This is a genomic window from Methanoculleus sp. MH98A (assembly GCF_000691865.1).
GTDB lineage: Archaea > Halobacteriota > Methanomicrobia > Methanomicrobiales > Methanoculleaceae > Methanoculleus.
In genome coordinates this window covers 1-41231 of the sequence record NZ_JMIO01000058.1, presented here as the reverse complement: position 1 = coordinate 41231, position 41231 = coordinate 1, and the positions used below count along the sequence as shown (strand labels likewise).

At 64.4% G+C, this 41231-nt stretch carries 37 protein-coding genes, 1 tRNA gene and 3 pseudogenes; 25 read left to right on the top strand and 16 right to left on the bottom strand.

Annotated features, from left to right (window positions below; translation table 11 throughout):
* Window positions 1-423: 423 nt before the first annotated feature.
* The 11 genes and pseudogenes from mcrB to EI28_RS08565 all read left to right on the top strand — a co-directional run bounded on the left by mcrB (window position 424) and on the right by EI28_RS08565 (window position 9948).
* Window positions 424-1727: pseudogene (mcrB, locus tag EI28_RS08610) on the top strand (coenzyme-B sulfoethylthiotransferase subunit beta).
* A gap of 16 nt (window positions 1728-1743) precedes the next feature.
* Window positions 1744-2214 (top strand): methyl-coenzyme M reductase operon protein D, encoded by a 471-nt coding sequence (mcrD, locus tag EI28_RS08605; protein WP_048114202.1) that lies wholly within the window; start codon window positions 1744-1746, stop codon window positions 2212-2214.
* Window positions 2215-2303: 89 nt separating this feature from the next.
* Window positions 2304-3068 carry a coenzyme-B sulfoethylthiotransferase subunit gamma gene (gene mcrG / locus EI28_RS08600; protein ID WP_048114201.1) on the top strand — a complete coding sequence of 255 codons (765 nt, stop codon included), beginning with the start codon at window positions 2304-2306 and terminating at the stop codon, window positions 3066-3068.
* A gap of 5 nt (window positions 3069-3073) precedes the next feature.
* Entirely contained in the window at window positions 3074-4780 is a 1707-nt protein-coding gene (gene mcrA, locus EI28_RS08595) for a coenzyme-B sulfoethylthiotransferase subunit alpha (protein WP_048114200.1), read from the top strand.
* 356 nt (window positions 4781-5136) lie between these two features.
* A complete protein-coding gene (locus tag EI28_RS14055) occupies window positions 5137-5304 on the top strand; it encodes a hypothetical protein (protein ID WP_155937317.1) in 168 nt (55 codons plus the stop codon).
* Window positions 5305-5727: 423 nt separating this feature from the next.
* The gene (dinB, locus tag EI28_RS08590; protein ID WP_048114199.1) at window positions 5728-6810 is read left to right on the top strand and encodes a DNA polymerase IV; all 1083 of its coding nucleotides are present in this window, start codon (window positions 5728-5730) and stop codon (window positions 6808-6810) included.
* Between the two features lie 52 nt (window positions 6811-6862).
* On the top strand, window positions 6863-7693 hold the full coding sequence (locus EI28_RS08585) for an ATP-dependent Clp protease proteolytic subunit (protein ID WP_052379710.1): 831 nt from the start codon (window positions 6863-6865) through the stop codon (window positions 7691-7693).
* Window positions 7694-7790: 97 nt separating this feature from the next.
* Window positions 7791-8255, top strand: coding sequence for a hypothetical protein (locus EI28_RS08580; RefSeq protein WP_155937315.1), 465 nt, complete (start codon window positions 7791-7793; stop codon window positions 8253-8255).
* Between the two features lie 171 nt (window positions 8256-8426).
* The gene (locus EI28_RS08575) at window positions 8427-8741 is read left to right on the top strand and encodes an HNH endonuclease (protein ID WP_231476676.1); all 315 of its coding nucleotides are present in this window, start codon (window positions 8427-8429) and stop codon (window positions 8739-8741) included.
* 118 nt (window positions 8742-8859) lie between these two features.
* Entirely contained in the window at window positions 8860-9690 is an 831-nt protein-coding gene (locus EI28_RS08570) for a tetratricopeptide repeat protein (RefSeq protein ID WP_231476675.1), read from the top strand.
* A 48-nt stretch (window positions 9691-9738) separates the two neighbouring features.
* Window positions 9739-9948: a GyrI-like domain-containing protein gene (locus tag EI28_RS08565; protein ID WP_048114195.1), complete on the top strand. Its 210-nt coding sequence runs from the start codon at window positions 9739-9741 to the stop codon at window positions 9946-9948.
* A gap of 10 nt (window positions 9949-9958) precedes the next feature.
* On the opposite strand, the gene EI28_RS08560 is transcribed toward EI28_RS08565, so the two are convergent.
* Window positions 9959-11440 carry an alpha-amylase family glycosyl hydrolase gene (locus tag EI28_RS08560; RefSeq protein ID WP_048114194.1) on the bottom strand — a complete coding sequence of 494 codons (1482 nt, stop codon included), beginning with the start codon at window positions 11438-11440 and terminating at the stop codon, window positions 9959-9961.
* Between the two features lie 182 nt (window positions 11441-11622).
* Complete coding sequence (locus tag EI28_RS08555) at window positions 11623-12834, bottom strand: NAD(P)/FAD-dependent oxidoreductase (RefSeq protein WP_048114193.1); 1212 nt, start codon at window positions 12832-12834, stop codon at window positions 11623-11625.
* 128 nt (window positions 12835-12962) lie between these two features.
* Here EI28_RS08555 and EI28_RS08550 point away from each other — a divergent pair, with 128 nt between their 5' ends.
* The gene (locus EI28_RS08550) at window positions 12963-14165 is read left to right on the top strand and encodes a radical SAM protein (protein WP_048114192.1); all 1203 of its coding nucleotides are present in this window, start codon (window positions 12963-12965) and stop codon (window positions 14163-14165) included.
* 32 nt (window positions 14166-14197) lie between these two features.
* Here EI28_RS08550 and EI28_RS14415 read toward each other — a convergent pair whose 3' ends face one another.
* From EI28_RS14415 to EI28_RS15485, 8 genes are all read right to left on the bottom strand, one after another.
* Window positions 14198-15352: a DUF2795 domain-containing protein gene (locus tag EI28_RS14415; RefSeq protein WP_231476674.1), complete on the bottom strand. Its 1155-nt coding sequence runs from the start codon at window positions 15350-15352 to the stop codon at window positions 14198-14200.
* Between the two features lie 202 nt (window positions 15353-15554).
* The gene (locus tag EI28_RS14865) at window positions 15555-17132 is read right to left on the bottom strand and encodes a DUF2795 domain-containing protein (RefSeq protein ID WP_082223136.1); all 1578 of its coding nucleotides are present in this window, start codon (window positions 17130-17132) and stop codon (window positions 15555-15557) included.
* 152 nt (window positions 17133-17284) lie between these two features.
* The gene (locus EI28_RS08525) at window positions 17285-18595 is read right to left on the bottom strand and encodes a methyl-coenzyme M reductase glutamine C-methyltransferase (protein ID WP_048114191.1); all 1311 of its coding nucleotides are present in this window, start codon (window positions 18593-18595) and stop codon (window positions 17285-17287) included.
* Between the two features lie 46 nt (window positions 18596-18641).
* Entirely contained in the window at window positions 18642-19319 is a 678-nt protein-coding gene (locus EI28_RS08520; protein WP_048114190.1) for a hypothetical protein, read from the bottom strand.
* A 66-nt stretch (window positions 19320-19385) separates the two neighbouring features.
* Window positions 19386-19817: a hypothetical protein gene (locus tag EI28_RS15500; RefSeq protein ID WP_369792275.1), complete on the bottom strand. Its 432-nt coding sequence runs from the start codon at window positions 19815-19817 to the stop codon at window positions 19386-19388.
* A gap of 50 nt (window positions 19818-19867) precedes the next feature.
* Window positions 19868-20461: a hypothetical protein gene (locus tag EI28_RS15495; protein ID WP_369792274.1), complete on the bottom strand. Its 594-nt coding sequence runs from the start codon at window positions 20459-20461 to the stop codon at window positions 19868-19870.
* Complete coding sequence (locus tag EI28_RS15490) at window positions 20458-21423, bottom strand: hypothetical protein (protein WP_369792273.1); 966 nt, start codon at window positions 21421-21423, stop codon at window positions 20458-20460. The genes EI28_RS15495 and EI28_RS15490 overlap by 4 nt, the downstream gene beginning before the upstream one ends.
* Entirely contained in the window at window positions 21420-22262 is an 843-nt protein-coding gene (locus tag EI28_RS15485; protein ID WP_369792272.1) for a hypothetical protein, read from the bottom strand. Before EI28_RS15485 ends, EI28_RS15490 begins: the two co-directional genes overlap by 4 nt.
* An 80-nt stretch (window positions 22263-22342) precedes the next feature.
* Here EI28_RS15485 and EI28_RS08505 point away from each other — a divergent pair, with 80 nt between their 5' ends.
* Window positions 22343-23230 carry an ABC transporter ATP-binding protein gene (locus EI28_RS08505; RefSeq protein WP_048114189.1) on the top strand — a complete coding sequence of 296 codons (888 nt, stop codon included), beginning with the start codon at window positions 22343-22345 and terminating at the stop codon, window positions 23228-23230.
* A 372-nt stretch (window positions 23231-23602) separates the two neighbouring features.
* On the opposite strand, the gene EI28_RS08500 is transcribed toward EI28_RS08505, so the two are convergent.
* Window positions 23603-23676 (bottom strand) — tRNA-Lys (locus EI28_RS08500).
* Window positions 23677-23789: 113 nt separating this feature from the next.
* Here EI28_RS08500 and EI28_RS08495 point away from each other — a divergent pair.
* The 3 genes from EI28_RS08495 to EI28_RS08485 are packed head-to-tail and all read left to right on the top strand — an operon-like array spanning window position 23790 to window position 27503.
* Window positions 23790-25250, top strand: a complete 1461-nt coding sequence (locus EI28_RS08495) for a DHH family phosphoesterase (RefSeq protein ID WP_048114188.1) — start codon at window positions 23790-23792, stop codon at window positions 25248-25250.
* On the top strand, window positions 25247-25867 hold the full coding sequence (locus EI28_RS08490) for a 6-hydroxymethylpterin diphosphokinase MptE-like protein (RefSeq protein ID WP_048114187.1): 621 nt from the start codon (window positions 25247-25249) through the stop codon (window positions 25865-25867). The genes EI28_RS08495 and EI28_RS08490 overlap by 4 nt, the downstream gene beginning before the upstream one ends.
* Window positions 25857-27503: a radical SAM protein gene (locus EI28_RS08485; RefSeq protein WP_048114186.1), complete on the top strand. Its 1647-nt coding sequence runs from the start codon at window positions 25857-25859 to the stop codon at window positions 27501-27503. Before EI28_RS08490 ends, EI28_RS08485 begins: the two co-directional genes overlap by 11 nt.
* Window positions 27504-28055: 552 nt before the next feature.
* Here EI28_RS08485 and EI28_RS08480 read toward each other — a convergent pair.
* Window positions 28056-29192: a CBS domain-containing protein gene (locus EI28_RS08480; RefSeq protein WP_048114185.1), complete on the bottom strand. Its 1137-nt coding sequence runs from the start codon at window positions 29190-29192 to the stop codon at window positions 28056-28058.
* Window positions 29193-29244: 52 nt separating this feature from the next.
* On the opposite strand from EI28_RS08480, the gene EI28_RS08475 reads away from it, so the two are divergent.
* Together EI28_RS08475 and EI28_RS08470 are read left to right on the top strand one after the other, a co-directional pair.
* Window positions 29245-29508, top strand: coding sequence for a PRC-barrel domain-containing protein (locus EI28_RS08475; RefSeq protein WP_048114184.1), 264 nt, complete (start codon window positions 29245-29247; stop codon window positions 29506-29508).
* Between the two features lie 41 nt (window positions 29509-29549).
* Window positions 29550-30284: a tRNA(His) guanylyltransferase Thg1 family protein gene (locus tag EI28_RS08470; RefSeq protein ID WP_048114183.1), complete on the top strand. Its 735-nt coding sequence runs from the start codon at window positions 29550-29552 to the stop codon at window positions 30282-30284.
* Here EI28_RS08470 and ileS read toward each other — a convergent pair.
* Window positions 30267-33446, bottom strand: a complete 3180-nt coding sequence (gene ileS / locus EI28_RS08465) for an isoleucine--tRNA ligase (protein WP_048114182.1) — start codon at window positions 33444-33446, stop codon at window positions 30267-30269. The genes EI28_RS08470 and ileS overlap by 18 nt on opposite strands.
* A 158-nt stretch (window positions 33447-33604) precedes the next feature.
* Between ileS and EI28_RS08460 the strand changes: the two genes are divergently transcribed.
* Window positions 33605-34087, top strand: a complete 483-nt coding sequence (locus EI28_RS08460) for a TIGR00725 family protein (protein WP_048114181.1) — start codon at window positions 33605-33607, stop codon at window positions 34085-34087.
* On the opposite strand, the gene EI28_RS08455 is transcribed toward EI28_RS08460, so the two are convergent.
* From EI28_RS08455 to EI28_RS08445, 3 genes are read right to left on the bottom strand one after another with little or no spacing between them, the layout of a single operon-like run.
* Window positions 34014-35924 (bottom strand): molybdopterin biosynthesis protein, encoded by a 1911-nt coding sequence (locus EI28_RS08455; protein WP_048114180.1) that lies wholly within the window; start codon window positions 35922-35924, stop codon window positions 34014-34016. The genes EI28_RS08460 and EI28_RS08455 overlap by 74 nt on opposite strands.
* Window positions 35918-37120: a gephyrin-like molybdotransferase Glp gene (gene glp / locus EI28_RS08450; protein WP_048114179.1), complete on the bottom strand. Its 1203-nt coding sequence runs from the start codon at window positions 37118-37120 to the stop codon at window positions 35918-35920. The genes EI28_RS08455 and glp overlap by 7 nt, the downstream gene beginning before the upstream one ends.
* A complete protein-coding gene (locus EI28_RS08445) occupies window positions 37117-37299 on the bottom strand; it encodes a hypothetical protein (protein ID WP_048114178.1) in 183 nt (60 codons plus the stop codon). The genes glp and EI28_RS08445 overlap by 4 nt, the downstream gene beginning before the upstream one ends.
* Window positions 37300-37393: 94 nt before the next feature.
* Between EI28_RS08445 and EI28_RS14860 the strand changes: the two genes are divergently transcribed.
* The 6 genes and pseudogenes from EI28_RS14860 (at window position 37394) to EI28_RS08425 (ending at window position 41164) form a co-directional block, all read left to right on the top strand.
* Complete coding sequence (locus tag EI28_RS14860) at window positions 37394-38023, top strand: D-aminoacyl-tRNA deacylase (protein WP_231476672.1); 630 nt, start codon at window positions 37394-37396, stop codon at window positions 38021-38023.
* Complete coding sequence (locus tag EI28_RS14855) at window positions 37993-38706, top strand: hypothetical protein (protein WP_231476666.1); 714 nt, start codon at window positions 37993-37995, stop codon at window positions 38704-38706. The genes EI28_RS14860 and EI28_RS14855 overlap by 31 nt, the downstream gene beginning before the upstream one ends.
* Window positions 38703-39799, top strand: a pseudogene (gene ftsZ / locus EI28_RS08435) (cell division protein FtsZ). The gene EI28_RS14855 and the pseudogene ftsZ overlap by 4 nt, the downstream one beginning before the upstream one ends.
* 6 nt (window positions 39800-39805) lie before the next feature.
* Window positions 39806-40014, top strand: a pseudogene (locus EI28_RS13510) (protein translocase SEC61 complex subunit gamma).
* A 5-nt stretch (window positions 40015-40019) separates the two neighbouring features.
* Window positions 40020-40493 carry a transcription elongation factor Spt5 gene (locus tag EI28_RS08430; protein WP_048114203.1) on the top strand — a complete coding sequence of 158 codons (474 nt, stop codon included), beginning with the start codon at window positions 40020-40022 and terminating at the stop codon, window positions 40491-40493.
* 194 nt (window positions 40494-40687) lie between these two features.
* Complete coding sequence (locus EI28_RS08425) at window positions 40688-41164, top strand: 50S ribosomal protein L11 (RefSeq protein ID WP_048114177.1); 477 nt, start codon at window positions 40688-40690, stop codon at window positions 41162-41164.
* The last annotated feature ends 67 nt before the right edge of the window (window positions 41165-41231 follow it).

Below are 41231 nucleotides of genomic sequence, written 5' to 3'. Positions count from 1 at the left end.
ATATTTTTACATCCAATCTAGATAATCGGGTACGGTTGAATACTTTTTAAGAGCAGTAACTTTAATTATTGCTATTAGTGTTGTTCTACGTAATATTTAATATGTCTCTTTTGCAGGCCCTTCTCAGGGGCGATAACGCCTGACGGGCATCGGAAAGAAATCCTTTTTAAGGATCGAGTTCAATTATTTGAACCATTGAATCCCGGTTTTAAAATATCTTATTGGAAATATAATTGATATTAATATTACTTTTTGCAAAAAAATCCGTCTTATTTCGCAAATTTTATTAATATGTCTCCTTCTACTCTTATAGTCCCTTTTGGGACGTGCAGTAGCGGCCTTCAGGGATCCGGAGCTGGTGTTTGCCCCGTGGTCTCTCGCATGAACGGAACGTATTGAACAAGGGTAAAAGGATGAAATACTATGGCTAAATACACGGAAACAATCGATCTCTATTCTGACGATGGGAAGCTGCTCAAGAGCGGCGTCACCCTCGACAGAATCAGCCCGCTGGTTAACCCGGCCACAAGTAAGATCATCGACCTGACCAAGAGAACGATCAACGTGAACCTCGGAGGAATCCAGGATGCGCTCAAGACCGGGAAACTTGGAAAGGGCAAGATCAAGGGAAGAGAACTCGATCTCCCCATCATGGAGAACAAAGACGCGATCGTCGCCAAGATCAAGGAGATGATCCAGGTTGAAGAAGGCGACGACACCGAGATCCTGGAGTTCAACGGAGGAAAACTCCTGCTCGTCGAGGTCCCGTCGAAGCGCCTGATCAACGCGGCAACCTACGATGCCGCGATCACGTCGGTTGCAGCCGCGACCACCTTCGCGATCGTCGACCAGTTCAACATCGACGGCTTCAACGCATCCACCGTCAAGGCGGCCTGCTGGGGCAGCTACCCCCACACGCAGGATATGCAGGGTGCGCTTGTCACGTCGATCCTGAACATCCCCCAGAACAACGAGGGTATCGGCTACGCTCTCCGGAACATCCCCGTCAACCACACCGTCATGATGACCGGCAGGAACGCCCTGCAGGGTGCAGCACTCTCGTCCACCCTCGAGACCGCCGGTATTTTCGAGATGGGATCCGCCGTCGGGCCGTTCGAGCGTGCCCAGCTGCTCGGCTACGCCTACCAGGGCCTGAATGCGAACAACATGGTCTACGACCTCGTCAAGGCAAACGGCGAGACCGGAACCGTCGGTACGGTCGTCCAGAGCCTGGTCGAGCGCGCCATCGAGGACAAGGTCATCACCCCGGGCAAGAAGGCGGGTACTTCCAGTTCTACGACACGAAGGACCCCATGCTCTGGAACGCCTACGCCGCCGCAGGAACCATGGCAGCCACCATCGTCAACTGTGGTGCCGGACGGTTTGCCCAGGCGGTCTCCGCGACGCTCCTCTACTTCAACGACCTGCTTGAGCACGAGACCGGTCTCCCGAGCACCGACTACGGCCGTGTCATGGGTACCGCCGTCGGGTTCTCGTTCTTCAGCCACTCGATCTACGGTGGTGGCGGCCCCGGTATCTTCAACGGCAACCACGTTGTGACCCGGCACGCAAACGGTGTGGCTATCCCGTGCGTGGTCGCCGCAGCGGCGCTCGACGCCGGAACGCAGATGTTCTCGCCCGAGAGCACCTCCAAGCTCTTCGCCGACACCTACGGTAAGATCGACGTCTTCAACAAGCCGATCGACCAGATCGCAAACGGAGCCTGAGCGAGCAGAGATTCGAATGACGAACGCCGCATTTCCGCAACTCAGGATTGTGCCCGTACGGATGCTCAAACCTGAGACAGCAGAACGCCTGCTCAATATGCTTGCCGACGTCGCCGGCATCCGCCGGATGATGATCCACGGGCCCGGCCTGCCGAAGGTTGTCCCTTACGGACCGGCACGGGGGAGCCCGAACCCTCACTCCGACCGCAAAGCGATCCGCGTCGCCGACGCCGAGATTGCATTGCGTGTCCAGGTGGGCATGGTCATCCTGGAGGTCGAGGACGCTTCCGTCATCGAGGAGGTTCGGTCGCTCTGCGACGGCTTCTTTGTGGAGTTCCCCTACCTGCTCCAGGAAGGCAGGTTCATGAAGACCGCCCCGACGCTCGTGGACTACGCGAAATATGGGCCGGACGCCGATACATCGCTCATCGGTCTCACGGATCCCCGGAATGGGGAGAGCCCGGTGGTTATCCGGACGAAACAGTGACGCGAGGCACGCAAATTCCGGAAATATGGCTGTAACTCATTCAAGACAGGAAATGGATAAGATATCAATCACTTTGAGGTGAATGAAAAATGGCATACAAGCCCCAGTACGGTCCCGGGACATCGGTTGTCGCCGAGAACCGGCGCAAACAGATGAACCCCAACCAGAAGCTTGAGAAGGTTCGTTCCGTAACGGATGAGGACATCGTGCTGATCCTCGGCCACCGCGCTCCCGGATCGGCATACCCGACCGCTCACCCACCGCTCGCCGAGCAGCAGGAGCCCGACTGCCCCATGCGCAAGCTCGTCAAGCCCACCGAGGGTGCGAAGGCAGGCGACCGTGTCCGCTACATCCAGTTTGCGGACTCGATGTTCAACGCCCCCTCGCAGCCCTACCAGCGGACCTACACCGAGATGTACCGCTTCCGCGGTATCGACCCCGGTACGCTCTCCGGCCGTCAGATTGTCGAGTGCCGCGAGCGCGACCTCGAGAAATACTCCAAGGAACTCATCGAGACCGAGATGTTCGACCCCGCTCTCGTCGGCATCCGTGGTGCGACCGTGCACGGCCACTCGCTCCGTCTCGCTGAAGACGGCATGATGTTCGACATGCTGCAGAGGAACGTCCTCGGCGATGACGGCATCGTCAAGTACGTCAAGAACCAGATCGGTGAGCCCCTCGACCGTGCGGTTGCCGTCGGCAAGCCCATGGACCAGAAGTGGCTCAAGGCGCACGCGACGATCTACCACTCGCTCGTAGGAACCGCCTACCGTGACGACACCGAGTACATCGAGTACGTCCAGCGCATCCACTCGCTGAGAACGAAATACGGCTTCATGCCGAAAGAGGAGTGATTACAATGGCAAAGATTGAAAGATCCCAGAAGCTGTTCCTGAAGGCCCTCAAAGAGAAGTTCCAGGGTCAGGACGTCGAGTCTGAGACCGCCGAGTTCTACAACTTCAACGGTGTCCGCCAGTCTCCCCGTAAGATGGAGTTCATGAAGGCAAGCCGCGCCGTCGAGATGGACCGTGGCGTCTCCATGTACGACCCCGAGCGCTGCCACCTTGGTGGCATCCCGATGGGCCAGCGCCAGCTGATGACCTACGAGGTCTCCGGCACCGGCGTCTTCGTCGAGGGTGACGACCTGCACTTCGTCAACAACTCTGCGATGCAGCAGTTCTGGGACGATATCCGCAGGACCGTCATCGTCGGGATGGACCTTGCTCACCAGACCCTGCAGAAGCGTCTGGGTAAAGAAGTTACCCCCGAGACGATCAACGAGTACCTCCACATCCTGAACCACGCGATGCCCGGCGGCGCCGTTGTCCAGGAGCACATGGTCGAGACCCACCCCGGCCTCGTCGACGACTGTTACGTCAAGGTCTTCACCGGCGACCAGGAACTCGCAGACGACATCGAGCCGCAGTTCCTGCTGGACATCGAGAAGCTCTTCCCCGCCAAGCAGGCCGAGGAACTCAAGGCCGAAGTCGGCAAGAGCATGTACCAGGCGATCCACATCCCGACCGCGGTCTCGCGGACCTGTGACGGTGGAACGACCTCCCGGTGGTCTGCGATGCAGATCGGTATGTCCTTCATCGCTGCGTACCGCATGTGCGCCGGTGAAGCGGCCGTCGCCGACCTCTCCTACGCCGCGAAGCACGCAGGCGTCGTCCAGATGGGTTCACTCCTGCCCGCCCGGCGTGCCCGTGGCCCGAACGAGCCCGGCGGTATCAAGTTCGGTCTCTTCAGCGACATCATCCAGGCGAACCGCAAGTACCCCAACGACCCCGCAAAGGCCTCTCTCGAGGTCGTCGGCGCCGGAACCATGCTCTACGACCAGATCTGGCTCGGCTCCTACATGTCCGGCGGTGTCGGGTTCACGCAGTACGCGACCGCGGCCTACACCGACAACATCCTCGACGAGTTCACCTACTACGGTATGGACTACATCAAGGACAAGTACAAGGTCGACTGGCGCAACCCGAGCGCGGACGACAAGGTCAAGCCGACTCAGGATGTCGTTAACGACATGGCGACCGAGGTCTGCCTCAACGCCATGGAGCAGTACGAGATGTTCCCGACCATGATGGAGGACCACTTCGGCGGGTCCCAGCGTGCCGGCGTCATTGCCGCTGCCTGCGGTCTGACGACCTCTATCGGTACCGGCAACTCCAACGCCGGTCTGAACGCCTGGTATCTCTCCATGCTCCTGCACAAGGACGGATGGTCGCGTCTCGGCTTCTTCGGCTACGACCTGCAGGACCAGTGCGGTTCCGCGAACTCCCTCTCCATGGTCTCCGACCGCGGTCTGATGGGCGAACTGCGTGGCCCGAACTACCCGAACTACGCGATGAACGTCGGACACCAGGGCGAGTACGCCGCCATCGTCGGCGGTGCCCACTACGGGCGCGGCGACGCGTTCTGCTACAGCCCGCTCGTCAAGGTCTGCTTCGCCGACCCGAGCCTGAGGTTCGACTTCGCCGAGCCCCGCCGCGAGTTCGCGAAGGGTGCAATCCGCGAGTTCATGCCCGCCGGCGAGCGTTCGCTCATCGTTCCGGCGCGGTAAACAACTCCATAACCCCTTTTATTTGCACGTCCTCATAATCCGCGATCGCAAACATTCCTGCCGATCAGCTGGAGAAGGTGGAGCGAGTGGTTCTCACTCGCCCACGTATTATGAGCCCATACATTCATATCACGAAGTCTGCTTGTTTTTAGTAATTTGTTCGCACTGCCGGTCATTCCGGCCGCCATTATGCCCGCCCCGGTCGCCGGGAGGCGCGCGGGGGTTGGGATGGGGTGCGTGGTGGTAGTGGGCGAAACCCTGCTGCAGAGATGCTCCACACCCGGGGTGCCTGGGGGCTCAGGCAAGTGTAAGGCTTGAGGAAAGCCCGAAAACAGATTTTTGCGAAAGGTGTAGACATGGATTCGTGGGAAACGCCCCGTACACTGGACCGTGAGGATATCGCCATGACTGCCCCCGCCCCCTGGGGCGGGGTGCGACGGGTCGTAGAGCCGGAGCATGAGCACCGTAGGTGCGGGGAACGACTGCTGGAACAGCAGGAGTTTGAGCACCGCAGGTGCGAATGAGGAGGCCGGAGGCCGGGCGGGGTGGGGGTCAAAGGTAGAGCCTTACGGGGTAGAGACAGGGGAGGGGGGATGCCCCCTCCCCGTCAGCCCCACCTCGCACCTTCGGTGCTCGAACTCCGCTCCTGCGGAGCGTCGTTCCCCCAAAGGCGATATCCCCTTGGAAGCCGTTGTCGGGCTTTTGCATAGCCTTGCAGATACGCTCGGAAGAAGCTTAAAGATCTTAGACCTGATGGGCGGCCTGGCGTATGAGAATTCTCAAATGCGCCCTCTAATTGCCTCAAGATGCAACTCCGGCCGCTCCCGTCCCATATCCGGCACCCATGCAGACCCTCTCTCACCCCTGCACTTTCGCCCCACGCCACCAAACTCCCTATATCGCCGGACCTCCAACACTCCCGTAAGAATCCGGGAGGACTTCACAGAGTGACAACCGGCGGCAGGATCGTCCTGCACGTGGATATGGACAGTTTCTTTGCCTCCGTCGAGGTCCGCCGCGACCCGTCCCTTGCCGGGAGGCCGGTGATCGTGGGCGCCGACCCGAAGGGAGGAGCGGGCCGCGGGGTCGTGAGCACCTGCTCCTACGAGGCCCGCCGCTACGGGGTGCATTCCGGCATGCCGATCTCGCGGGCGTACGACCTCTGCCCGCACGGCGTTTACCTCCCGGTGGATCGCCCGTTCTACGTCAGGGTCTCGGAGGAGATCATGGCGATCCTCTCCCGGCACGCCGGGCGCATCGAGCAGGTGAGCATCGACGAGGCCTACCTCGACGTCAGCGCTGCCGGCAGTTTCCCGGCAGCGGAAGCGCTCGCCGCCCGGATCAAGCGGGAGGTCCGGGAAGAGACGGGACTCACCTGCTCGGTCGGGGTCGCCCCGGGCAAGGCCGTGGCGAAGATCGCCTCCGACTATGAGAAACCCGACGGGCTGACCGTCGTCCGTCCGGACGAGGTCGCCGGATTCCTCACCCCCCTGCCGGTGGAGAGGATCCCGGGGATCGGGAAGAAGACCGGCGAGGACCTCCGGCAGGCGGGCGTCCTGACCGTCGGCGACCTTGCACGCCGCGACGTCCAGGAGATCGTCGCCCGGATGGGGAGATCCGGCGTCCGGGTGCACCGCCTCGCCCTGGGCATCGACGACGGCGAGGTCCGGGGCAGGGAGGGATGCAAATCCGTCTCCCGGGAGACGACGTTTGAAGCGGACATCGCCGACCCGCCCGTCCTCGCGGGAACCCTCGCAGAACTTGCGGACGATGTCGCGGCGACGCTTCGGGCCGAGAGCCTCCGGTGCCGGACCGTCACCGTCAAGGTCCGGTACCGCGGCTTTCAGACGCACACCCGGTCGCGGACGCTCCCGCGGTTCACCAGTGACCCGGAGACGATCCGGCGGGCCGCTTCCGCCCTGCTCCTGCCGTTCCTCAACGGCGAGCCCGTCCGCCTTATCGGGGTCAGGCTCTCGACGCTCGAGGGCGGGCGCACCCGGCAGGCGTCGATCGACGAGTTCCTCTCCTGAACAGTCCCGCGGAGCGAACCTTCTTTATCGGGGATGCGCATTACGCTCCGGCATGCCCGACCTCTGGACGGTACTCCTCGTCGCCGTCGTCCTCCTCCTCTTCGCAGTGCCGGTCGTCCAGCAGCAGGTGACCCGGGCCCGCCGCCTGCGGGCGATCCGGGATCTCGAAACCGAGCGCCGGACCCGGGTCATCGCCCTCATCCACCGGCAGGAGCGGATCGGCTTTCTGGGCATCCCGCTCTTCCGCTACATCGACATCAACGACTCCGAAGAGGTTCTCCGGGCGATCCGGCTCACCGCCCCGGAGATGCCGATCGACTTCATCCTCCACACCCCCGGCGGCCTGGTCCTCTCGTCGGAGCAGATCGCGATGGCGCTCCGGCGGCATAAGGGGAAGGTGACGGTCTTTGTCCCGCACTACGCCATGTCGGGCGGAACGCTCCTCTGCCTCGCTGCCGACGAGGTGGCGATGGACGAGAACGCCGTGCTCGGCCCGGTCGACCCCCGGATCGGGGAATACCCGGCGGCTTCGCTCCTGCGTGTCCCGCGCCTGAAACCCCCGGAGGAGATCGACGACGAGACGTTCGTCCTGGTCGACATTGCGGCGAAGGCCCAGACCCAGATGCGGGAGTTTGTGACCGGGCTCCTCCAGGAGCGGATGGACGGCGGGCGTGCGGACAGCCTCGCACGCCTGCTCTCCGGAGGAACGTGGACGCACGACTACCCGATCACCTTCGAGCAGGCCCGGGAACTCGGTCTCCCCGTCACCTCCGGTATGCCCGCCGGGATCTACCGGTTGATGGACCTCTTTCCCCAGGCGATGCCCCGCCGCCCGTCGGTCGCCTACGTCCCGATCCCCTACCGGGAGGAGAAGAAAGGATGATGTTTTATTCTCCTCCCTGGGATCTGCGAAAAATACCAATGAAATTCATTTTAAAATTCCGGAACCAATATTGCTTTGTTTGCGGCCCGCACCCGCGGTGCTTCTGTTGGTGCGGGACCGGCAGGAAGCGGTAACAATGACTTCGACCATGACGCGTGCACTGCTCGTCTGCCTGTTCCTCGCAGCGGCCCTTCTCTCTGCAGGATGCACCGAACAACAGTCTTCCCCGGGAGAGGCGATGGATACGAAGTTCCGGGGCGAGACCGCCGGTTACGACGACCGTGTGGAGTTCCGGTTCGTCCCGGACACCGATGAGCCGGGAACCTACAGCGTGACCTGTACCATCGAGCGGGACGTCTCGTGGGGAACGACGATCGAGACCCGCGAGAACGTGCGATACGAGAATATCTCCCGCGCCAACCCCATCGAGGTTGTCGTCCCACGCGAGGCCCCCTCGGACGGCGTAGCGATCGAGATCGAGATCCGGAACGCCGCAGGCGACGTCCTGCACCAGAGCCGGACGTCCGTAGGCCCCGTGACACCCGTCCCGACACCGTCGTGATCCGCGGGGACAACCCACCCCTTATCCCGTCCCGCGACCCACCTTCTTCTGATCGTGAGCACCGACCTTCAACTGAGTCTGGACGCGTTTGACCGCTCAAAACCTCCCCTCTGCGGAGATAATCCCGGCCGGAACGGTTTTCGCCGGCTCTGCCGCCAATGCCCTTTTGCCGTGAGGGACGGAACCGTCGTCTACTGTGAACGGTTCGAGATTCCCATCCGGGCACGGGACAAGTATACCCTGCGGCGATGGAAGGAGACGCGTAGCGATGTGCTTGAGCGCGACGGGCAGCGGTGCGCCGTCTGCGGCGGCGAGCGAGACCTCCACATCCACCATATCGACCGCGATCCCACGAACGATGATCCGTCAAACCTCATCACGCTCTGCGGCATCTGCCATGCCCGGGTGCATACCGAGCTCCGCCGCGAGGGAGGGATCGGACTGGTGTCGCGGGTGCTTCCGGCAGCACGGCGTCGTTTGGAGTGACGCGCCCGACAGGACTCTCCCGAAAGCCCGCAGGTCTACCTGCCGGGTCCGACTGCAGGGGTAACGATTATAATATATGCGCGCTACCAGTTGCGTGACCATGGGGGGAATGTCCAGCATGAGCATTACAGAGAGACTCTTCGGCAGGAGCGAACCCGAAGGCCGGGAAGGCGCCTGCACCGATTCCACAGTGAGCAGAAAAGCCGTCTCCCTTGCGCAGCAAGGACGGTTCGGCGAGGCAATCGATTGTTTCGACCGGGTGCTCGAATCCGACCCGGCAAACGTGAAGATGTGGAACAACAAAGGGGTCTTTCTCGATCTCCTGGGGCGAGACCAGGATGCACTGGACTGCTGGGAGAAAGCGCTCTCGATCGATCCGGGATTTGCTCCCGCCTGGGTCTCCCGGGGGATGCTGCACCGGCGCCGCAACCGGCTCGAGGAGGCGCTCGCCTGCTACGACCGTGCGGTGGAACTCAACCCGGACTCCGCGGTCGCCTGGTACAACCGGAGCGGCGTCTTCGTCGCGATGCACCGCCTGGACGACGCGGTCGCCTGCTACGAGCGCGTTCTCGCGATCGACCCTCACTTCGTGGCGGCCTGGACGGATCTCGGCTACGCTCACTTCCTCGGGCACCGGCACGAGGAGGCAATCGCCTGTTACGACCGTGCCGTCGCCGACGATCCCGGAAGCGTTCGGGTCTGGAGCCTGAAGGGCGGCGCCCTGTACGCGCTCGGTGAGTACCGGAAAGCGCTCGATTGCTTCGATCAGGTGCTCTCGATCGACCCGAAGTACGCCGCCGGGTGGAGCATGAAGTGCAGCGTCCTCTACCACCTTGGCATGTACCGGCATGCGCTTGCGTGCGCCGACAAGGCGCTCGAGATAAATCCCTCCTGCGAGCTGACCGCACAGGTCAGAAAAATGCTCCTCTCCCTCATCCAGAAGTGGTGAGGGGCCCCCGGATCGTTTCGGAAGGTTGACGCCGGCACCCGTCAAACTGTGCATCGCTGCGCCGGGAACTCTCCCCCGGGCCCCTATCCCGGGGTCGGGAAGGCTTACGAGCGGCTCTTTTCCTACATGAACGAGCACCGCCTCGTGCCGGCCGGCCCCTCGCGGGAACTCTATCTCAACGATCCCGGCGAGGTGCCGGAGGAGGAACTCCTGACCGAGGTCCAGTTCCCGGTGGAGGAGATCCCCCCGTCCCCCTGAAGGGGAACGGTCACTCTCCCTCTGTAGCGACCTCGAAGACGTGGCGGCCCCATCCGGGGATGTCCAGGTAGAGTCCGGGCGAGAGGAGCCCCTCGCCGTCCCGGTCGTAGGTTGCCTCTCCCATGAGGTCCCGGAGCCGGACCTCCTTCCCCGCGAGGTCCGCCCAGGGGAGCGGGACGTAGCACTGGCCCCGGTCGGGGGCGTAGTTGACGGCGACGATGTAGCGCTCCTCCTCCCTCTCCCAGGCGAAGGCGATGTACCCGTCGTGGGAGGGGTTCCCTTCCCAGGCGGGGGTGCAGTCGAGGAGCCGCCACTCTCCGTTCCGGAACGCCGGCAGGCGCAGGCAGGCAAAGATCTGCCGGTAGAACTCTTCTATGGCCGGGTCGGCCGGCTCCTCCGGGCCGCGGCAGAGGTGGACGGGGATCTTCTTGTGCCGCCCGGAAACCTGTCCCCGGTGAATGAACCGGAGACCGGGGCAGAGGAAGGCGAGGACGGCGGCTGCCCGGTGGCGGTCGGGCGGGAAGACCGCCGCCGCCCGGTTCTCGTCGTGGTTCTCGAGGAACCGGACTGACTTTTGCTGGTACTCCGGGTCCGCACGGAAATGCTCCCGCACCGGCCGGGCCGCTCCGTTCCGGAGCCGGTCGTAGAGGCGTTTATCGTAGGTGTAGTCGAATCCCTGCTGCTGGAGCGTCCACTCGAGGTCCCAGTAAACCTCCGCCACGAAGGTAAACCCGGGGTGCTCTTTGTGGACGCTTTCGATTGCGCGGGGCCAGAAGGGTTCCGTCTCCCGCCCCCAGGTCCGCCGGAAGATCTCCGGGAGGACGAGCATCGCCATGTCGCACCGGAGACCGTCGCACTGCCCCGCGACCCTCTGCAGTTCGGCGATCATCGCCTCCTGCAAGGCCGGATTGCCGTAATCGAGCTGCAGGGTGTCGGGCCAGCCGCCGGAGTAGGGGTCCCGGCCGTGGGCGAGGACGGCCGGGCCGCCGGGAAGGTTAACCCCGATGAACTCCTGCGGCCGGCGGGCGAGTTCCTCCTCCGTGCCGTGGATGTAGTAGTCCGGGCGATCCTGCACCCAGGGGTGGTCGGGTGCGGTGTGGTTCGGGACGAAGTCGAGCATCAGGCGGATCCCGTGCCGGTGCAGGCGCTCGCGGAACCGGGGGAGTGCCTCCGGCTCCCCGAGGTCGGGGTGGAGGAAGTAGCCGGCAACGGCAAAGGGGGAGCCGCAGATATCCTCCTCGCTAAGATCGGGGAGCAGACACCGGTACCCGGCGAGCCATTGCGCGTTCGAGCGGGAGACCCGGCGCCCGGCTTCCCCGGTCTCCCAGGCTCCCATGAGGTAGACCCAGGAGAAGCCGCACCCGGCCAGTTCCGCGAGCCGGGAATCGGGGATGTCGTCGAGCGTGAGGCGGCGCCCGGCGATCCTCGCGAGGTGGCGGAGCAGGACGCGGGCGTTGACCTCGTAGAGGGCGGGGTGGCGTGGGGTGTTCATGACTGCGGCGTTCTGGACGTATGGATGGATAATGGTATCCGCCGGACTGCTCTGCGGGGGAGTCGTTACTCGCACCTTCGGTGCTTGAACTCCGGCCCTGCGGAACGTCACACGCTTCAGGAACGTCGTTACTCGAAAATGCTTCGCATTTTCTCGAACTCCTCCCCCTGCGGGGGAGTCGTTCACCACACACCGGAATGGAGGTCGTCGTCACGCAAAAACCCCCGAAATGACCGGGTGCCCTGCACTGCGTCGATGACCAGGGTGTTCGTCGCCCGCATGAACGCCGCGAGCGGTGCATGCATCCGGGCGTCGAGGCAGTGGTAGACGAAGTTCCGGAGCGCCGTCTCCGCCCGCAGTTCGGGGATGAGGCGCCGGCGGAGGAGGGCGGTATAGGTCGCGGCGAGCGGTGCTCCGGCGGTAAGGTGGCGGTCGGCGGCGTGGGCGGCGAGTTCCGCCGTCCGGTGGGCGTAGAAGATCCCCTCCCCAAGGAGCGGGCCCGTAAACCCGCCTGCGTCGCCGACGAGAACCGTCCCCTCGTGGGCCGGGGAGGGGATGTAGTTCCCGAGCGGCAGGAGGTATCCAGCCGGTTTCCGGGCAGCGAACGCGGAGAGCCCGACGGACTTGAGGAACGCTTCGAACTTATCGCGGAGATTGCCACCGTTTGCCGATAACAGCCCCCCGATCCCCACGATGATCGCCTCCCTGTTCGGGAAGACCCACCCGTAGCCCCACCGGCAGGCGGCAAGGATCAGGTGGGGCGTGGCGAGGCCGTCATCCAGGCGGATCGGCCCGTCCTCGTTTACGAGCGTCTCCGCCTCCCTGCGGGGGATCGCAAGTTCCAGCGTCCACCCGAGGTTGTTTTGCCACCGCTTCCTGTCGACGACGCTCTGTGGGAGGGTGCGTCTGACCCGGCTGTGAACCCCGTCCGCCCCGATGATGACCCGGGCGGAATACCGGTCGCCGTCCGACGTCGTGACGGTCCGGCGGGCGTGGTCGATCCCTGCCGCTTCCGCGCCCGTGTGGACTTCCGCCCCTGCCCGTGCCGCCATCCCTGCAAGAAAAGCGTCGTAGCGTTCCCTGCCGGTGAAGTAGACCGGCTCCTCCAGGTCTTCGGCGAAGATGCGCCTGCTCCCGATGTAGAGCGCGTACCCCGTCCCGGTGAAGTCGAGCAGCCCTGCCTGCCGGAGCGCGGGAACCGGGAGGGAGAAGACCCGGTCGAGAAACCGGACGGTTTTCTGGCTGAGGCACCCTCCGCAGACCTTGTTCCGCGGATATGTCCGCCGCTCGAGGAGCGCCACGCTGTGTCCGGCCTCCGCGAGCAGGCAGGCGGCGGTGCTCCCGGCGGGTCCGCCGCCGACGACGACCGCATCGTATTCGGGCCGACCCTTCATCTCCTCTCTCCTCGCGATGATAGAGTCCGGTGGAGGTCATATCTCTTTCCCCGGAAGAGGAAACCGCTCCCGGACACTTTCACCCTCCGCGGAACAGGCTCTTTTACTCGCGGGCCGATGCTTCCGGTATGTCCGTTGCGGAGCAGAAACTCACCTATCTCACCGCTGCCGGGCGGTTCGACATCTGCAGCCCGGGTGAGTGCCTTCAACTCCTCCCGGTCGCGGTCGAGACCAGAGAGGTCTCTCCAACGCCGGAAATTCTGCCCGTTCCGCTCGATACCCTTCGTGCATCCCAAGAAACCCCTGACGGTCTCGAAGACCCGAATGCGCGAACCGTGATCGCCCCCTATATCTCCTACAACCGCCGGACGGGCGGGTGCGGGCGGATGCTCAAGATGCTTCTCAACGGCACCTGCTCCTACGACTGCGCCTACTGCCCCGTCCGTCTCCAGCGGGAGCCGGTAAGTTTCTCCCCCCGGGAGTTCGCCGACACCTTCTTCCGCCTCTGGCGGGACGGGCTCGTTGAGGGACTCTTCCTGAGTTCCGGCATCCCCCGGGACGTCGACTATGTGATGCACGATCTCGTGGAGACGGGGGAGATCCTGCGCCGCCGGGGTTACGGCGGCTACCTTCACCTGAAGATCCTTCCCGGCGCAACCCGGGCGGATATCCACGACGCCGCCCGCGTGGCCGACCGGATCAGCATCAATTTGGAGACGACGTCCCCCGACCGCCTCGGGGGCATTGCCGGGGTGAAGGACTACCGGCAGGACATCCTGAAACGCCAGTCGTGGGTGGCGGAGGAGAAGCCCGGCGGCCACACCACGCAATTCGTCGTCGGGGCCGCGGACGAGACCGACGCGGAGATCCTCTCCTGCCTCGCCGACCAGTACCGGCGGGTCCGGCCTTCCCGGGTCTACTTCTCGGCGTTCCGCTCCCTCCCCCGGACTCCCCTTGCATCGCACCCCGATACGCCGGCATGGCGGGCGCGGCGGTGGTACCAGGCCGACTACCTGCTCCGGGACTACGGGATCACGGCCGACGAACTCCGGGCTGCCCTCGACGAAGAGGGGTTCTTCCCGAACCGCGACCCGAAAGTCGTTCTTGCGACCGGGAGCGCACCGGTGGACGTCAACCTCGCCCCGCGCCACGACCTCCTCCGCGTTCCCGGGATCGGGCCGAAGGCCGCGGACCGGATCCTCAGCCTGCGGAGAGTGCGGCCGTTCACCGGCCCGGCCGACCTTGCGCGTGCCGGTATCCGGGGGAAGGCCGCCGCGCGCTATCTCATATTCAGTGAACGGGAGACAATCCAGACGAATCTTTTCCCGTAACTGCCGATCCGGTTTTTGAAAAAAAAGTAGGGCTACCTGGCCTTCCCGAACTCCGTGCTCACGTCGGCGGCAGAATGATATTTCCTGTCCTCGAACCGCTCGAACGCCGCGATCACGGTCTCCGGCGCATCGTTCTTCCGGGCGTGGGTTATGAGGTCCTGCCTGCCCGCCGGGTAGTCTATGCCCTTGAGGTAGGCCTGCAGGTCGGCAGCCGAGAGGTGCGCAAGAGACGGCGCTCCTGTCCCGGTCTCGCGACCCCGCCCGGCAGGCGTCTCGATTCCGGTCGGCTGCCGTGTGCGGGCCTCGCCGCCGAACTCCGCGCTGACATCGGCAGCCGACCGGTACGTCCGGTCGGGAAATCCTTCGAGCGTCGTGAGCACGCTCTGCGGCGCGTCGCGCTGCCGGGCGTGGGTTATAAGATCCTGCCTCCCTGCCGGGTAGTTCATGCCCGCAAGATAGACCTGCAGGCCGGCGGCCGAGAGGTGCCCGGGAGCCGGTCCCGTCGTCGTCGTGGGCCGTTCGGCCTCCGTCGCGGCCGGCGGCTCTCTCCTGACCTCCTCGACGACGGTCTCGCGGGGCGCGGTCCCGGCACCGGACACCGCCGTCTCGACCCTGCCCTTTTCCACGTCCTCGGCCTTCATCGCGGGCTCGAGCGTCGGAGCACGAGCCTCCGTCACCGGCCGGGCTTCCACCTCCTCGGCTCGTATCGCCATCCCTTCCCGGGGTGCTCGCTCCCGCACCTCCACCCGCTCCGTCGTGACGACCTCGCGGGGCGGCGCCTCCGTCCGGGTCACCGCCCGGGCCTCCTCCTGGCTCGGTGGGCCCATGGGGCGTCTTGACTCGATCAAGCTCCAGTTCGCTTCTCTCGGCCAATCGCCCTCCGAGAACCCGGGTTCGTTCTCGAGCCGGTACTTGCTGATGTTCACCACGAAGACATCGTCCCCCGGCCGGTAGACCATGGCCTCGATGGGAATCGCGAAGTGCTTCGCTCCGAGGCCGAACATGCCGCCCGTCCTGAGCACCGCATACGCCACTTTTCCCGTGGGCAGGCCGACCCGCAGGCTCGAGATCTCGCCGAGATCATAGCCTTCCGGGTTCTTCACCCGCTTCCCCACGACATCTTCGGATGAGAAGAAATCGTGCCCCTCCGTCCTCCGCACCCGCTGCTCCAGAATCGTTTCAGCCATTGCAACCACCATACCCCTGGCGTGCATTCGAAGGCGATCTTCACCTTCGCGCAGAGCGGGCGATGCGTGTTGTGACTATTTAACAGTTCCCCGGTTCCGGTACCGGGGTACCGGCGAAGCGTTCTCCGCCGTAAAATGGGCATGCGGGGGAGGCTGGGAGGGGTGTTTCCCGGCTCCCGCCTCCAGCGGGGTTCAGCCCCCGTCACCTGAACTTTCCGAACTCCGAACTCACGTCGGCGGCGGACCGGTATGTCCGATCGGAGAACCCCTCGATCGTCGTGATCACGTCCTGTGGGGCATTGTTCTTCCGTGCCTGGGCGACGATGTCCTGTTTGCCTGCCGGGTAGTCCATGTCCTTGAGGTAGACCTGCAGATCGGCGGCGGAGAGGTGGGTGAGGGAAGGCGCTCTCGTCCGGGTCTCGGGCCGCTCCTCTCTCCCGACACCCTCCGCACTGACCCCGGGTTCCCGCCGCGTCTCCATCCCGGTCGGCTGTTCTCCGCGGACCTCTCTCCCGAACTCCGCGCTTACGTCGGCGGCCGACTGGTATTTCCGGTCGGAGAAGCCCTCGATCGCCGTAATCACGTCTTGTGGGGCGTTGTTCTTTCGGGCGTGGGTCATGAGGTCCTGCCTGCCCGCCGGGTAATCCATGCCCTTGAGATAGACCTGCAGGTCGGCGGCGGAGAGATGGGTGCGGGGCGGCACCGTCTTCCGTGATGCCGGTGCCTCCTCGCGAACCTCCTCCATCCTGGTCTCGCGAATCTCTCTGGCAGGCGTCTCGATTCCGGTCGGCTGCCGGGTGCGGGCTTCGCTGCCGAACTCCGCGCTCACGTCGGCAGCGGACCGGTACGTCCGGTCGTTGAAGTTCTCAAGTGCCGTGATCACGCTCTGCGGCGCATCGCGCTGCCGGGCATGGCTGATCAGGTCCTGTTTGCCTGACGGGTAGTTCATCCCCGCAAGATAGACCTGCAGGCCGGCGGCCGAGAGATGCCCGGCGGAAGGCCCCGGAGTCATAAGCGATCGTTCGGCCTCCGTTACCGGCCGGGTCTCCATCGCGGCCGGCGGTTCTCTCCGAACCTCCTCGACGACGGTCTCGCGGGGCGCGGTTTCGACTATCCGCTCCCTCCTGACCTCTCTGACGCCGGTCCCCGTGGGTGGCGGGCCTTCCGTCATCACCGGCCGCTCCTCGACGGGCTGCTCCGCCGGCTGCTCTCCCCAGCCGCGTGCGACCGTCTGAACGGGCGGAGGCGTCGGAACGACCCTCTCCCTGCCCGGGGGCGTCGGCTCCGCAGGTGCCGTTGCGCCTGTCACTGCTGCGCCGGTGGCCGCTGCTGCAGCCGTACCCGCCTCCCGGGACGGCGGAACTTCCCTCTCCGTTACCGGGGCCGCGGGCTCCGTTGCCGCACGAGCCGGGGATGGTGTCCTGACCAGGCTCCAGTTCGCTTCGTGCGGCATCCTGTCCCGGGAAAACCCGGGAGAACTGTCCAGCGTCTGTTTATCAGCATCCACGATAGCACTCCTCTCCCCCGGGCGGGTGCGAACCGCCTCCCAGGGAATGGCGAAATGTTTCTCGCCGAATCCGAGGATCCCGCCGTAGGAGAGCACGGCGTATGTGATGCAGCCGCTATCGCGGTCTATCGCGATATCGCTGATGTCGCCGAGGTTCTCTCCTTCCGGGTTGCGCACCTTGATGTCCCGGATGTCGTGCGCACGCATCAGGTTCACCGTCTCCTCCCGTCCCGGCCGGGTCTCCAGCACCGATCCCATCTGTTGTTCAGCCATCGTATCTCCCTCCAACTCGTTTTTCTCGAAGAGGTTACCCCCTCAAGGCGGGGGAGTAGATGTTCGAGGATACTTAAGGGTTTCCGGCCCGGGCAAACCGGGCGGTTTCCGGCGGTAAAAAAGAAGAATAGGGGAGAATGCCGGCCCGGACCTTACGGTCGGGCGTAGCGGAGGATGAGCTCGGTCGCCGCCCTGATGTCCTGCCCCTGCTTCCTTGCCTCGGCGAGGTAGGTGTTGTAAACCTCGTCGGTCACGAGCCGCAGTTGCGGACGGAAGAGGTCGGCGTGCATCATCAGGTCAAAGCACCGTGCCTCGCTCTCGGTCAGGTTGAGCGCCCGGTATTCCCCGGTATGCGGCACGAATGCCGGGTTTTTGTCGCGGGGCGTCCTGACCGCGAGGTCGGCAAGCGGTGTCGCCGGGATGGGCTCGGCGCTGCTCACGAAGACGTCGTCGAGGGAGAGCGCGGCGATGAGATCCTTCGTCGCCTCGTAGTCCCGCTCCGTCTCTCCGGGGTAGCCGACGATGAAACTCCCCGCAACCCGGAGACCGTGCTCCCGGCACCGCTCCACCGCCTCCTCGACCTGCCGGACGGTCGCGCCCTTGCCCATCAGCCTGAGCACCCGCTCGCTTCCCGACTCGATCCCGAAGAAGACCCACCCGATGGTGTACTGCCGGACGGCGTCCAGGATCTCGTCGGTGATGCAGTCAACGCGGATATCGGGTGAGGAGATATTCTTTTGTCCCATCACCTCCGCCATCGCGCGAAGGAGCTCGATGAAGGCTTCCGGGTTCATCTCCCCGCCGGTGGAGCCGTAGAGCGACCCGGTCCCCCCGGAGACCGAGAGCCTTGTCGCCCCGTGCGCGGAAAATGCCTTCACCTCCTCGACGATGCTCTCGAGCGGCCGGCTCCGGATCGCCCTCCCGAAGAACCGGGGCACCTGGCAGAAGGTGCATCCCCCGATGCACCCCCGGTGGGTCTCGATGTAGGCGCTCGCTCCCCTGACGCTCTGGCTTCCGATGTCGTCCGGGATCAGGGGGAGCGGACGATCCATCGACGCCGGCGGAGCGGGCGGCGTCACGACCGGCCGGCCCGCGTCGAGGAACGCAATCCCCGAAAGATCGGGGGACACCCCCTCCTCGACGAGGCGGATCACCGTCTCCTCGCCCTCGCCGACGACCACCGCGTCGGGAGCAAGCTCCCCGAGCACCATCTCCGGCGCGGCCGAGACCGGCCCCCCGACGTAGACCTTCCCTCCCTGCTCGCGGTGAGTCCGGGCCAGGTCCCGGAGCGCGGGGTCGAGGAGGTGCTGGGTCGAGAAGAGGCTCATGAGCAGGACCGAGTCGTCGGCCGGCACGGCGGGCGTCCGGGTGAGCGTCACCCGGTGTCCCGCGTCGCGGAGGACGCCGCCGATCAGCATGGCGCCGTAGGTGTAGATGCCGGGGGAGAGGATCGTGATCTCCATGATACAGTATCGCCGGAACAGTATACAAAAGGTGGGGATCTGCCGGTCAGAGCGGCGCGGGCTGCCTGAACCGCCGGGCCTCGGCGACGGTATGGGCGGCCCTGTCCGATGCGGCGATCAACCGCGCCTGGAGCCGCATGATGTCGGCGATGATGGGTTGCGGGTTCTTCTCCAGCGTCTCCGCGACAACGGCGCGGGCCTCCCGGAACCTCCCTGCCCTGCGGAGCAGATCGACGAGGACGGCCTCGTCCGCCCCCTCCAGGGCGGCCAGCCGCTCCCCCTTCTCCCACGCCCGCCGCAGGAGGTCGGCGGCGCGTTTCCGGCAGATCCGGGCGGGCACGTCCTCCCCCTCGTCGTCGCAGACCCAGGCGGCATGGAGGGATGCCCACGCCGCCTGGGCCGGGGCACCGAGATCTTCCTGGATGATCGACCAGCAGAGGAAGGTGTTTGCGATACTCGGAAACTTCCGGGCGTCGAGTTGCCAGCGGTAGCGCGGGAGTTTCACCACGTCGGCCGCCCCCTTCGGGGCCTTGCCCGGGTCGGGTGCGCAGTAGCCGCAGGACGGGCACCGTTTCACCCATGCGTAGATGGTGGACCGCAGGGGTTCGGCGGGACGGGTGTCGAGGTCGCGCGACCCGACGCTACCCGCGGCCTCGGGGATGGTGAACCGGCAGGCCTCGCCGCAGACTGCGCAGGTGGTATTGAGGTGACGGAGGTGGATCATCGATGGGCTGAATGACCTATCCGCCGATATATAGTTTGCCCACGATGGAATGCGGCGAGATGACGGCTACGCTGGAACCCCTTCCCCGACCCGGCGGGCGTAGGCCGTTACCGCCCACCCGAGGAGCGCTGTTGCGCCCGCGACCAGCGCGAGGATCAGCCAGTGGACGGGACCGGCGGTGTCCACCGCGAGCCTGACCATGAGGTTCAAGGGGTTGTAGGGGACGGCCATGACGAGGAGGAAGACCACGACGAGCGCGGTCGAGAAGATGAACTGGGCGCTCGTCCGTTCGCGGTAGTGAAGCGCCACGAGAGCCCCGAGCAGGATGAGGAAGAGCCCGCCCGCCGAGGCGTGGAGGAGGATCGCGGCGGCGTTATCGACCGCGATGCCGTTGAACCCGAGAAGGAGGAGCCAGGCTCCGGCCTGAACCGGGACCAGAACCTCGCAGGCGGCAACCTTCCCCCAGACCATCTCCGCGAACGTGACCGGCGTCGACATGAGCGTCTCGAGCGTCTGGCGCTGGTATTCTTCGGTGATGAGGTCGATGATCAGGCGGCCGAGACGATCGCCGGGAGAAGGACGAGCAGCGGAATGAGGAGGCCGTAGACGAACTCGAAGAAGTTCTCGCCGCCGCCGGACTCGGGGAAGTTCAGCGAGACCGGGAAGGCGGTCATCCGCCCGGCCCGGACCTCCCGCAGTTCCTTCTCGTAGCCCTGGAGCACCTCTTTTACCTTGACGTTGATGACGCTCGACTGCAGGTCGTTCTGGATGAGGTAGAGCGTGACCATGACCGGCCCCTCGGCGTCGGGCGGGGTGTCCGGGACGTAAACCACCGCCGAGACCGCTCGTTCGCGGAGCGCCGCAAGCGCCTGGTCGAGATCCATCCGGTGGAGGATGAGGTCGTCTCTCTTCTCGAACTCGTCGATGAGCGGTGAGTCCGCCCCTGCGTAGCCGACGCCGTAGGTGACCGTCGAGTAGCCCTCGATCGCCTCCGGGTCGTACATGGCGGTGAGCCCCACCATCAGAAACGACGAGAACATCGCGATGAAGACCTGCAGGAGGATCGCAAAGACGATCGTCTTCTCCGACGAGAGTCCCAGGAGTTCTTTCTTCGCGATAAGGCCGATGTTTCGTCTTTTCACAGGAGCGCCCCCATCAGGAAGTAGAGGTTGTAGAGACTGTGCACCATGCACGCCGCGATGAGGCCCGGCCCGTAACCCTGCCGCCCCCAGAGCAGGAGGAAGCCGCCGGTGACGAGCACTCCCGCGATGTGGAGGAGGAGCGGCATCCAGAGCACCTGGAGGGAGAGGAAGAGGACGCTCCCGAAGATCGACTCGGTGATCTGGGCGAGCGTGGCGAAGAGAAGGAGTTTTTCACCGGCCAGGAACCCGAACCCGATCGCGACCGCCCCGAGGAGCAGGTTCTTCGGCGTCAGGAACCCGGGCCGCTCCCGTGCCACCGCGTAAAGCCCGATCGACTTCGCGAACTCCTCGATGAACGCCGCAGAGACGGTCAGGAGGACGAGGGAGAGCGGCATCGGGATGTTGAAGAAGAGGACGAGCGTCAGCATCTGGGCCATGAAGACGAACGGTATCGTGAAGCCGGCGAGCAGGAAGAGCGAGATGTGCGGGTGATCGCGGCCGATACCGCCCGAGACGAAGTCCGCGAGCCTTGAAGCAAGCGGCTTCTGCGAGAAGAGGCGCTCCTCGCGGAAGTTCGTGATGCCGACGTAGAAGAGGATGATGCTCGTTGCAAAGAAGAGCACCGTCGAGTAGACGTATTCCATGGCGGTGAACCCGTCGCCCTGGATATCGAGGACGACCAGGGTGAGGGGCGAGATGATGCTGATGACGTGGGTGTTCGCAAAGACCGTCGGGAAGAAGAGGTACGACGTGGCGAGGGTCGAGAAGAAGATCGAGACGAACGAGAGTTCCTTGAAACTCCGGGAGGCCATCCCGATGATCAGGGCGTTTGCGAGGAAGAAGAGGATGACCGGGACGAGCGGGAGGAGGATCGAGAGCGGCGCTCCGGCAAAGAGGGTTATCGCGGCCGAGATGAGGAGCATGATCGTGAAGTAGGGGAGCGCTTTGCCGACGACGATCACGCCGGCCGGATGGGGGTGGAGAGGAGCGCCTCGCCGGCCCTTCCCACCCGCTCGTTCATCACGCTCATCATGAAGAACTGCGAGGTGAAGTAGAGCGGGAAGATGAAGACGAACACCAGGATGATTGCATCGAAGGGAAGCGGCGCCGAGAGTTCCGAGGGCGTCCTGAACTGCTCCATGGCGGAATCGCCCGAGATGACGCCGGTGTAGCGCTCGATGGGGTGTCCGCTCCCCGTGTCGGCGAGGTGCTCCCGAAGGACGTCCTCGGAGATGGGCATTGCCGACGGTGGCGGTGTCACCGCTTCGACCGGGCCGGAGGGGACGGGCGGTCTTTTGGCGTCCGCCGGGGCACCGACCTGCTGCCCGCTCTGGGTCGCCAGGAAATCGATCTCGCTCTTCACGTATTGTAGGTCGATCCAGAGCGGGTAGGCGGCGAAGAGGTCGGGTTCTCCGGCGGCCACGTGGGATACGTAACCCTCGTAGTCGCGTTCGAGCGTTTTTGCGGCCGCTCGTCCTTTGTCCGTATCGGCGGCGTAGACCTCGCCCTGCAGGACGACGATGTCGTACGCGAACCGGCTCTCCCAGAGGGCCGCCCCGCTATCGAGGTAGGCGGTAAAACGGCTGTCGGGAGCGACGATCCGGGCGATCTCGGGGTCGTCGATGCCGACGCGATACATGCCGTCCTGCATATGGACGCCGCTCTGGGCGGCAAATGCCGTCACCAGCACCAGGAGGACGAGAAGCCCTGCCGCGAGCGGGAGGACGCTTCTCCCCATCGTGGTCATCGACCGGTTCATCTCCCAGGCGGCAATCGTCCGGATGGAGGAGGCGAGACTCATGGTAATCCCTGAAGGCTTCGGAGAACCATATCTCTGTGCAGCAACCTATTAGTAGGCATCGGAGACATAAGGGATACCAGATGATCACGGCCCGCTCTCTCGTCAAGCATTACGGCGACTTCCCGGCGCTGGACGGCGTCACGTTCGATCTCGACGATGCACGGATACTCGGGGTGATCGGGCATAACGGCGCCGGCAAGACGACGCTCTTGAAGATCATGGCCGGCCTTATCTCGCCGACGGCAGGAAGCCTCGTCGTCGACGGGGTTGACGTTGTCAGAAGGCCGCTCGACCCGAAACGGAACCTGGGGTACCTCCCCGAAGAGTCTCGGCTCTACGAGACGATGACCACGGATGCGTATCTCGCGTTCTTCGGCGAGATCTACGGTCTAACAAAAGCGGCAATCCGGGAGCGGCGCGACGAACTCCTCGATTCGCTCGCGCTCGATGCGGACGGGAAAAAGATCGGGGAACTCTCGAAGGGGATGAAGCGGAAGGTCGCGATCGCGCGGTCGCTGATGCACGATCCGGGGCTGCTCATCTACGACGAGCCCACCTCCGGCCTCGACCCCATGACCTCGCGGTCGGTGCTCGATTACGTCAAAAGTCTGCGCGAACGGGGCAAGACGGTGATCTTCTCCGCCCACAACCTCTTCCAGGTGGAGGAAGCCTGCGACCTCGTCCTGATCCTGCGCAGGGGGAAGGTGGTGGCGAAAGGCACCATGCCCGAACTCCGGGAGACTTTCGGGTCGCTCACCTACCAGGTCTTCTTCCGGGTGCCCGACCCGGCGGCGTTCGCGACAGCGGTCGACTATGCGGCCTCCGACGGCCGGTACCTTGCCGAGGCGCGTTCCGTCGAGGATCTGAACCGGACGACCGCGGCGCTTGCGGCCGACGGCGCGACGATCGAGCGGATCGAGTCGCATTACCCGACGCTCGAGGAGATGCTCCTGAAGATCGGGCGGTAAGCCCGGTCCTTTTTCAGGCGGAAAGTTTCGGGAATCCGCTCTTTTTTGACCCTGCCGCCTGACCTGCGGGAGGGGGTATGGAACGGGGTGTCTCCGGGTCTCCCCTCCCCGCGCAACGCTCTTGCGGGTTTTCCACCGGGGCAGAATTTATATAGCAGCGGCATATATGTGCCTTCACGATCCCGTTCCCGTCGCAGCAACCGGGCTCCCGTGAGAAACCCCGGCGCGGGCGGAGGCCGGCGGGGGTTGACCGGACGGCCGGGCGTCCCGTCCGCGATGGAGAAACCGCTCTGCGGATGAAGGATCGCGCGAACCGAACGTAACCGAAGGATCGATGTCGGGTGCAAAGGATGGAAAGAATCGGGTGTTCGACGGGCCTGAAGGGATTTGAACCCTTGGCCTACGGATTAAGAGTCCGTCGCTCTGCCGAACTAAGCTACAGGCCCATGTATCTGACCTAATAGTGTTGCATGGGAAACGGTATAAACTTTATGGAACCTCCCTGAAAATCGCCGATATGGAATCCCTTAATACCATGAGAAGTTACACCATTGTACGCATGCCTGAGGCGGTTCAGAACGTTTCGAAGGAACGTATCAAATACATCATTCTTGGCTGCGGGAGCACCGGCTACAATGTCGCCGAGGAGCTCGAGCAGGAGAACGAAGATCTCATCATCGTCGATAAGGACGAGAAGCGGGTGGAAGATCTTCGCGATCAGAAGTACGAAGCGCTCGTTCGCGACCTCCGTGACCCGAACTTCATGGAAGGGCTGCCCGTGCCGGAGGTCGCGTTCATCCTCGCGAACGACCGGGAGGCCAACCTGACCGCGCTCAAGATTGTCAAGAACCGGTACCCGGCGACATACGTCATCGCACGCGCCACAGACCCGGTCAGCGTCGACCTCCTCCAGCAGGAGGGCGCCGATATCGTCCTCTACCCGCAGGAAGTGGTTGCGAGAACCGCCATCCACCACATCCGGAAACTGCACTCGTCTCGGCTCGCCCTGCGGCTCTACGACATGCTCGCCTCCTGGGAGGGGACGCTCTGCATCGTCACCCACTTAAACCCCGATCCGGACTCGATATCGAGCGCCATGGCGCTCTCGATGATTGCACGGCACGCGAGCCGCAACAAGCTCAACTGCCGCATCGTCTACGAAGGGGACATCGGGCACCAGGAGAACAGGGCGTTCATCAACCTCCTCGATATCAAACTGGAGCGGCTCACCCCCCAGATCCTCGAGGAGTGCAACTACATCGCCCTGGTCGACTCGTCGGGGCCCGGCGTGAACAACGAGCTCCCCAGGTCGACCCGGGTCAACATCATCATCGACCACCACAAGAACGGCGAGCACCCGTCCACGGTCGCCGACTTCATCGACATCAGGCCGGGGGTCGGCGCCACGGCGAGCATCATGACCCAGTACCTGATGGAACTCGATATCCCGGTGAACAAACCGGTGGCCACCGCGCTCCTGTACGGTATCCGGGCCGACACCCGCGACTTCAAGCGCAACGTGACCCCCCAGGACCTCAACTACGCGGCGTTTCTCCTTCCCCTGACCGACTCGGATCTCCTCGATAAGATCACCTCCCCCTCCATGTCGCTCGAGACGGTGGAGATCATCGGGAACGCCATCCGCAACCGCCGGCTCAAGAGCGGCTACCTCTTCTCGAACGTCGGCTACATCAGGAACCGCGACGCTCTCCCGCAGGCGGCCGATATGCTGATCCACCTCGAGGGCGTGAACACGGCGCTGGTCTACGGCATCAGCGACCGGAACATCATCATCTCGGCGCGGAACAAGGATATCCGGCTCCACCTCGGCAACGTGATGGCCGAGGCGTTCGGGCCTATCGGCGAGGCCGGCGGGCACGCCACGATGGCGGCGGCCCTGATACCGCTCAACTACTTCTCCATGGCGAAGGAGAAGGAAGGTCTGCTCGAGCTCATCATCGATCCGATCCTGAAGAGGTTCTCCGGCATCGTCGGGCTTGACGACGAGGACGGACAATGAGGTTTGCAGACTGGGAGCCTCATTACACTGCAATTTTAGCGTATTTCGGGTTCGAGCGCGAGGCGGACGAGGCGGCTGCCCGGGTGCTCGCGGATCTTGCCAGGCGCGACGACGTCGCGCTGCTTGAAACACTCATCCGGGGGAGGCCGGTGACGGTCTGCGGGAACGCCCCATCCCTTCCGGGGGAACTCGACCGGATCGAGGGGACGGTGCTTGCCGCCGATGCGGCGGCGGAGGTGCTCGCGGATCACGGTATCCGGCCGGACGCGGTCTTCACCGACCTCGACGGGGCGACGGACGTCTTCATCGACCTCTCGGAGCAGGGGACGGTGATGGTCGTGCACGCCCACGGCGACAACGTCCCGCTCCTCCGCCACTGGGTTCCGCGTATCACGGGGCCGCTCGTCGCGACCACCCAGGCGGCCCCTCTCGCGCACGTCCACAACTTCGGCGGGTTCACCGACGGCGACCGGGCGGTCTTCGCCGCCGACGAACTCGGGGCGGCGAGCGTCCGGATCGTCGGGTTCGATCTTGCCGACAAAAATGTCGATCCCCTCAAGCGGGGAAAACTCTACTGGGCGGGTGAACTCCTGCGCCTGATCGGGTATGACCTCTAGCGCCCTCATCATCGACGGCTACGTCGACGAGCCCGCGTGCCTCGGCGTCGCGCCCTATATCTCTCCCTACATCCGCGAGGTCGCCGGCGTCCTCGCCGGGCACGGCTACGCTCCCTGCTACGCCACCATCGACCAGGTCCGGGCCGATCCCACCCTCGTCGCCGGACACGGCCGCGGCGATCTCGTGGTGATGATCGCCGGCCTGACGGTGCCGGGGGCCTACATCGGGGGAAAGCCCGCGACCCTGACGGAGATCCAGCAGCTCGGGATCCTGCTCCGGCAGCCGACCACCGCGATCGGCGGGCCGATCGCCTTCGGTTACGCTCCGGGAGGAGGGAGAAAGGCTATCCGGCAGGCGATCGCCGGGTTCGACGTCACGCTCTCGGGGTCGCCCGCGGTCGCGCTGGATTCCTGGCTCTCGGGCGGGGACCCTGCCGGTGCGGGCGACTACGCCCTGACCGACCCCTGGTCGGCGGCGGGCGCCGGGATCGTGGCGCAGCACCCGGCGTTCCCCTACGTGATGTGCGAGCTCGAGACCGCGACCGGGTGCTCGCGGGCGACGGTCGGGGGGTGCTCGTTCTGCACCGAGCCGTTCTACGGGCTCCCGCGCTACCGGAGCATCGGGGGGATCGCGGAGGAGGTGGCGGCGCTCCATGCGGCGGGCGCCCGCCACTTCAGGCTCGGCCGGCAGCCGGACCTCCTCGCCTACAAAAGCAGCGGCGGCGGGGAGTTCCCGGTTCCCCGCCCTGAGGTGCTAAAAGAACTCTTCTCGGCCGTCCGGGAGAGCGCCCCGGGCCTCAAGACCCTGCACATCGACAACATCAACCCGGGCACCATCGCCCGGCACGAGGATGCGGCACGGGCGGCACTCGAGGCGATCGTCGCCGGCCACACCCCCGGCGACACCGCGGCCTTCGGGATGGAGACCGCCGATCCGGCGGTTGTCACGGCAAACAACCTCAAAGCCATGCCGGACGACGTCTTCCGCGCGATCGAGGTCGTGAACGATGTGGGGGCAAGACGAACGGGGGGCGTCCCCGAACTCCTCCCGGGCCTGAACTTCATCGTCGGCCTTGCGGGGGAGACGCCGGCGACGTTCGACGCAAACGAGGCGTTCCTCAAGCGGGTGCTCGATGCCGGTCTTCTCGTCCGGCGGGTGAACATCCGGCAGGTGATGCCGTTCGAGGGAACAAAAGCCTACGAGGAGAACACCCTCGGGAAGCACGACGCCCGGTTCCGCTCCTTCAAGGAGTGGGCGCGGAAGGAGTTCGACGAACCGATGCTCCGCCGGGTCTTCCCGGTCGGCACCGTCCTTCCGGAGGTCGTCGTCGAGGTTCCCGGCAAACCGTCGTTCGGGCGGCAGATGGGCTCGTATCCCATCCTCGTCGGGGTGCCCCTCGAACTCCCGGCAAGGACGGTAATCGACGCTGTCGTGGTCGACTGGGGGATGCGGTCGGTGACGGCCCTCCCCTGTCCGGTGGAGGTCAACACCCTGCCGGTAGCCGCCCTCCGGTGGATTCCCGGCGTCGGAAAGAAGAGGGCGGCGACCATCGCCGCCCGCCGGCCTTTTAGCAGTCTTGAAGAGTTCCGTGAGGTCGCGGGGGAGACGGGGATCGAGGACGTGATGAGGTTTTAGGGGGGATGGCGAGGAACACTTTCCGTCACACTGGCACTCACACCTGTTTGGATTTCAGCTGCTAAATGTCCTGCTTGTCGCGTTTTGGTACATTGTCCTCTCGGTGTGTGAACGCTGTCCTTCCGAGCATTGCATGACTTTACACGGCTTTCCACCGGATATCGCCACACACTGCCCGCCCCCGAAGGGGGCGGAACGACTTCCCCGCAGGGGAAGGAGTTTGAGCACCGAAGGTGCGAGTGAGGAGCGCGAAGCGCGGGCGGTGGGGGGCTATTTGAGGAGAGGCATCTGGTGTGAGATGACAGGGGAGGGGGGATGCTCCCCCCTCCCCACCTGATGGTGGTCGAACTCCGGGCGTTCCGCCCATCGCACTCCCCGTCAGCCCCACCCCCAATGGCGATATCCCCTCGAAATCCGTGCATGGGGTTATGCGATGTTCCAACGGAACGACTTTCCGTAGGATGCAATGGCCCGCTGGGCAGGAATTCGAGGAGTTTGGGCGCATCTCAAACCCCTGCCGTTCTGTCCGTTGCACCTTCCAGAATCGCCTGACTACTCCTCCTCCCGCAGTTCCATCACCCGCAGAACGTCCGTCCGGGTCACGATCCCGACCAGGGTGTCATCCGCGACGACGGGAATCCTCCCGATGTCCTGGCCGGTCATGATCCTCAGCGCGTCGATGAGCGGTGCCGACGGCGGGAGGACGGTCGGGTTCCGGGTCATGATGTCGCGGACCTGCATCGCCTCCCGGTCGATCGGCGAAACCTTGTGGACGTCGGCGAGGGCGACGATCCCGACGAGCGATCCCCGGTCCACCACGGGAAAGCCGAGGTGCTTCGTCTCGTACATCATGTCCACCACACGGGGCAGCGGCGTCGTCGGCTCCACGGTGGCGACCGGGGAGTTCATCGCGTCCGCTACGGTGACGTCCTGCAGCAGGATGTTGTAGCGGAGGTAGGTCGCCTCCTGGTTCGCCCCGATGTAGATGAAGAAGGCGATGATGATCAGGATGGGGTTCAGGAGCAGGAGCCCGACGATCCCGAAGAGGACGGCGAACCCTTTCCCGACGTCGGCGGCGATCCGGGTTGCCCGGGAGAGCGGCATCCGCCGGGCGAGCCATGCCCGCAGCACGCGCCCCCCGTCCATGGGGAACGCCGGGAGAAGGTTGAACCCGAAGAGCAGGACGTTCAGGAGCCCGAGGTAGCCGAAAGTGAAGATCAGGACACCGGCGACTCCCGGATCCATATCGATCGCCGCAACGACATAGACGAGGGCGGCGGAGATGATGCCGACCGCGAGGCTCGTGAGCGGCCCCGCGAGCGCCATGGGTAGTTCGATCTTCGGGTCCGGCATCGTCTCCTCCATCTGGGAGACTCCCCCGAGGATGAGGAGCGTGATGCTGTGGATCTCGATCCCCTTCGCCTTCGCGATGAGCGAGTGGGCCATCTCGTGGATGAAGACGCCGAAGAAGAGGCCGAGCGCGACAACGATCCCGAGGATGTAGGGGTTGAACCCCTCCGTAATCAGCGCCATGTCGATTGGAACACCGAAGAGGGCCTCGATCAACCCGGTCGTGAGCTGGATCTGGCTCCCGATGATCCATGCGAAGAGGGGGATCACCAGGAGGAAACTCCAGTGCAGTTTGACCGGAATTCCGGCCAGGGTTCCGATCTGTAGCGACGCTTCCATGAAAAGGAGTATCTTTTTATCATTTATAGTAATATACCTTCAGAGGATACCGATGAGAACACAGATCACAGAGATGTTCGGATTACGCGTCTATACCGACAGAGCTGTCTTTATCGGGAACGTTGACGATGTCGTGCTTGATGTTGACCAGAAAAAGATCGACGCCCTTGCAGTCGGCGAGCTCAACCCCGAGATCGGAGAGGTAAAAGGCTACACCGGGTTGCAGATCCCCTTCCGCGTCGTAAAGAGCGTCGGAGATATCATCATCGTCCGCCACATCCCCGGGCTCTTCAAATCGCCGACAAAAGACGCCTGAGTGCGATGTCCGCTCTTTCCGGGGCTCCCTGGCGATAGAATATGGATACGAAAGACCGTGAGATATTCTCGACCCTCACGATATTCCCCCCTGTTTTTGTCCGGCTCGACGGCCGTGCCTTCCACCGCCTGGTACGTGCGCTTCATTTCAAAAAGCCGTTCGATCCGGCCTTCAACGAGAGCATGCGGGCGGTCTGCCGCTACTTCCTCTCCGAAAGCGGTCTCTCTCCCGCGTTTGCCTACACCTTCTCCGACGAGATCAGCCTCTACTTCAACGCACTGCCGTTCTCCGGGCGGGTGGAGAAGCTCGACTCCGTGACCGCCGCGGTTGCGGCGAGCAAGCTCACGATCGAACTCGGGTGCACGGAGCCCCTTGCGTTCGACGCCCGGACTATCCCCGCGGCGGGAGAGTTTGCGGTCGAGTATCTCGTCTCGCGCCAGAACGAGGCGTGGCGCAACCACATCAACGCCTACTGCCAGAACGCGCTCGTTGAGGAGGGGATGACCGCCCGGGAAGCCGCCGCGGCGCTCCGGGGGATGCGGTCCGAGGCGATGCACGAGATGATGTTTGAGCGGGGCGTCAACCTGGCGGCGACGCCGGCCTGGCAGCGCCGGGGGACGCTCCTCTACCGGGACGAGTGTATAAAAGAGGGGCATAACCCCCTGACGGGGGAGAACGTCGAGGCCGTGCGAACCTGCATCCGGGAACCGGAGGAGACGCCTCTCTTCTCGACGGAGGAAGGCGCGGCCCTGATCCGGTCACTCACCGGCGCGTGAGATGCCGATCTGCATCTGCACGCCTTCCACGTCCCAGTCCTTCTCGAGGGCAAAGGTCTCCGTGGGCCGCTCTCCGTCGGTGCGGCGGACGGTGAGGGCTGCCGCCCGCACCTCCCCGGCAATCTCCTTCTGCCACTCCTCTTCTGCGATGAGCGAGGCCACCCGATCGTCGGCGACATCCACGGCCGCGACGATGAAGTCGTCGACGTTCAGGTCGAGCTGGCGGCGCATCTCCTGGATCCGCCGGATCACCTCGCGTGCGTATCCCTCGGCCTCCAGCGCCGGGGTGAGGGTGACGTCGACGTAGACCGTCGCGTCCTTCATGGGCGCGGCAAAGACGCCCTCGGGGAGGGCTTCCGCGAAGGTGACGTGGCGTTCGGCGATCTCGTAGCCGCCGAGTTCGGCCTTCCCGTCCCGCTCGATCGCGGCCTTCAGGGCGGTGCCGTCCGCGCTCTCTATCAGCGCCTTGACTTTCGGCCCCTCCTTGCCGAACTCCGGGCCGATCGCCCGCATCACCGGCTCGGCCTGCCAGAGGATCCGGTCCCATCTTCCGGTAACGACCCTGACCGCCCGGGAATTTGCCCGGTTCAGGGCGAGTTCGTTCAGGTTTTCGAGAGCCGTCTTCACCTCGCCGCTCCCGGTGACCACAACGGTCTCGGAGACCGGCCAGCGGAGTTTCCGCCTCCCGTTCTGCCGGGCGGTGGCGACCGCGTCGTCGAACGACCGGACAACCTCCATGGCGCTCTCGAGATCCGGTGCAATCAGCATGTCGTCCGCCTCCGGGCAGTCGAGCATGTGGACGCTCTCCGGGTCGCCCGCAAGGCGGAGGTTGCCGTAGATCTCCTCGGCGATGTGGGGGGTGAACGGCGCAAGGAGCGCGACCAGGCGGCGCATGACGTAGTATACCGTCTCGTAGGCGTACCGCTTCTCCGGCGAATCCTCCTCGAGCCACATCCTCGGCCGGACGAGCTGCACGTACCAGCGGGAGAGGTCCTCAAGGATGAAGGAGGCGAGCGCCCGCGTCACCTTGTGGAGTTGGTACTCCTGCATGTCTCCGGCCGTAGTCCGGGCGAGCGAGTTCACCCGGGAGATTATCCAGCGATCTTCTTTGGGCATATCGTTGATATTGTCCCGGACGAACGATCCGTCCCACCGGCCGCCGTCGCCTGCGGCGGGCTCGAACGAGTCGAGAACCATGTACGGGAGCGGGAACCGGTAGACGTTCCAGAGGATGTTGAGCGTCCGGTGGATGGTCTTGACGCTGTCCCAGTTGAACTTCAGGTCGTCCCAGGGAGCGTTCGCCCAGAGGACGTAGAACCGGAGAACGTCGACGCCGAACTGGTTCACCACCTCTTCGGGCGTCACCACGTTGCCGAAACTCTTGCTCATCTTGCGCCCGTCGGCGTCAAGAGCGAACCCGTGCATCAGGACGCTCTTATACGGAGCGCGGCCGAACGCCACGGTGCTCGCCCCGAGCTGGGAGTAGAACCAGCCCCGGGTCTGATCCTGGCCTTCGGTGATGAAGTCCGCCGGCCAGAGGCGGTCGAAGGCCTCGCGCTTCCTGGGGAACCCGAGGGTCGCCCACGACGCGACCGCCGAGTCGAACCAGACGTCGAAGATGTCGTCGACCCGGTGCATCTCCCCGCCGCATGAGCACGGGATGACGACCTCGTCCACGTAGGGGCGGTGCGGATCGGGAACCTTCACGCCCGACCGCTCCTCGAGTTCGGCGATGGTGCCGATGACGGTTCGCTCGCCGCACTGCTCGCACTGCCAGATGGGGATGGGGATGCCCCAGTAGCGCTGCCGGGAGATGCACCAGTCGCGGGAGTCCCTGACGAAGTCGTGGAACCGGGCGCTCCCCGCCCACTCGGGGTACCACTTCACCTTCGTGATCTCCTGCAGCATCGGTTCGCGGATCTCGGTGGCCTTCAGGAACCACTGTGCGGTCGCGCGGTAGATGATGGGGGTCTTGCACCGCCAGCAGTGACCGTAGCGGTGGGTGATCGTCCGGCGGGCGAGGAGGTAGTCGCCGAGCGCGTCGATGACGAGGTCGTTTGCGTCCCGGACGTACATGTCCGCGAACGCCCCCGCGTCCCGGGTGAAGCACCCGCCGGCGTCGACCGGGCAGAAGGCCTCGAGCCCCTCCTGGATGCCGATCAGGTAGTCGTCCCACCCGTGCCCGGGAGCAATGTGGACGAGACCGGTGTTCTCGAGCGCCACGTAGTCCGCCGCGACGACCCGGTGCCGGATCTCCGCCTGGCGGGGGACCTGGCCGGCGAGCGGCGAGGTATATTCCGTTCCGACGAGATCGCTGCCGCTCGCCCGCTCCAGGACGGCGTAGTCCTGGTAGCGGCCCATCTTCAGGACGGACTCGACGAGTTCGTCGGCGATCCAGAGGATCTCCTCGCGGCCGTCCTTCTTTGCCGCCACCCGCGCGTAGGTGAACGCGGGGTTGACCGCCACCGCGACGTTCGCGGGGAGCGTCCACGGCGTGGTCGTCCAGATCATCAGGTACTCGTTCTCGCGCCCGGTAATCGGGAATTTGACGAAGATGGAAGGATCGGTCTCGTCCCAGTACTCCACCTCCGAGTCGGCGATCGCCGTCTCGCACCGGGGACACCAGTTCACGACCCGGTGGCCGCGCTCGAGGAGGCCGCGCTCTTCCGCCCGCTGGATTGCCCACCAGGCGGACTCGATGTACTCCTCCTTGATCGTCTGGTAGGGGTCGTCGAAGTCGAGCCAGACGCCGAGCTGCCGGAACTGGTCGCTCATGATCTCCATGTGCGTCACCGCAAACGTCCGGCACTGTTCGATGAAGGCGGCGATCCCGTAGTCCTCGATATCCTTCTTGGAGGTGAACCCGAGCTGGTGCTCGACCTTCACCTCGATGGGGAGGCCGTGCATGTCGTAGCCGGCCCGCTCGATGACGTTTCTGCCCTGCATCCGGTGGTAGCGGAGGATGGCGTCTTTTATGATCTTGTTCCAGGCGGTGCCGAGATGGATGTGGCCGGTGGTGTACGGCGGCCCGTCGACGAAAAAGAACGCTTTCCCATCCTTTCGCACCTCCTGGACGCGTGCATAGGTGTTCTCCCGTTTCCAGTAGTCCTGGACTCCCGCCTCAAGTTCGCGCGGGTTATAACTGCCGGTGACTTCTTTCACCTCGTATCCCTCATATTCAGCACTCTGGTGTACCGTTTGTTGTTGGGAGACAAAGCGTTTTGTACTATAGGGAGTGGTGCAGACTCACGCGAAGTGCGACGTTCATTGCACCTTAACCCACCCCTTCTTTTATCTCCCAACCCCCCGACATCTCCCCCATGCAGATTGCAGTCATCGGGCGGGGGGACTGTTCCGTTGAGGAGTACGAAGCGGCGGAGACCATCGGCTACCTCATCGCCGGCAACCATGAGACCGTCTGCTGCGGCGGGCTCGGCGGGGTGATGGAGGCCGCCTGCAGGGGGGCAAAAGAGGCCGGCGGAACGACCGTGGGCATCCTCCCGGACACCGGGGAGGGGAACGCCTTTCTCGATATCGTCATCCGTACCGGGCTGGGCCACGCGAGGAACGTCGTCCTGGTCAACTCGGCCGACGCGGTGATCGCCGTCGGGGGAGGCTACGGCACGCTCTCGGAGATTGCCGTTGCGCTCAAGACGGGAAAGCCGGTCTTCGGTCTTCTGACCTGGAAGATAGAGGGGGTGTTTGTCTGCGCCACGCCCGAGGAGGCGGTCATTCTCGCAGTTCGCGCAGGACGCCTGTCTCGGCCGTCTCGTAGCCCCCGAGGTCCCGGAGAATCTTCCTGAACACCTCCGAGGAGACGGTCTCGATGAGAGCCGCGATCCGCGGGTCGTCGAGCATCTCGCGGTGCATCGCGAGCTCGTAGCGCTCCGTAGCCACCGGGACGAACGCGAGGTCGAGCGCTTTCGCGGCGCTGTAGACCCCCATCCCCGCGTCGACCTCCCCGGTCCGAACCGCAAGCGCCACTGCAAGGTGCGTCGTCACCTCGCGCTCGTAGCCGGGGATGGACGCCGGGTCGATGCCCTGCTGTGCGAGATGGTGATCGAGGAGCACCCTGGTTCCCGACCCCTTCTGCCGGTTGACGAACGTCCGGCCGGGCAGGTCCTCAAACCCGAGGCCGTCGCGGGAGATGACCCCCTGCTGGCGCTGTGCCACGCAGAGGAGGACGAGGTCGGCGTCCGGCATGTAGCGCTCCAGGTAATGGGTATTGTAGGTGCCGTCGGGGGCGAGAAGGTGCATCGGGGCCGCGTGGCACTCCTGCTTTTTTAACGCGATCACCCCGCCCATGCTCCCGACGTGGGTGGAGTGGATCTCGACCCCGTGCGGCCGCACCAGATCGGCCAGGTGGTCGAGGGCGGGGTCGTGGCTGCCGGTAACGAGCACCGCCTCCTCCGCCTCCGCGCGGGGGACGGTGAGCCGGACGTCCACGCCCTCCCCCGCCTCGGCCCCCTCCTTCTGCGACGGGATCTGCATGTAGCCGTTCGCCCGCACCGCGCTCATCTGGACGCCTGCGCCCCGTGATTGTGGGACCGCCACCCAGCGGTCACCAATCCTTCCTGTCGAGAGGAGGACGAACTCGTCGGTCCCGATATCGGAGTGGAGGCTTGTGGTCAGCCGGGCGGCGACGCGTTCGGGCTCGCGGACGGGCATACCGTAGCGGGCGACGAGCGGCATGACGAGCTCGCGCAGCACCGTCGCCGCGGCAAGAGGGTAGCCCGGGAGCCCGATCACCGGTTTTCCCTCGATCCTGCCGATGATCACCGGCTTTCCGGGTTTGATGGCGACCCCGTGCGCCAGCACCTCGCCGAGATCTGCGATGACATCGGCGGTGTAGTCCCGGGTCCCGGCGGACGACCCCGCCGAGACGAACAGGATATCGTTCTCTGCGACGCCGCGCCGGATGGCGTCCCGGATCATCTCGCTGTCGTCCGGGACAATCCCGTAGCGGTGCGCATCCACGCCCGCTTCCGCGAGGACGGACGCGGCCATCAGGGTGTTGCTCTCCACTACCTTCCCGGGCGGGGGCATCTCGCCCGCCGGCACGAGTTCGCTCCCGGTGGGGATCAGGCCGGCGCGGAGGTTCATGACCGCAATCTCCGTGACCCCGTAGTTCGCGAGCGCCCCCAGATCGTGCGGCCGGATCCGGTGCCCCCTCGGGAGGATCATCTCCGACTCGCCGATATCCTCGCCGACCGGGCGGATGTGCTGCCAGGGGCTGACCGGCTTTCGGACGGTGTAGGTCTCGGCGTCGCGACGTTCCACGGGAGCGGAGCGGGCGACGTCGTCAGGCTTCGACCCGACCCAGACGTCCTCGATCATCACCACCGCGTCGTAATCGGGCGGAACGATGTTTCCTGTATTGACCCTCGCCGCATCCGGGAGGGTCACCGGGCGCTGCTCGCTCGCGCCGACGGTGTCGGCACTCCTGACCGCGATCCCGTCCATCGCCGAGAGGTGGATGGCGGGAACCGAGAACCGGGCGAATATGGGCTCCGCGGTGATCTTCCCAACCGCCCCGGGATTCACCGGGATGCGGGCGATTCCCGGAACAGCCGAAAAAGCGGTCTCAACAAGCGCCCGCGCCTCCGCGAGCGATATGACCGAGAGGTAGCGCTTCACCACAGGATCACCTCGACCTCTTCGCCGACCTCGAACCCCTCGCTCGATGCCGGGATCCGCACCAGTCCCTCGCTCTGCACCAGGGTGTTGAGGAGTCCCGATTTCCCGAAGACCGGCGTCGCCTCCCCGCCACTGAGACTGACCCGGACGTAGTCCTCCCGCCCGCGGGTGGAGGGGATGTTCTGGGTCAGCCGTGCACGGACGGTTCGCCGGGAGACGGCGGTCTGCCGCATCGCCGCGAGCAGGTGGTCGACGACGGCGACGAGCACGACGAAAGCCGAGGCCGGGTGTCCGGGGAGCCCGATGACCGGTTTTCCCCGTGCCGTCCCGATGATGGTCGGCTTTCCGGGTGCGATAGCGATCCCGTGCACCAGCACCTCGCCGAGTTCCGCGACGACCGCCGCGGTGTTGTCCCGTTCGTCTTTCGACGAGCCTCCCGAGACCAGAACCGCGTCGCACCGGTCAAGCGCCGAAGAGACCGCCCGCTTCAGCACGGCCCGATCGTCCCTGACGATCCCGAAGTAGACCGGGTGGCAGCCCCGTTCCGTCACGAAAGCACCCGCAAGGTAGGAGTTCGCGTCCCGCACCTCGCCCGGCCCGGGGGTCTCGACGACGGGGACGAGTTCGTTTCCCGTTGAGACGATCCCGATCCGGGGCATCTTCACCACGCTGACCCGGTCGGCGCCGACCGCCGCGGCAACGCCGATCTCGCGGGGAGTCAGCACGCGCCCCCGTTCCAGGGCCACCTTCCCTGCCCCGAAATCCTCGCCGCAAAAGACCACGTTCTCACCGGGGGCCACCGGGCGGTGTACCAGGATGTCGTCTCCTATCTGCTCGGCGTGCTCGATCATCACCACTGCGTCCGCGCCCGTGGGGAGAGCGCCGCCGGTGGGGACGTACCTGCACGATCCGGGGGAGATGCTCCCGGCATCCGCGCTTCCCATCCCGATTCTGCCCCGGCACTGGAGCATCGCCGGGATGGCCTCGGACGCCCCGGTGGTCTCGGCCGCGGCGACCGCGTAGCCGTCGACCGTCGAACGGTCGAACCCCGGGATGTCGATATCGGCAAGGACGTCCCTCGCGAGAACCCGGTACAGGGCGTCTTCGAGCGGGACGTCCTCGCACCCGGGCGGCGGGGCGATCTTTTGCACCGCCTTTACGGCCTCGGTGACGGATACGACCTCGAGGAACAGGCTCATCTGAAGCAGCCCAGCTGACAGCCGCGGATCTTTATTCTCGGTTCGCGCTGGTTGCAGTACCGGGCGATATCCATCTTCGGGATGCTGTATTTCTCCGATATCTCGAAGGCCTGCGGGCAGGTTATTTCGTCTTCTATGCCGTATGCCTCGAAGGCTTTTCGTATCTTATCCTCGTCCATAGTACCCACATGGTTTGCCTGCAGGGAGATAGGATTTACTATCGCGCCAGTCAAGCACTACCCTTTAGCAGCTCCGCGACCCACATTGTACCCGATGCGGATCGCGCTGATCAATTCACAACAGGACGTTGCAGGAGTCAACATCAAAAACCACCTCCAGACCCTGCTCGCGGCGGGCGGGCGGTGGCCGCTTGCGGAACAGCACGAACTGACGTTCTATGAGGTCGCAGGAAGGCTGATCCACCAGGACCTGATCGACGAGAAGGTCGATGCCGATCTCATTCTTTTCATATCCCGGCACGCGAGCGTGCACCAGACGCCCGCCCTGACCGTGCACGTCACCGGCAACTACGAGGGGGCCGACCTCGGCGGGGAGCCGGGAAGACTCGCACCGGCAGCTCCCGCGTGGATGCACGCAATCCTCGGCAACCTCGCCGCCCGCGCTCCAGAGGGCTACCGGGTCTCCTACGAGGTGACGCATCACGGCCCGACGGAACTCTCGACGCCGTCGCTCTTCGTCGAGATCGGGTCGACCGCGACCGAATGGGCCGATCCGGCCGCCGGAAGGGCGGTTGCGGAGAGCATCCTCGCCGCGGAGCCGCAGGAGACGATCAATCTTCTCGGCTTCGGCGGAACTCATTACGCCGTGCGGCAGACCGATATCGCCCTCTCCTCCCGGGGCGCCTTCGGCACATGGTCCCGACGCGGCAGATCGGTGCCGTAGACCCGGTTCTCCTCCGGACGATGCAGGAGGCGAGCGGCGCCGTGGCGGCCTACATCGACAGAAAGTCCCTCTCTAAAGACGATGCCGGGCGGATCGAGCGGATGCTCGCCGCCGCCGCCCTCCCCCTCCTCTCCGAGTCGGAGATCCTGGAGGCGTCCGGCCTTGCCTGGGCCGCCTATCTCCGGGTCAGGACTCTCGCCGAAGAGATCGCTCCCGGCTCACGCATCCGCATCCACGATCTCAGGGGAGACGGGACTCCCGCCGTGGTGCGGATAGCCCCCGGGTTGATTGAAGAAACGATTAAATCAGATAGATCGGGTTTTCTCAACGGTCTCGACGGATTGCCGGTCGCTCATCTCTCGAAAGGCTCGCATGAAGTTTTATCGACGTTCATCTGCTTCGAAAACGAGTCGTCCCGACTCGCAAGTGATATAACTACCCTGTGTGTAAAACTCTTACTTATCTGTGAAAATGCTGTTATCGACGGTGATCACCTCGTCCTCCGGAAGGTGCGGTTCGACCCCGGGAAGGCGCGCAGACACGGGATCCCTGAAGGGCCGCTCTTTGCCATGCTTGCCGGCGGAAAGGCGGTCGATATCGAGGGGAGGAGGGTCACACCCGATGCAGTGCAGACAACCAGCGTGAAGCGGATACATATTCCGGGATTGGAGAGTTACATATGAAATCCATCGTAGAAGAGGCACTTTCACGGGCGCGAGAGGAGCAGCGCTTTGCTGAGCCCACGGAGGTCGAAAAGGATCTTGAAGATCTCCTCATGGAACTCCGGACTGAGATCGCAGTCATCGGGTGCGGCGGCGGCGGTTCGAACACGGTGACCCGGATGGCGGACGAAGGCATCAACGGGGCGCGGCTGATCGCTCTCAACACCGACGCGCAGCACCTTGTCAGAACCCGTTCGGAAACCCGGATCCTCATCGGAAGGCAGAGAACCCGCGGCCTCGGCGCGGGCTCGATCCCCCAGGTCGGCGAGGAAGCGGCCCTCGAGAACGAGGACGACATCAAGCGGGCCGTCCAGGGATGCGACATGGTCTTCATCACCACCGGGCTCGGTGGCGGCACCGGTACCGGCTCCGCACCCGTGGTCGCGAAGGCAGCGAGGGAGGAGGGCGCACTGACCATTGCGGTGGTCACCCTGCCGTTCACGGTGGAAGGCGCTATCCGGGGGCAGAACGCGGAGGCCGGCCTCGAGCGGCTCCGCGAGGTGGCGGATACCGTCATCGTCGTCCCCAACGACCGTCTGCTTGAGGTCGTGCCCCGGCTTCCGCTCCACGCCGCGTTCAAGGTCTCGGACGAGGTGCTGATGCGGGCGGTCAAGGGCATCACCGAGCTCATCACGATGCCCGGTCTCGTCAACCTCGACTTCGCCGATGTCCGGACCGTCATGGAGCGGGGAGCGTCGCGATGATCGGGATGGGAGAAAGCGACAGTGAGGACAAAGCCGCCGACTCGGTCAAGAAGGCGCTGCGCTCCCCGCTGCTCGACGTCGATATCTCCGGGGCGAGCGCGGCGCTCGTCAACGTGGTCGGCGGACCCGATATGACGATGTCCGAGGCCGAAGGCGTCATCCAGGAGGTCTACGACCGCATCGATCCCGATGCCCGCATCATCTGGGGTGCCCAGGTCGACCCCGACATGCAGGGCAAGATGCGTACGCTGCTCGTGGTCACCGGTGTCCGGTCACCACAAATATATGGGAGAAACGAAAAGAGTATGCCACGTATGATGAAACAGTTTGAGATCGACTTCCTGAAGTGAGCCGGTATGATGGATTATAAAGAGACGTTGGAGGAAGTAAAGTCGTTCAAGATCGAGGAGGAACTCTTCAAGAAGTACTGGCGCGTGCTGAAACTGGCACGGACGCGACCCGCGACGAGTTCTCCAAGATCGCCATCGTGGCTGCGGCCGGGATCATGCTCATCGGCCTTGTCGGCTTTATCATATACGAGATCATGCTGGTACTGCCCAAATGATGGATATGGTTGAGAGCGCAAATAGAGTATACGCAATAAAGACGACCGCAAAGCAGGAGCGGACGGTAGCCGACAACATCGAGAAGGTGACCCGGGAGCAGAAAGACATCCACGTGATGGCCGTCATGGTTCCCGAGGAACTGAAAGGCTACGTCCTCGTGGAGAGCCCGGACTCCATCGCCCGGATAGAGCAGCTGGTGGAGCTGATCCCTCATGCGCGCGCGGTGGTGCAGGGCTCGACGGCTCTCTCCGAGGTGGAGCATTTCCTGGTGCCGAAACCGGTGGTCAGCGGCATCACCGAGGGCACCATCGTCGAGATCATCGCCGGCCCGTTCAAGGGTGAGAAAGCGGTTGTCAAGCGTATCGATACCGGAAAGGAAGAGATTACGGTCGAACTCTACGAGAGTATGGTTCCGATCCCGATCACGGTCCGCGGCGACTCCGTTCGCGTCGTGGAACGCTCGGAAGACGCTTCCTGAAGAATACAACGCTAATTTCTTTTTTGTCCTGCCGCGTCCTGCTATACCGACGGCGATCCGATTCCCGACTGCCGGGCATGCGGTTCATGCACCGCTCGTATGCCGCCCGGGTACTGTACTTTAAATCCTCCCACGTTGACCTTAGATAACCCAGGCAACTATTCCCCTGAGGAATAATAAGCTGGTGAACTTGTATGGCAGAAACGGTCGAGGTATTGGTACCCGGTGGCAAGGCAACAGCAGGCCCGCCTCTGGGGCCCGCGCTCGGACCTCTCGGTATCAACGTGAAGGCTGTCGTCGACGAAATCAACCAGAAAACAGCCGAATTCAACGGCATGCAGGTGCCGGTGACGGTAACGGTCGACGATAAGAAGAACTTCACGATTGAGGTGGGCATTCCGCCCACGACGGCGCTCGTCATGAAAGAGGCCGGCATCACGAAGGGGTCTACAGAGCCGGGTGCTTTGGTGGCAGGAGATCTGCCGCTGGAGGCCGCCGTTCGTATTGCCCGTATGAAGTTTGATGGCATGCTCTCGTACGATCTGAAGTCCGCGGTCAAAGAGGTCCTCGGAACGTGCGTGAGCGTCGGTGTCACCGTCGAGGGGAAGAAGCCCCGCGAGATGATCCAGGCTGTCAACGACGGGGAGTACGACGGCGTACTCGTCGCATAGATGTCAGACAACCATAGAAGATCGTGAGGTCGTGTACTATGGAGGCAAAGGATGGTTGATAAAACCA

Excerpts from the sequence above, each read along its gene's own strand:
- mcrD (WP_048114202.1), top strand. The coding sequence starts at position 1,744 with ATGACGAACGCCGCATTTCCGCAACTCAGGATTGTGCCCGTACGGATG.
- mcrG (WP_048114201.1), top strand. The coding sequence starts at position 2,304 with ATGGCATACAAGCCCCAGTACGGTCCCGGGACATCGGTTGTCGCCGAG.
- mcrA (WP_048114200.1), top strand. The coding sequence starts at position 3,074 with ATGGCAAAGATTGAAAGATCCCAGAAGCTGTTCCTGAAGGCCCTCAAA.
- EI28_RS14055 (WP_155937317.1), top strand. The coding sequence starts at position 5,137 with ATGGATTCGTGGGAAACGCCCCGTACACTGGACCGTGAGGATATCGCC.
- EI28_RS08585 (WP_052379710.1), top strand. The coding sequence starts at position 6,863 with ATGCCCGACCTCTGGACGGTACTCCTCGTCGCCGTCGTCCTCCTCCTC.
- EI28_RS08570 (WP_231476675.1), top strand. The coding sequence starts at position 8,860 with ATGAGCATTACAGAGAGACTCTTCGGCAGGAGCGAACCCGAAGGCCGG.
- EI28_RS08560 (WP_048114194.1), bottom strand. The coding sequence starts at position 11,440 with ATGAACACCCCACGCCACCCCGCCCTCTACGAGGTCAACGCCCGCGTC.
- EI28_RS08555 (WP_048114193.1), bottom strand. The coding sequence starts at position 12,834 with ATGAAGGGTCGGCCCGAATACGATGCGGTCGTCGTCGGCGGCGGACCC.
- EI28_RS08550 (WP_048114192.1), top strand. The coding sequence starts at position 12,963 with ATGTCCGTTGCGGAGCAGAAACTCACCTATCTCACCGCTGCCGGGCGG.
- EI28_RS14415 (WP_231476674.1), bottom strand. The coding sequence starts at position 15,352 with ATGGCTGAAACGATTCTGGAGCAGCGGGTGCGGAGGACGGAGGGGCAC.
- EI28_RS14865 (WP_082223136.1), bottom strand. The coding sequence starts at position 17,132 with ATGGCTGAACAACAGATGGGATCGGTGCTGGAGACCCGGCCGGGACGG.
- EI28_RS08525 (WP_048114191.1), bottom strand. The coding sequence starts at position 18,595 with ATGGAGATCACGATCCTCTCCCCCGGCATCTACACCTACGGCGCCATG.
- EI28_RS08520 (WP_048114190.1), bottom strand. The coding sequence starts at position 19,319 with ATGATCCACCTCCGTCACCTCAATACCACCTGCGCAGTCTGCGGCGAG.
- EI28_RS15500 (WP_369792275.1), bottom strand. The coding sequence starts at position 19,817 with ATGTCGACGCCGGTCACGTTCGCGGAGATGGTCTGGGGGAAGGTTGCC.
- EI28_RS15485 (WP_369792272.1), bottom strand. The coding sequence starts at position 22,262 with ATGAGTCTCGCCTCCTCCATCCGGACGATTGCCGCCTGGGAGATGAAC.
- EI28_RS08505 (WP_048114189.1), top strand. The coding sequence starts at position 22,343 with ATGATCACGGCCCGCTCTCTCGTCAAGCATTACGGCGACTTCCCGGCG.
- EI28_RS08495 (WP_048114188.1), top strand. The coding sequence starts at position 23,790 with ATGCCTGAGGCGGTTCAGAACGTTTCGAAGGAACGTATCAAATACATC.
- EI28_RS08490 (WP_048114187.1), top strand. The coding sequence starts at position 25,247 with ATGAGGTTTGCAGACTGGGAGCCTCATTACACTGCAATTTTAGCGTAT.
- EI28_RS08485 (WP_048114186.1), top strand. The coding sequence starts at position 25,857 with ATGACCTCTAGCGCCCTCATCATCGACGGCTACGTCGACGAGCCCGCG.
- EI28_RS08480 (WP_048114185.1), bottom strand. The coding sequence starts at position 29,192 with ATGGAAGCGTCGCTACAGATCGGAACCCTGGCCGGAATTCCGGTCAAA.
- EI28_RS08475 (WP_048114184.1), top strand. The coding sequence starts at position 29,245 with ATGAGAACACAGATCACAGAGATGTTCGGATTACGCGTCTATACCGAC.
- EI28_RS08470 (WP_048114183.1), top strand. The coding sequence starts at position 29,550 with ATGGATACGAAAGACCGTGAGATATTCTCGACCCTCACGATATTCCCC.
- EI28_RS08460 (WP_048114181.1), top strand. The coding sequence starts at position 33,605 with ATGCAGATTGCAGTCATCGGGCGGGGGGACTGTTCCGTTGAGGAGTAC.
- glp (WP_048114179.1), bottom strand. The coding sequence starts at position 37,120 with ATGAGCCTGTTCCTCGAGGTCGTATCCGTCACCGAGGCCGTAAAGGCG.
- EI28_RS08445 (WP_048114178.1), bottom strand. The coding sequence starts at position 37,299 with ATGGACGAGGATAAGATACGAAAAGCCTTCGAGGCATACGGCATAGAA.
- EI28_RS14860 (WP_231476672.1), top strand. The coding sequence starts at position 37,394 with ATGCGGATCGCGCTGATCAATTCACAACAGGACGTTGCAGGAGTCAAC.
- EI28_RS14855 (WP_231476666.1), top strand. The coding sequence starts at position 37,993 with ATGGTCCCGACGCGGCAGATCGGTGCCGTAGACCCGGTTCTCCTCCGG.
- EI28_RS08430 (WP_048114203.1), top strand. The coding sequence starts at position 40,020 with ATGGTTGAGAGCGCAAATAGAGTATACGCAATAAAGACGACCGCAAAG.
- EI28_RS08425 (WP_048114177.1), top strand. The coding sequence starts at position 40,688 with ATGGCAGAAACGGTCGAGGTATTGGTACCCGGTGGCAAGGCAACAGCA.